This window comes from Xanthomonas sp. NCPPB 2933, from assembly GCF_056725225.1.
In genome coordinates, this window is record NZ_CM161518.1 from 4483335 (window position 1) to 4541005 (window position 57671).

Annotated in this window: 39 protein-coding genes and 2 other RNA genes (2 of these 41 cut by a window edge); 12 read left to right on the plus strand and 29 right to left on the minus strand. The window is 65.1% G+C overall.

The genetic code is table 11. From position 1 onward, the window contains the following. From AC1PLU_RS18900 to AC1PLU_RS18915, 4 genes are all read left to right on the plus strand, one after another. Positions 1-1013 carry the 3' portion of a phosphotransferase enzyme family protein gene (locus tag AC1PLU_RS18900; protein WP_481106971.1) on the plus strand. 145 nt of this gene lie to the left of the window's left edge, so 1013 of the gene's 1158 nt are visible here — the last part of the coding sequence; its start codon lies beyond the left edge, outside the window; its stop codon occupies positions 1011-1013. A gap of 32 nt (positions 1014-1045) precedes the next feature. Further along, the gene (locus AC1PLU_RS18905) at positions 1046-3214 is read left to right on the plus strand and encodes a TonB-dependent receptor (protein ID WP_481106972.1); all 2169 of its coding nucleotides are present in this window, start codon (positions 1046-1048) and stop codon (positions 3212-3214) included. Positions 3215-3451: 237 nt separating this feature from the next. Beyond that, entirely contained in the window at positions 3452-4027 is a 576-nt protein-coding gene (gene pnuC / locus AC1PLU_RS18910; RefSeq protein ID WP_481106973.1) for a nicotinamide riboside transporter PnuC, read from the plus strand. Between the two features lie 105 nt (positions 4028-4132). After that, entirely contained in the window at positions 4133-4861 is a 729-nt protein-coding gene (locus AC1PLU_RS18915) for a UTRA domain-containing protein (RefSeq protein ID WP_481106974.1), read from the plus strand. A gap of 387 nt (positions 4862-5248) precedes the next feature. Here the strand turns inward: AC1PLU_RS18915 and AC1PLU_RS18920 are convergent. The 20 genes from AC1PLU_RS18920 to xerD form a co-directional block, all read right to left on the minus strand. Next, positions 5249-5339: non-coding RNA, sX9 sRNA (locus tag AC1PLU_RS18920), on the minus strand. A 59-nt stretch (positions 5340-5398) separates the two neighbouring features. Further along, the gene (locus AC1PLU_RS18925; protein WP_481106975.1) at positions 5399-6238 is read right to left on the minus strand and encodes a glycosyltransferase family 2 protein; all 840 of its coding nucleotides are present in this window, start codon (positions 6236-6238) and stop codon (positions 5399-5401) included. After that, positions 6235-8529 carry a type II secretion system secretin GspD gene (gene gspD / locus AC1PLU_RS18930; protein ID WP_481093546.1) on the minus strand — a complete coding sequence of 765 codons (2295 nt, stop codon included), beginning with the start codon at positions 8527-8529 and terminating at the stop codon, positions 6235-6237. The genes AC1PLU_RS18925 and gspD overlap by 4 nt, the downstream gene beginning before the upstream one ends. Next, positions 8526-9308, minus strand: coding sequence for a type II secretion system protein XpsN (xpsN, locus tag AC1PLU_RS18935; RefSeq protein ID WP_168957120.1), 783 nt, complete (start codon positions 9306-9308; stop codon positions 8526-8528). Before xpsN ends, gspD begins: the two co-directional genes overlap by 4 nt. Then, positions 9298-9951 carry a type II secretion system protein GspM gene (gspM, locus tag AC1PLU_RS18940; RefSeq protein ID WP_016901906.1) on the minus strand — a complete coding sequence of 218 codons (654 nt, stop codon included), beginning with the start codon at positions 9949-9951 and terminating at the stop codon, positions 9298-9300. Before gspM ends, xpsN begins: the two co-directional genes overlap by 11 nt. Continuing rightward, positions 9935-11056 carry a PilN domain-containing protein gene (locus AC1PLU_RS18945; RefSeq protein WP_481093547.1) on the minus strand — a complete coding sequence of 374 codons (1122 nt, stop codon included), beginning with the start codon at positions 11054-11056 and terminating at the stop codon, positions 9935-9937. The genes gspM and AC1PLU_RS18945 overlap by 17 nt, the downstream gene beginning before the upstream one ends. Beyond that, positions 11053-11904, minus strand: coding sequence for a type II secretion system minor pseudopilin (locus AC1PLU_RS18950; RefSeq protein WP_104549260.1), 852 nt, complete (start codon positions 11902-11904; stop codon positions 11053-11055). Before AC1PLU_RS18950 ends, AC1PLU_RS18945 begins: the two co-directional genes overlap by 4 nt. Further along, entirely contained in the window at positions 11901-12536 is a 636-nt protein-coding gene (locus AC1PLU_RS18955) for a type II secretion system protein J (RefSeq protein ID WP_481106976.1), read from the minus strand. The genes AC1PLU_RS18950 and AC1PLU_RS18955 overlap by 4 nt, the downstream gene beginning before the upstream one ends. After that, positions 12533-12949, minus strand: coding sequence for a type II secretion system protein XpsI (xpsI, locus tag AC1PLU_RS18960; RefSeq protein ID WP_029218999.1), 417 nt, complete (start codon positions 12947-12949; stop codon positions 12533-12535). Before xpsI ends, AC1PLU_RS18955 begins: the two co-directional genes overlap by 4 nt. Next, positions 12946-13455 carry a type II secretion system protein XpsH gene (gene xpsH, locus AC1PLU_RS18965; RefSeq protein ID WP_481106977.1) on the minus strand — a complete coding sequence of 170 codons (510 nt, stop codon included), beginning with the start codon at positions 13453-13455 and terminating at the stop codon, positions 12946-12948. Before xpsH ends, xpsI begins: the two co-directional genes overlap by 4 nt. Positions 13456-13465: 10 nt before the next feature. Then, entirely contained in the window at positions 13466-13897 is a 432-nt protein-coding gene (gene gspG / locus AC1PLU_RS18970; RefSeq protein ID WP_043888939.1) for a type II secretion system major pseudopilin GspG, read from the minus strand. Positions 13898-14020: 123 nt separating this feature from the next. Beyond that, the gene (gene xpsF, locus AC1PLU_RS18975; RefSeq protein WP_023902633.1) at positions 14021-15238 is read right to left on the minus strand and encodes a type II secretion system protein XpsF; all 1218 of its coding nucleotides are present in this window, start codon (positions 15236-15238) and stop codon (positions 14021-14023) included. A 172-nt stretch (positions 15239-15410) separates the two neighbouring features. Further along, complete coding sequence (gene gspE, locus AC1PLU_RS18980; protein ID WP_168957125.1) at positions 15411-17138, minus strand: type II secretion system ATPase GspE; 1728 nt, start codon at positions 17136-17138, stop codon at positions 15411-15413. Between the two features lie 129 nt (positions 17139-17267). Continuing rightward, positions 17268-19151 carry a S8 family peptidase gene (locus AC1PLU_RS18985; protein ID WP_481108556.1) on the minus strand — a complete coding sequence of 628 codons (1884 nt, stop codon included), beginning with the start codon at positions 19149-19151 and terminating at the stop codon, positions 17268-17270. Positions 19152-19379: 228 nt separating this feature from the next. Continuing rightward, positions 19380-25940, minus strand: a complete 6561-nt coding sequence (locus AC1PLU_RS18990) for an ESPR-type extended signal peptide-containing protein (RefSeq protein ID WP_481106978.1) — start codon at positions 25938-25940, stop codon at positions 19380-19382. Between the two features lie 541 nt (positions 25941-26481). Beyond that, the gene (locus AC1PLU_RS18995; RefSeq protein WP_481093626.1) at positions 26482-28239 is read right to left on the minus strand and encodes a S8 family peptidase; all 1758 of its coding nucleotides are present in this window, start codon (positions 28237-28239) and stop codon (positions 26482-26484) included. Positions 28240-28458: 219 nt separating this feature from the next. Beyond that, a complete protein-coding gene (locus AC1PLU_RS19000) occupies positions 28459-32322 on the minus strand; it encodes a YadA family autotransporter adhesin (protein ID WP_481093550.1) in 3864 nt (1287 codons plus the stop codon). An 860-nt stretch (positions 32323-33182) separates the two neighbouring features. Then, a complete protein-coding gene (purL, locus tag AC1PLU_RS19005) occupies positions 33183-37235 on the minus strand; it encodes a phosphoribosylformylglycinamidine synthase (protein ID WP_481093551.1) in 4053 nt (1350 codons plus the stop codon). A gap of 218 nt (positions 37236-37453) precedes the next feature. Further along, on the minus strand, positions 37454-38251 hold the full coding sequence (locus AC1PLU_RS19010) for a DsbC family protein (protein ID WP_006448516.1): 798 nt from the start codon (positions 38249-38251) through the stop codon (positions 37454-37456). Between the two features lie 204 nt (positions 38252-38455). Then, a complete protein-coding gene (gene xerD / locus AC1PLU_RS19015; RefSeq protein WP_481093552.1) occupies positions 38456-39427 on the minus strand; it encodes a site-specific tyrosine recombinase XerD in 972 nt (323 codons plus the stop codon). A gap of 258 nt (positions 39428-39685) precedes the next feature. Between xerD and AC1PLU_RS19020 the strand changes: the two genes are divergently transcribed. Continuing rightward, positions 39686-40153 carry an RDD family protein gene (locus AC1PLU_RS19020; protein ID WP_481093553.1) on the plus strand — a complete coding sequence of 156 codons (468 nt, stop codon included), beginning with the start codon at positions 39686-39688 and terminating at the stop codon, positions 40151-40153. Between the two features lie 65 nt (positions 40154-40218). On the opposite strand, the gene AC1PLU_RS19025 is transcribed toward AC1PLU_RS19020, so the two are convergent. The 3 genes from AC1PLU_RS19025 to lptF form a co-directional block, all read right to left on the minus strand. Then, a non-coding RNA gene (locus AC1PLU_RS19025) (sX9 sRNA) lies at positions 40219-40294 on the minus strand. Positions 40295-40354: 60 nt separating this feature from the next. After that, the gene (gene lptG / locus AC1PLU_RS19030) at positions 40355-41461 is read right to left on the minus strand and encodes an LPS export ABC transporter permease LptG (RefSeq protein WP_006448520.1); all 1107 of its coding nucleotides are present in this window, start codon (positions 41459-41461) and stop codon (positions 40355-40357) included. Next, positions 41458-42540, minus strand: a complete 1083-nt coding sequence (lptF, locus tag AC1PLU_RS19035; protein WP_006448521.1) for an LPS export ABC transporter permease LptF — start codon at positions 42538-42540, stop codon at positions 41458-41460. Before lptF ends, lptG begins: the two co-directional genes overlap by 4 nt. Before the next feature lie 107 nt (positions 42541-42647). Here lptF and AC1PLU_RS19040 point away from each other — a divergent pair, with 107 nt between their 5' ends. From AC1PLU_RS19040 to AC1PLU_RS19055, 4 genes are all read left to right on the plus strand, one after another. Further along, the gene (locus AC1PLU_RS19040; protein WP_481093554.1) at positions 42648-44120 is read left to right on the plus strand and encodes a leucyl aminopeptidase; all 1473 of its coding nucleotides are present in this window, start codon (positions 42648-42650) and stop codon (positions 44118-44120) included. After that, positions 44120-44485 (plus strand): hypothetical protein, encoded by a 366-nt coding sequence (locus tag AC1PLU_RS19045; RefSeq protein WP_481106979.1) that lies wholly within the window; start codon positions 44120-44122, stop codon positions 44483-44485. Before AC1PLU_RS19040 ends, AC1PLU_RS19045 begins: the two co-directional genes overlap by 1 nt. Before the next feature lie 7 nt (positions 44486-44492). Beyond that, a complete protein-coding gene (locus AC1PLU_RS19050; protein ID WP_023902615.1) occupies positions 44493-44918 on the plus strand; it encodes a DNA polymerase III subunit chi in 426 nt (141 codons plus the stop codon). Positions 44919-45126: 208 nt separating this feature from the next. Then, positions 45127-48129: a valine--tRNA ligase gene (locus tag AC1PLU_RS19055; protein WP_481106980.1), complete on the plus strand. Its 3003-nt coding sequence runs from the start codon at positions 45127-45129 to the stop codon at positions 48127-48129. A gap of 1063 nt (positions 48130-49192) precedes the next feature. On the opposite strand, the gene AC1PLU_RS19060 is transcribed toward AC1PLU_RS19055, so the two are convergent. The 5 genes from AC1PLU_RS19060 to pssA all read right to left on the minus strand — a co-directional run bounded on the left by AC1PLU_RS19060 (position 49193) and on the right by pssA (position 54272). After that, a complete protein-coding gene (locus AC1PLU_RS19060; protein ID WP_481093558.1) occupies positions 49193-50335 on the minus strand; it encodes a pectate lyase family protein in 1143 nt (380 codons plus the stop codon). Positions 50336-50586: 251 nt separating this feature from the next. Then, positions 50587-51720, minus strand: a complete 1134-nt coding sequence (locus AC1PLU_RS19065) for a pectate lyase family protein (protein ID WP_481106981.1) — start codon at positions 51718-51720, stop codon at positions 50587-50589. A 783-nt stretch (positions 51721-52503) separates the two neighbouring features. Continuing rightward, positions 52504-52986, minus strand: coding sequence for a ribosomal protein S18-alanine N-acetyltransferase (gene rimI, locus AC1PLU_RS19070; protein WP_023902533.1), 483 nt, complete (start codon positions 52984-52986; stop codon positions 52504-52506). After that, the gene (locus AC1PLU_RS19075; protein ID WP_115039737.1) at positions 52983-53459 is read right to left on the minus strand and encodes an alanine acetyltransferase; all 477 of its coding nucleotides are present in this window, start codon (positions 53457-53459) and stop codon (positions 52983-52985) included. The genes rimI and AC1PLU_RS19075 overlap by 4 nt, the downstream gene beginning before the upstream one ends. Positions 53460-53498: 39 nt before the next feature. Beyond that, on the minus strand, positions 53499-54272 hold the full coding sequence (gene pssA, locus AC1PLU_RS19080) for a CDP-diacylglycerol--serine O-phosphatidyltransferase (protein WP_023902531.1): 774 nt from the start codon (positions 54270-54272) through the stop codon (positions 53499-53501). A 133-nt stretch (positions 54273-54405) separates the two neighbouring features. Between pssA and AC1PLU_RS19085 the strand changes: the two genes are divergently transcribed. The 3 genes from AC1PLU_RS19085 (at position 54406) to AC1PLU_RS19095 (ending at position 57364) form a co-directional block, all read left to right on the plus strand. Further along, positions 54406-54810 (plus strand): DUF4124 domain-containing protein, encoded by a 405-nt coding sequence (locus AC1PLU_RS19085; RefSeq protein ID WP_023902530.1) that lies wholly within the window; start codon positions 54406-54408, stop codon positions 54808-54810. Positions 54811-55060: 250 nt separating this feature from the next. Then, the gene (locus tag AC1PLU_RS19090) at positions 55061-56755 is read left to right on the plus strand and encodes a proline--tRNA ligase (RefSeq protein WP_168957139.1); all 1695 of its coding nucleotides are present in this window, start codon (positions 55061-55063) and stop codon (positions 56753-56755) included. Between the two features lie 144 nt (positions 56756-56899). After that, positions 56900-57364 carry an H-NS histone family protein gene (locus AC1PLU_RS19095; RefSeq protein WP_023902528.1) on the plus strand — a complete coding sequence of 155 codons (465 nt, stop codon included), beginning with the start codon at positions 56900-56902 and terminating at the stop codon, positions 57362-57364. 59 nt (positions 57365-57423) lie between these two features. Here AC1PLU_RS19095 and AC1PLU_RS19100 read toward each other — a convergent pair whose 3' ends face one another. Further along, positions 57424-57671, minus strand: partial view of a threonine/serine exporter family protein gene (locus AC1PLU_RS19100; RefSeq protein WP_043888908.1) — the 3' end only. It continues 1012 nt past the right edge of the window; only the last 248 of its 1260 coding nucleotides appear in the window; its start codon lies off the right edge, out of view — the gene reads right to left on this strand; it ends in the stop codon at positions 57424-57426.

Sequence of the window (57671 nt, forward strand, 5' to 3'; positions counted from 1 at the left end):
GCCCCTTTTCCGCCGCTGCATGCGTGGACACCGCAACCGGCACGCTGATCGTCAAACGTCACCACTGCCGCGTGCGCACGGTCGCTGCGCTGCGCGAGGAACACGTCTTCATGGCGCATCTGCGCTGGGCCGGCGCGCCGGTGGTCGAGGTGCTGCACGATGCCCAGGGCCGCACCGCATTGACGCAAGGCGATTGGGTCTACGAAGTGCAACGCGTCGGCGCCGGGGACGATCTGTACCGCGATGCGTTGTCGTGGACCGCGTTTCACAGCGACCAGCATGCGTTCGCAGCCGGTGCCGCCTTGGCACGCCTGCATCTGGCAGCACAGGGATTCGACGCGCCGCCGCGCGACACCAGCGTACTGGTCGCCAACTTCAGCGTGTTTGCGCAGGCAGACCCGATCCAGGCGCTGGAACAGGCACTGTTGTCGCGTCCTGGCCTGGCCGCCGATTTTCAACAGCGTCCGTGGCGCAGCGATCTGGCCGCACATCTGCTGCCCTGGCACGCACAGGCATGGCCGTTGTTGTCGGCACCGGGGGCGATGCCGCCGCTGTGGACGCATGGCGACTGGCATGCCTCCAACCTGTTGTGGCGCACGCAGGACGGGGACACCGAGGTCAGCGCGGTATTCGACTTCGGCCTGTGCGATCGCAGTTTTGCGTTATTTGATCTGGCCACCGCGATCGAACGCAATCTGATTCCGTGGCTGAATCTGGACAACGGGCAGCGCGCGCAACCGCAGCTGGACCAACTCGACGCACTGCTGGACGGGTACGCACAGCACTGTCCACTGGACGCTGCGCAACTGCGCCTGCTCGCCGCCTTGCTGCCGATCGTGCATGCCGATTTCGCCTTGAGCGAGATCGAATACTTCGCCGGCATCACCCGCTCGGCCGGCAACGCCGACATCGCCTATCACCGTTATCTGCTTGGCCACGCGGACTGGTTTGCCAGTGCCGATGGCCAGCGTCTGATCGAACACCTGCACGCACGTGCGCGCCGTTTGCCATGAGCGTTTTTCTTTCTTCTTTTCGAGTCTTGCGCATGCCTGTGTCCCCCACCACCCTGCTCTCTCGCTGCCCGCTCGCGCTTGCACTGGCGCTGTGTATCGCAACACCGGCGTTGGCGCAGCAGCAACCCGACGACGCAGCGGTCGAACTGGACGCAATCAACGTGCGTGGCGAGCGTGCTGATGCAAACACTGCATTGACCGGATTCGGTGCCACGCGCCTGCTGGATGCACCGGCCTCGATCGCGGTGTTCGATCGCCAGCAATTGCTCGATCGTCAGGCACGCGTGCTCAGCGAGGTCTTGCGCGCCGATGCCTCCGCAGGCGATGCGTATGCGCCGATCGGCTACTACGAAAACTTCGTGGTGCGTGGCTATTCGCTCAACGCCGCCAACAGTTACCGCATCAATGGCCTGAGCGCGGTGGGCGAGCAATCCATTGCGCTGGAAAACAAGCAGCAGGTGCAACTGCTCAAAGGCCTGGCCGGCCTCCAATCTGGAGTCAACGAACCGGCCGGGTTGATCGACTACCGCACCAAGCGGCCCGAGCATGTGCGCAGCGTGACCCTGGGCACCGACGAGCAGGGCTCGCGCTATGTCGCGGCCGATCTGGGCGACTGGTTCGACGCCGAGCGCACGCTGGGTGTGCGCGTCAATGCCGCGCGCGAAGACATCAACAGTTATGTCGACCATGCCGATGGCTACCGCAATTTCCTCTCGCTGGCCGGCGACTGGAAGATCAGCCCGCAATCGCTGCTGCAACTGGACGTGGAGTACCAGCATCGGCAGCAGCGCTCGGTGCCGGGCTATCAGCTACTCGGTGGCACGCAGGTGCCGCGCGACATCGATGTGCGTCGCCTGCTCGGCTACCAGCCGTGGGCGCGGCCGGTGGAGATGGACTCGCTCAATGCGCAGCTGCGTTACGCCTACCAACTCAACGACAACTGGCGCGCGACTGCCGAGGCGTCGCGCAGCCGCTCGGTGATCAACGATTTCTCGGCCTTTGCCTGGGGCTGTTATGGCGCGGCCAGCTGCGCCGACATCGTCACGCCCAACTTCTTCAGCGCGCAGGGCGAGTACGACGTTTACGACTACCGCAGCCCCGACGACACCCGCGTGCACGATCAGGTGCGCGCCACATTGGAAGGCCATTTGGTCACCGGCATGCTGGATCACCGTCTGAGCATCGGTGGCGATTGGTTACGCCGCACCATCGAGCGTTTCGGCTCGGTCAACGAATTTGTCGGCAGCGGCAGTATCGAGCGCGACCCGGAGGTGTTTGCACAAACCGACGTGGCACTGGACCCGAAGCAACGCCGCCTGGATAGCCGTCAACGTGCCCTGGTGTTGGCCGACCGGATTGGCTTCGGTTCGCAATGGGAGCTGTCGCTGGGCGCGCGTTATGTGCGGCTGGACGAGCGCGCGTTCGATCGCGACGGGCTACTGGAACGACGCACGCGCAAGGACGCAGTGCTGCCGCAGGCGGCGCTGCTGTTCAAGCCGCAGCAGCAGGTGGCGTTGTATGCCAGCTACGCCAAGAGCCTGGCAGCCGGCGGCGCCGCACCATGGTTTGCCGACAATGCCGATGAAATCCTGCCGCCCACCAACGCGTATCAGCTGGAAACCGGCGCGAAGATCGAGCTCGATGGCCTGCGTCTTGGCGCGGCACTGTTCGACATCCGCCAGGCCTACCAGTTCACCCAACCGCAGGCCGACGGTGGCCTGCTCTACGTGCAACAAGGCCGCCTGCACAATCGCGGCCTGGAGCTGTCGGCCGATGGCGCGGCCACCGAACAACTCCGCATCTTCGCCAGCGTTGCGGCGATCCGCTCACGTGCAGAAGACACCGACATTGCCGAGTACGAAGGCCATCAGGCGATCAATGTGCCCAAGCTGCGCGCCAGCGTGCAGGCCGACTACAGCGTGCCCGGTGTCGATGGTTTGGCGCTGCTGGCAGGCGTGCAATACAGCGGGCGCAAGTTCGCCGATCGCCTCGGTAATGCCAGCGTGCCGGCCTACACGGTGGCCAATCTGGGCGCACGCTACGCCACTGCACTGGGCGGCTTGGCAACGACCTGGCGCTTGAACGTGGACAACGTGTTCGACAAGCGCTACTGGCGCGATAGCGGTGAATACCAGGGCGATGCGTATCTGTTTCCCGGCGCGCCGCGCACTGCGCGATTGACGGTGCAGGTGGATTTTTAAAAAAGCGTGCTCCCCCATCCGCCCTGCGGGCAGCTTGCTCCGTGGGCGCGGGAAGAGAACAGCATCGGCGTTGTTGGTTTGGGTCTTTCTCTGGCGACATGCGGGCAGCTGCGATCTGACCCTGGTGTGCACTGCAGCTGCAATTCGCGCAGTGAACGACCTCCACCGTCTGCACGCACTGTCGCATTCGCATCTTCCTCCCTTGCCGCCACTGATCCACTTTCCATCAGGCTTTGCATGTCACTGCTCGAATCCATCGCCGTCGTGATCAACCTGCTGGGCGTCTGGCTGACCGCGCGGCGCATCCGCTGGTGCTGGCCGGTCGGCATCGTGGCGGTGGCGCTGTACGCCTGGCTGTTCTATCAGTGGAAGCTGTACTCGGACATGCTGCTGCAAGGCGTCTACGTGCTGACCCAGCTGTACGGCTGGTGGCACTGGCAGCGCGGAACCGCCGCAGACACACGCATCCGTCCGTTACCGATGCCGCACGCGGAACTGTGGGTGTCGCTAGGCATCGGCGCACTGTTTGCCGCAGCGCTCGGCGCCTACATGCATCACCGCACCGATGCTGTGCTGCCGTGGCTGGATGCGGCGCTTGCCAGCTTCAGCCTGGTGGCCAGCGTGTGGGCCGCGCGCAAACGCATCGCCAACTGGGTGCTGTGGATCGTGCTCGATTGCATTTACATAGGCGTGTTCGTCAGCAAAGCGCTATACCCCACTGCCCTGCTCTACGCCGGTTTCGTGCTGCTGGCGGTGTATGGATGGCGTAGCTGGAACACCCAACAGAGACAGAACCCGGCAGGCATCGACTGAGCCATGTGCGGTTTGTGGGCGCGTTCTTCTTTACCATCGCAACATGCATCTCTTTCATTACACTGCCTTGCACATGCGCTGCACCCGTCATCGGTGGATCGCCGCATGAGCGTGTCGCGCCAACACGCCATCACGGAAATCATTTCCGCGCAGATCGCTGCCGGCGAATGGGGCCCGGACCAGCGCCTGCCGGTGGAGCGCGAGCTTGCAGAGCGCTTCGCCTGTACCCGTATCACCTTGCGCGAGGCCTTGCAGCAGCTGGAAGCCGAAGGCCGCATTTACCGCGAGAACCGTCGTGGGTGGTTCGTCAGTGCACCGCGCGTGCGCTACGACCCCACCAGCATCGCCGGTTTCATGCAGTACGTGGCCGCGCAAGGGCGCAAGCCGCGCACCGAGCTGCTGAGTGCCACTCGGCAGGCAGCCGGTGCCGCGTTCGCTGCGGCATTGCGTTTGGAAACAGCGTACGAAGAGGTCTTCGTGCTGCAACGCCGGCGCTGGATCGACCGCCGCGCGGTATTGCTGGAAACCAACGTGGTGCTGGCCGCCTGGGCGCCTGGTTTGCTGGAACATGATCTGGCCGGTTCGCTGTCCAGCGTGTTCAACCAGAAACTCGGGTTGTTTCTGAGCCGCGCACATGTCTCGATGCACCCAGCCGGGCTGGATGCCACGCAAGCCATATTGCTGCAATCCACCACCGGCACGCCGTGCTTCCGGCTGCAGCGGGTCAGCTTTGCCGAAGATGGCCGCGCGGTGGAGCTGGATATCGAATCCTGGCGCCACGACGCATTGGACGTGGTGGTGCGCACCGAGGCGCCGACGCGGTCGGCTTATTAAGGGCGACTAACAAAACTACGTCATGCCAGTCTACTGCAGAGCGGCTGATCTGCGGCTTGGCTGCAGGGCCCTTGCCCGCCCACCCTCGCAGGACACGCCGCAAGTACGTCCGTGTAGGCTCTTACGCGGCATCCATGCCGCGTAAGGTCCCGCGACGGTGGGCGGGCAAGGACCAGTGGAGATGGTCGGTGTGCATGTTTTCAACAAAGCAGCCGGCAAACTTTCTGGTGCGGTGTCCTCGCCGATTGCGGGACCGTGTGGCGGCATGGATGCCGCAACCGAGCCTCCACGGACGGATTTACGGCGTGTCCTGCAAGCGGCGAGGGCACCGCGCCCTCGACCCACTCAGCGTTTGATCTGGACTTCCGACCGAATCCACCAGGATGCGGCCGATAACACCACTGCACTCACCGCACGGCGAGCAGTCGTCAGCTTGCAGGGACAGCGCTCAAGGAACCGCACTGTACGCGTGGTACATGCCGCACCGAATACCGGCTGCGCCCGCCTAGCGGTGAGCATGCTGCTTTGGCAGCTGCTCTACGCGTCAAATAGCCTGCGTTGTGGATCCGGCGGCGGTAGATCGGCCAGCAATTGTGCGAGTTGATCGCGCTGTGCACGCAACGGATCGTGCATCAGGAAGTTGGCCAGGCGTGCGTGCCAGGCCGGCCAGCGGGTGGCCAGTGCATCCATGTCGCCATCGGCCGGGCGGCCTTCGTGCGGCGAGGCGACGAAGGCGGTTTCGCACAGGACATTGCGCCATCCCAGCCCGCCCACGCGCAGGCTCAGATCCACCAGTGCGGCGTACCACGAGCCGTAACTGCTGGCATCCAGACCGCCGGCCTTGCGCCGCGCACTGCCGCGCAGCAGTACCGCGTGGCCGGTGGCCGAGGGCAGTTCCGGGTGCAGCGGTGGCATTGCGGCGCAGGCGGCGGCAAGCCGGTCCGGCGCGGCGGGCATGGGGTTGAGTTCGCCCAGTCGCGGCCAGCCGCAGGCTTCGCCCACATTGCTCCAGGGCGTGGCGGTGGCAATCGCCGCATCGCGCGCAAAGCAGGCGTTGAGCTGATTCAGCCACCCCGGCAACGGGCAGGCATCCACACCCAGCACCACCACATCGGCATCGCCGCAGCCGCTGAGCATTTCGTCCAGATGGGCCACCTCGCCGAGCATGCGCTGACGACGGGTGTGATGCGCCTGCAGGTGTGTGCGCGCCAACCAGTGTGCGATCACCGCGCGGCCGCGCGGGCCGGCCTGCGCGTCGTCAGCCAGCCACACCCGCGTGCCGGCGGGCGTGGCGGCATCCAGTGCACCCAGACAGGCATCCAGGGCCTCGTCGTCGGTGCCGACCGGCACCAGCACGACGGGCAGAACCGCACTCACTGCGGCTTCTGGCTAGGTTTCAGCGGCTCCATGGCCTTGAACTTCTGACCGTATTCGTCGGTGAGATTGCGCGCTTCCTGCGGGTTGCGCACGATCGACGGGGTGATCAGCACGATGACTTCGCGGCGTGTGTTGTTCTTGCCCTTGGTCCCGAACAACCCACCGACGACCGGAAGCCTGCTCAGGAACGGTACGCCGTCGCTTGTATCGGTCGTGCTGTCGTCGATCAAACCGGCAAGCATCATGGTGTCGCCACTTTGTACCGCAGCTTCGGTTTTGACCCGACGCGTATTGATATCGACGTTGCAAGCCGCGCTATTGACTGTCGTGGTGGTAGCAGCAGTACACGCTGCCGGACGCGAGCCGGGGGTGCTAATTTCCTGCACGATGTCCAGGAACACCATGCCGTCTTTGGTGACACGCGGACGCACCTTCAGGATCACACCGGTATCGATGTACTGCACCGATGAGAAGCTGCTGTCGCTGCCCAGCCCCGTGTTGATCGATGTGGAATTGATCGGGATACGGGAGCCGACGTTGAGCGTGGCTTCGGCATTGTTGCGGACGAAAACCGATGGAGTCTGTAGCAGGCGCACGTTGGTGACACGATCAAGCGCACTGATGACCGCAGCGGCATTCTTTCCAAGAAATGTCCAGCCAAGACCATTGTTAGTGACCGTCCCTGCTATGTCGCCCCAGATGTTACGGCCCGCTGCCGGTGGCAGACCTGCACCTCCGGTCGCTGTGGCAGCACTCACCGCGTTTTCGAAATACCAATTGACGCCGTAGCTGAGGTCGCCGGTCAAATTCACCTCAGCCACCTGCGCTTCGATATGTACCTGCATCGGCATCACGTCGAGCTTTTCGATGACGTCGCGGATCGAGGTCCATGCCTGCGGTGTGGAGCGCACCAGCAAGGTATTGGTTTCGGCTACCGCCGAGACACCGACCTTGTCGCCGGACACCTCCAGCGTCACCGCACCATTGCCGTTGCTGCGCGGCGACAACTGCAAGCTGCCATTGCCCAGGCCACCACTGCTGCTGCCACTGCCACTGCTGCCGCCGAAGCTGCTGCCGGAGGAGCTGCCATCGTTGCTTTCGCCGATGCTGCCGCCGGTGGTGCCGGAGCTGCCACCCATGCTGCTGTCGCGATTGCCGGCCACGCCGCCGAGTACGCTGGTTTCCGAACCCGGGGCCAGCGATGCATTCGAGTCACTGCCATTGCCACGCCCGCCGCCAAACACTTCCGACAGGCGGTCGGCCAGGTCCTTGGCCTTGATGTATTTCAACTCGTACGAAAACAATCGCACGCCGCCGCCGGCGCTGTCGATGCGGTCCAGCCACTGCTGGATCTGGTCCAGATAGCGCGGCTGCGGGGTGATCACCAGCACCGCGTTGGCGTTTTCCAGCGGCATGAAGCGGAACATGCCGGCGCTGGGCGTCTTGCTCTGTTCGCCGAAGACTTTTTCCAGATCGGCGGAGACTTTTTCGGCCTTGCCGGACTGGATCGGGAACACGCCCACCGACATGCCCGACAGCCAATCCACGTCGAAGATCTGCACGGTGCGCAGATAGTTTTCCAACTCGGCGCGAGTACCGCCCAGGGTGATCACATTGCGCGAATTATCGGTGCCGACGATGGCGTTGGGCCGTGCGTACGGCTCCAACACCTTTTTCATTTCGCTGGCGGAGATGAACTTCAACGGCACCACGCGCACCTCGAAACCGCGCGCGGACGACGGCGATGCGGTGCTGGGTGCGACGGTGCCGGCGAGTGCCTGGTCGGCCGGCACGATGTTGTAGCGGCCACCGTTGAACACCATGCGCGCGTTGTTCCAGCCCAGCACCATTTCCAGCAGGTTCAAGGCTTGCGCCGGCGAGACCGGGTTGGGCGTGGCCAGGGTCACGGTGCCTTGCACGCCCGGGGCAATGACGTAGTTCTGGCCGAGCATGTCGCCCAGGATCGCCTTGACCACCGCCTGCACCGATTCGCCTTCGAAATTGAAGGTGGCGCTGCCGCTGCTGGCCATGCCCAGCGTGGGCGACGGCGCGGCGGCCGCGCTCTGGTTGATCATGCTGCCGCTGCCGCGACGGATCACCGGCACCGGCTTGGCGCTGGTGTTGCCGTCGGCGGCTTGCTCGGCGCTAGTCTGGGTGGCGCCGGCAGCGCCGACTTGCGGATCCAGGCGCGCGTCGCGGCGTACGTCCGGCGGCGGAGTGGTGGCACAACCGGCCAACAGGCCAATCAGCAGGGACACGGGGAACAGGCGCGGCGTCATGCGTTCACTCATTGGGTCTGACCGGGGGTTGAGCCGCTCTGGCGCTGCTGTTGCAGCTGGCGGCGTCGGGCTTCGATGCGTTCGCGGATGGCACGCATCTGATCGTCGGAGGGACGTGGGGCTTCCTGGGCACCGTCGCTGCGTTGCGGCGGCACCGTCGGCGGTGCCTGCCCGCCGGGCTGCTGGGCAGGCGTGGCAGGCTGGGGCTGCGGCGGCTGCACCGCGGCGGCGTCGGGCGATGGTAACGGTGGCGTGGCGCCGGGTGCAGCCGGCGCGCCGGCATTGGCGGTGGGCGGCTGCCCGCCCTGGCCGTTGAACACCTGCAGTTCCAGGGTCTGGGTGCCGCCCGGGCCTTCTATGGTGGCGCTGCGCGGCTGCAGTGCGAGCAGGCGCCAGCCCTTGACCGCATCGCCGCCGAGTTTGACCCGCACCGAATCATGCGGGTCCAGGGTCAGCGTGGCCATCTTGAAGTTGTCCGTCAGCAGCACGCCGGTCAGCCGCACCGTTGATGCGGCGCCGCTGCCGTCGTTGCCGGACAGGAAGAAAGGATGCGGCAGGCGATCTTCGGCGAAGGCCGGATGCGCGGCGATTTCCGAATATTTCTCGAACGCGCCCAGCCGCTCCGGCGCCGGTGCCGGCAGGGTGGGCAGGCGCTGCACCAGCGCCGGGTCGTCGGGCAGCAGCTCCACCCGCTTGCCCAGGCCGGCCACCGCCAGCACGCACACCAGCAGCGCCCAGCCGACCACGGTGGCCAGCAGCCAGGTGCGCAGCCCGATCAGGTCAAGGCGCATTGCTGGCCTCCGCGGCGTCTGGGGCGGCGGGTGCAGCGTCGGTATTCAACGGCGCTGCACTGGCGCCCGGGCGCAGATAACCGGCCAGTTCGAAGGCGATATCCAGGCCGTTGCCGCTTTCGTTGGGCGAGAGTTGGTAGCGCTGCGCCATCACGTTGAGGTTGTCCACGAACAGGCGCGGCGTGCCGTTTTCCAGGCTGTACAGCACCGAGGCCAGTTCCGGGGTGCCGCAACGCAGGCGCACCTGCACCGCGACGCGGGTGAAGCGGTCCTTGCTCTCCGGCTGCAACGGCGAGCGGTTGCTGATGGCGCAGCTGCGGTTGCCGGGGCTGGCTTCCACCACCGCGCGTTCCAGCCGCTGCACCAACCCGGCCGAGGCCAGTTCGGCAGACGTTTCCGGCAAGAAGCCGGGGCGGCTTTCCAAGGTCTGGCGCGCCTGACGCAACCGTTTGCTCACTTCCGGCGCCTGCTGCAATTGCACGCGCACGCGCAGCTCGCGCTCGCGCAGCGCTTGCAGGTCGTCCTGCACCGCGATCATCGGCTGGGTGAACCACGGGTGCACCAGCACCAGATAGGCCACGCCGATCACCAGCAGCAACAGGCCCAAAGCGATCCAGCGATCGCGCTTAACGCTGCGTGGCATCGGCCGCCTCCTTGGCATCGGGGCCGGCCAGCTCGGCGGTGATGGTGAAGCGGTCCACATTACGACCGGCATCGCTCTGCAGCACGCCAGTCAGCGAGGGCGTGCGCCACAGCGGCGAGCCTTCCAGACGACGCACCAGCGAGGACGCTTCGTTGCTCAATCCGATCAACTGCAATTGCCCGCCTTCGACCGAGAATTTTTCCAGATAGGTGCCGCCGGGAAGACGCCGGCTCAGCTCGTCCCAGATTTCCACCGAGGTGGGGCGGGTGGCGCGTTGCTGCTGGAAGAAGGTGGCACCTTCGACCAGATCCAGCAATTGCTGGCGTTCGGCAGCGACCTGGCGCGCACGTGCGGCGTTGGCCTGCACCTTGGCACGCAAGTCGTCGGCGGCCTGGCGGCGGTTGTCGAGCAGCAGCCAACCGGCCACTGCCAATAGCACCAGTGCGGCGGCGGTGAGCAACAGATTCCAGCGCTGCATCGGGTCGCTGCGGCGCAGGCGACGCGCCGGCGGCAGCAGGTTCACGCCTAACGGCAGGCCATGCGCATCGGTCACATCGATGCCGGACAACGCGCTACTCCATGCGTCGGGCACACCGTCCGGGCCATCAATCATGCGGCGCGGCACCACCACCAGTTCAGCATCGAGCTGGCCGTCTTCGCGCACATCGAGCACGCGCGCGTCGAAATACACCTGGTCGGCGGTGAACGGGGTTTGCCGATCGATTTCAAAACGCGCCACATCCTGCAAACGCGCGGCGGCGGCGGCAGGCAGGCGCAACGGACGACGCAAGGCGTGCGCGGCCGGCAGCAACCAATGCCGCGGCAAGCCCTCCAGTGCGGTGGGCAGCAGAGCATTGACTTCCTGCGGCTGCACCGGCCACGGCAGGCTGGCGATGGTCTCGCTGCTGTGGTCGCGCTGGCGCAGCAGTTGCAGCGCGTCGCCGTCCGGTTGCAACAACAGGCGTGCCTGCGACAGACCCAACTGCCATTGCCAGCGCTGCGGCAACCAGGCCAGCAACGATTGCTGCCACCAACGCCAGAAGCCTCCGGCTCCCGGCATGGCGCGTACGCCGATACGACCCAAGGTATCCCGCCATGCGGTCATTGCACTGCTGCTCCCTCTTCCCAACGCAACACGGTATAGGCCGACCCAGGTAATGCGGACGCACTGATGGACACGACCGCCCGCAATACGGCCTCGCGTCCCTGACTCAGTCGCGCCCGGCTCTCGATACTATAAGTGTCAGAGCCACCGAGCGTCGCCTCGCTGCCCGGCAAACCCGGCGGCGCATCACGCTGGGCCAGCAATTGCCGCGCATCCAGCCCCATCGCGGTCAACACCGGGCCGGGCGCAAAACGCGCTTCAGGCCGCGAACGGCCGCTGTACAGCGTGAGGTTGGGCAACAGCTTGCGATACAGCTCGCCATCCATGCCCAGCACCAGGCGCAACTCGCCCAGCGTTTCGAACGGGCCGTCTTTTGCGCCGTACGGCAACCCGGCATCGGCGTAATCGCGATCTTCTGCGCCGCCGCCCGGCTGGCTCAACGAGTCGCCATCACGCCAATCGACGATGGCGCCGGCAATGCGCGCATCGCGGCCCTGCTCGCCACCGACTGCGCGCACCAATCCCGCCAGCAATGCAGGCTCGGCCATATTCAAATCCACCTTGCCGCTTTCGTCGGTAATGCGGATCTCCACCGTGGCATCGTCCATCTGCCAACGGTAGCGCCGGCCGTCTGCGCGCCAGCGCGCCTGCGTGTCGGTACTTTGCAAGCGAAACAATGCGTATTCCAGGCCGGAGCGTGCATATTCCTGCGCCTGCGCGCCGTTGCGCAGCATGCTGCCCTGCAGTGCTTCCACCCGCGCGGTCAGCGCGAATGCGCCGATCATCGCGGTGAGCAAGGCGATCAACCACAACACCAGCACCAGCGCGGCACCGCGCATGCGGCTCATTGCCCCGCTCCCGGGTTGCTGGACTGCGGCAATGCCACCACCAACGGCGGCCACGCGGCATTGCCGCTACGAATCTCGATGCGCACCAGCAGCGGCAGACGGTCGTGCCATTCCCACTGCGGCAACCACGCGCTCAGGCGGCCGCTTTGCGGATCCATGCCGCGATAACGAAAGCTCACGTGCTGCACGCCTTCGGCGAGTGTTTCCGGCGGCAGCGTGGTGCCCTCTTCGATCGACTTGCCCGACTGCAGCATGGTCAATGCGATCAACAGATTGCGCTGCTCGCCATCGCCGGCCACCGACAGGTCATGCAGATACGGTCCGCCACGGCCCAGATAATCCGGTACATCGGCGGCAAAACGCATGCGCTGCGGCTCGCCGATGAACAACATCGGTTGCTGGCTTTGCGGGTCGATGCCCATCGCAATCGGCAACGCGGCCGCCAGCCGGCGGCGCAGGAATTCTTCCACCGCGCGCACGCGCTCGCTGCGCTGGGCGATCGCTTCGCCGCGCTGACTCACCGCACTGGCCGAGCGCAAGGTGGCGAACGCCAATGCCAGCCCGCCGACCAGCAACATCGTGGCCAGCAACACTTCGATCAATGTGAAGCCTGCGCTGCGCGAACGGCTCATGGGGCGCTACCCGGCTGCGCCGCAGCGACCAACCGCAAGGTGCGCCATTGCAGCACCTGATTGGGCTGCTCGCCCCAACGCACCACCAGGGTCAGTTGCAGCAACGTATGCGCACCGGGGGACACCGGCGCCTGCGGATTACGCCGCGGTTCGTCGTACGGGCGCACATCCATCGACCAGCGAAAATGCCCGTCTTCGAAAGTGCCTTGTTGCTGCTCGGGCACCAGCGGTTTGTCCATGCCCTGCGCGGCCAGCAACGATTGCGCATGCAGCGTGGCGCGCGTGCTTTCATCGGCCGCGCGCACCTGACGTGCAGCGCCGGATAGCGATCCCAGCAACAGGCTCAACGCCAATGCCAGCAGCGCAAAGGCGACGATCACCTCGATCAACGTGTAACCGCGCTGGCGCTTCATGGCGCCGGCGTCCGCAATTGCCCGGAGCGCACTTCGCCGGTGATCCAGCCCACGTCCACACGCCAGGCGGCGTCCTTGACGCGCAAATCGATGCGCCCACCGGTGGAGGCGCCATCCGGGAAGAACTGGATGGCGCCCTGATCCTGCCGCGACTGCACCTGCCGCGCGCCGGTGAAACGCACCTCCAGCGACGCCGGCAGATCGCCGTGATGGCCGCCAGGTGCCTCCCAACGGCGCTGCTGCGGGTCGATCAAAAAGCGCTGCGGCGTGCCGGTGGCGATTGCCTGGGTGCGCGTGTAGCGCAGCTGCGAGGCGATCGCCTTGCCGGCGGTGCGCAGGCGCATGCCGTCGATCCCGCCATTGAGCGCGGCAGCGGCCAGTACGCCGGCCATCGCGATCAAGGCGATGACCAGCAGCATTTCCAGCAACGAACTGCCACGCGTGCGTCTGCCACCAGGACCGACCACTCCATGCGGATGACGCAACGGCTGACACGCTACGCGCATGGCGAAAGGCTTATTGGTACTTGATGTCCGCGTCGTAGCTGCTGCCGCCGGGGCGGCCGTCCTTGCCCAGGCTGATCAGATCGAACGGCTGGCCATCGCCGGGCACGCGGTATTCGATGGTGTGGCCCCACGGGTCGTTGAGTTCGACCGGCTTGGCGTACGGACCGAGCCAGCCGCTGCTGCCGCCCGGCTGGGTGACCAGCTCATCGAGCTTGCCCGGCAACTTGCCGGTGTCGAGCTGGAAATTCTCGATCTTGCCGGCCAGGGTCTGGATCTGCGATTTGGCTAGATTGGCCTTGCCGCGATCGGCACCACCGAGCACACGGCTACCGACCAGAGTGAGCACCGCACCGATCAGCACGATGACGATGATAATTTCCAGCAAGCTCATGCCGGCCTGGGCTGCACGCGATGGACTACGGGTAATGGAGCGCTTGATCATGAACGATTTCCTTGCACGTCGATGAAAGATGCTGCCGCCAGAAGATGACACGGCGGGCATTGCAATGGTTCCCGCATGGGTGTCGTGCGGTCACCTGAAAGTTGTTGTGAATCCACCGCCACGTTATCCGATGGCATTGGTCAGGTCATACAGCGGTACCAGCACCGAGATGATGACAAGCCCCACCACCGAGGCCAACACCAGCGTGATCAGCGGCACCAGGGCGGCCAGTGCGCGGTCGATGGCTTGCGCGGTTTCCAGCTCGAAGGTGTCGGCGGTCTTGAGCAGCATCGTGTCCAGCGCGCCGGACTCTTCGCCCACCTGAATCATCTGCAGGGCCAGCCGCGGGAAGCGCTTGCCGCGTGCCAGCGACATCGCCAGGCCATGGCCGTTCTTGACGTCGTCGGCAGCGGCGTCGACATCTTCGACCAGCGCCAGATTCGACATCACATTGCGCGCAATGCCGATCGCGGCCAACAGCGGCACGCCATTACGCAACAAGGTGCCCAGCGTGCGCGTCAGCCGCGCGGTTTCCAGGCGTGCGATCAGGCTGCCGACGACTTTCTGCCGCAGCAACCATTCGTCCAGCGCGGCACGAAACGCCGCATTGCGCCGCTTGCGATCCAGCCACAGCCCGAGCACGCCCGGCACCACGATCAACACCACCCACCAGTCGCGCACCAGCAGGCCCACGCTCAAAACGGCTTGCGTGAACCACGGCAAGGCAACATCCAGGCTTTCGTACATCTGCGCAAACTGCGGCACCACATAACCGAGCAGGAACAGCAACGCACAGCCGACCACCGCCAGCAGAATCGCCGGATAGATCAGCGCATTGATCACCTTGCCCCGGAGTGCGCGGCTGCGCTCCAGATAATCGGCTAGGCGTTGCAGGGTGTCCTGCATGCTGCCGCCGGCTTCGCCCGCGCGCACCATGTTGATATACAGCTTGGAAAACAGCCCGTGCTGGCGCTCCAGTGCCGAAGACAGCGGCGCGCCGCCACGCACGGTGTCGCGCACATCGCCGATCACGCGCCGGCTTTTTTCGTCTTCGGGCAGATCCATCAGGATCGACAGCGCGCGATCCAGCGGCTGGCCGGCACCGATCAGCGTGGACAGCTGTTGGGTGAACTGCACCAGCGCGGCGTTGTCGAACGGCTTCTTGCGCAACAGCATGCGCAGCGACGGCGAGTCGCTTTCGCCGGTGGCCAGGCGCGTCTCCACCGGCAGATGGCCTTGCTCCTGCAGACGCAGCACCACTTCTGCATCGCTGGCCGCCTCCATCTGGCCATCGAGCATTTCGCCGTGCGCGTCGAGCGCCTTGTAGCGGTACAGGGGCATCAGGCGTTGGAGCTGGGATTGGGGAGTCGGGATTGGGGAGTGGTAAACGGCGCGGCGTTGCGTTTTTTTGATGCGACCGGGGTCGCGCGCGCGCGCAACTTGGCCAGTGAGTCGCTGCGCTGGTTATTCTCCGATTCCGAGCATCCGCTGCTCACTGCTGCTCCATTGACTCTCACGCATCCTCCGTCACGCGCAGCACTTCTTCGATGGTGGTTTCGCCGCGCAAGGCCTTGGACAGGCCGTCTTCGTACATGGTGCGCATGCCAGCCTTGCGGGCCAGTTGTTCGATCTCGCCCATGCCGGCACGGCGCATCACCGCGCGCCGCAGCTCGTCGTTCATCACCAGGAATTCGACGATGGTGGTGCGGCCGAGATAGCCGGTCGGCGCCGCTGCCGAGGCACGCGGGCGATACAGGTAAATCTCGCCCTCCGGCTGCAGGCGGCGCAGGTTGAAACGCTCAACCTCCTCCGGCGATGCCAGGTAGCGTTCGGCATTGGGCAGGTCGAGCTTGCGCACCAGGCGCTGCGCCAGGATGCCGTTGATGGTGGAGGTGAGCAGGTAGTCTTCCACGCCCATGTCGAGCAAGCGGGTGATGCCGCCGGCCGCGTTGTTGGTGTGCAGCGTGGACAACACCAGATGGCCGGTGAGCGCGGACTGGATCGCGATGCGCGCGGTTTCCAGATCGCGCATTTCGCCGATCATGATGATGTCCGGATCCTGACGCACGATGCTGCGCAGCGCATTGGCGAAATCCAGCCCGATCTGCGGCTTGGCCTGGATCTGGTTGATGCCTTCGATCTGGTATTCCACCGGGTCTTCGACGGTGATGATCTTCACGTCCGAGGTGTTGAGTTGGCTCAATGCGGTGTACAGCGTGGTGGTCTTGCCCGAACCGGTGGGGCCGGTCACCAGCATGATGCCGTGCGGCTGCTCGAGCACCTTGCGGAACTGCGGCAGAAAGTCTTCGGTAAATCCAAGCTTGTAGAAGTCGAACACCACCGTTTCGCGGTCGAGCAAACGCATCACCACGCTCTCGCCATGCGCGGTGGGCACGGTGCTGACGCGCAGATCCAGCTCCTTGCCCTGCACGCGCAGCATGATGCGGCCGTCCTGCGGCAACCGGCGTTCGGCGATGTTGAGCTTGGCCATGATCTTGACGCGGCTGATCACCGCGGCGGTGAGTTTGGCCGGCGGGCTTTCGCCTTCCACCAGCACGCCGTCCACGCGATAACGCACCTTGAGCCGGCTTTCGAACGGTTCGATATGGATGTCGGAGGCGCGCAATTCCACCGCGTGCTGGATCACCAGATTCACCAGCCGGATCACCGGCGCTTCGGAGGCCAGATCGCGCAATGCTTCGATGTCGTCGCTGCTGTTGGCATCGCCATCGGCGGTTTCCACGATGGTGCCCATCGCGCTGCGGCCCTGGCCATACCAGCGCTCGATCAGATCGTCGATTTCAGAGCGCAACCCGACCTGCAGAAACAGCGGGAATCCGGTCGCAAGACGCACCGCATCGATCGCGTAATCGTCGTACGGATCGGCGATCCACAGATCCAGCCGGCCATCGCGTTCGCCGACCGGGCACAGATGAAATTGTTTGAGAAAACGCAGCGACAGGCCCTGCACTTCGGGCAGCATTTCAGGCGGGGTATCGCCGAGTTGGCGTGCGTCCACCAGCGGCAGGCCGAGCACGTCGGCGCAGGTCTCTGCGTGATCGCGTTCGGACACCAGGCCCAGACGGCCCAGCAAGGCCAGCAGGCCCATGCCGGATTCGGTCTGCAACTGGCGCGCGCGCAGCAGATCGGTGTCTTTCAGACGACGGCGTTCAAGCAATGCTTCGACGATGCGCGTCTCCGCACTTCGATGCTCAATTGGATCGACGGCAACCGCGTTCACACTCGTCTCCACTGGTTCGGCGCCGACTGTAGCAGTTTGCCGCGACGATCAACCGCACCCATCTGAATCGCCCTGAAAAACAATGCCCCCGGTGATTGGCCGGGGGCATCGGTCACACTATTTCACCGCTTACTGTCGTGCAACGAGCGTCAGCTTCGCGTAGTCCTTCGCACCGACCAGCTTGATGTAGTAGGTGCCTGCCTTGGGTGCAGTGAAACGCACGGTTTCGCTGTTGCCCGGGCGGGTCGACTTGGCATCGTAGGAGGTAGCAGTGGGCTCGGCTTCGAAGCTCACGTACACCGACACATCGCCGGTGCCGCCGTAGGTCATGAAGCTGAGCACCGCGCCGGCCTTGGCGTCGAAGCTGTACAGCGTGGAGCTGCCGGCAGCGCCGCTCAGCCCAGCCAACGGTGCCTTGTTGGTCAGCGCGATGGCGGTCGGTGCGCAGCTCTCGGTGGCCGGGTCGCAGGGTTCCACCAGCACCGCTTCCAGCGCGGCCTTGGCATCGACGATGCCGCTGCCGATCGGGGTGCTGGCCGGCGGGGTCACCGGGAAGCGACGGCTGGTCTGCTTGAGCAGGGTTTCCACTGCGGCCGGGGTCAGCGGGCCATCGCCCAGCCCGATCGACGCGCTCTGCACCAGCGCCACGACGCCGGCGACATGCGGGGACGCCATCGAGGTGCCACCTAGGCCCATATAGGTATAGGTACCCGAGGTCGGCGTCGTCGCACCGGTGTAGCCGGCCTGCCAGATGTAGCCGCCCGGATTGCCGTCCACGCTACCGCCGCCGCCCGGACCCGACAGGTCGACCTTGCTGCCGTAGTTGGAGTAGTAGGTGATGCCGCCGGTGATGCGCGTGGCGCCCACGGTGATCGTATTGTTGCAGCTGGCCGGCGAATGGTTGGCCGCATCTTCGCCGCTGTTGCCGGCCGCCACCACCACGGTGGTGCCGCGCGACACCGCGCCGTTGATCGCCACCTGGGTGGCCGGATCGCAGGGCTCGCCGCCGCCCAGGCTCATGTTGATGACTTCGGCCGGGTTGGTGTTGGCCGGCACGCCATCCACCGCACCGCCCGAGGCCCACACGATGGCATCGGCGATGTCGGAGGTGTAGCCGCCGCAACGGCCGAGCACGCGCACCGGCAGGATGGTCGCCTTCGGCGCCACGCCCGCCATGCCTACTCCGTTATTGGTCGCCTCGGCCACGGTGCCCGAGACATGGGTGCCGTGCCAGGAGCTTTCCTGCGCCACCGAGCCGTCGTAGCAGACGTTATCGGCTTCTTCCCAGTCGCCGTAATCCAGCGCGCCGGGCACGCGGGCATCGGTCGGGCGACGCGAGACTTCAGCGTCGGTGATGAAGTCGTAACCCTGCAGCAGGTTACCGGCAAAATCCGGATGGCCGGGCAGGATGCCGGTATCCAGCACCGCCACCACCACGCCGGCACCCTGCGAGAGGTCCCATGCGGCCGGCGCGTTGATGCCGCCGTTGGGGTTGCTCAGGTGCCACTGGTACTGCGCATACAGCGGGTCGTTGGGCACCAGCTGCGGGCTCACGTCGGTCGCGGCAACACTCGTCTTGATCTCGACCGGGCGCAGCATGCGATCGATCTGCACGTCGGCCACGGACGGATCGTTCTTGAGCTCGACCACCACCTTGTCCACCTGTGCGGCAGTCAGCGTGCTGGACAGCTTGATCAGGTCCGAGCCGATGCCGAGCTTGCGCACATACGTCGCCTTGACGGCGGCTGCGCTGGCGCGCGCACCACTGCTGGCGCCAACGCGGCCGACAGCGGCCTGCACGGCGCCGAGCTTGCTGGCGCGATCGGTCGCAGCGGCCGTGTTGTCCTTGTAGCGCACGATCAGGCGGCTACTGAATGCGTCGCCGGCCGCTGCTGCCTGGGTCGGTTCCTTGACCAGCAGTTGCGGGGCGGCAGCGAGGGTGCCCGATGCACCGAGCGCCATCATCAGGATGGCGCCGGTCAGCGGGTTGAAACGGAAATTCTTGTCGATCACGGTGAAGTCCTCTTCGTGTGTTTCGTCAGTCAAGTCAGGCTTGGAACGACCCTCGAAACTGCTGCGCAACCGCGGACGGCACGCTGCGTTTCGTCAGCCACTCCTGGTACGGCCATCACTCCATGCGAATCCGTTGGCCGGCCCAGCCACGGTCCTTACCCGCCCCCTCAGGCCTTGCTCTACCGCAGCGGCGCAACTCGGCGCCGCTGCGTTTCATGCAGCAGCGCGTTACCAGCCGAAACCAGCACCCACGCCGATCGAGCTGTCGTCGCCACTGAGTGCGCCGCCGACCGTCACCGTGGCGCGCGGGCTGATCGCTCGCTGGTACCCCACCGACAACGCCGATTCGCCGTTCTGGAAACCGACGCCGGCACCGACGCGGTTTTGCGAGGCGATACCGGCCACGCTGGCGGACATGTTCAACATCGCCGAGCTCATCGCGCCCTGACGATCCAGGCGGCGGTTCTGCCGACGCAGGCGGTCTTCGATATCGCCCTGGTAGCTTTCGAAGCTGTCGGCCATCGCGCTGTAGCGGCTGTCGGTGTAGCTGTTGGCAGCGGCAACGCCGTTGTCCAGCTGGCCCTTGTTGACCGCATCGGTGGCACGCGTACCGGCGGCCACATTGGCCACCTGGCGCTCGCCGCCGACGCTGCCCACCGACACCGTATTGGCACGATCGGCGACCGAGCCCTGGCCGAGTGCAACTGCACCCTGCGCACTGGCACGTGCGCCCTGGCCGATCGCCGTGCCGGAAGCCGCACTGACCTGCGCGCCTTCGCCCATCGCCACTGCATTGGTCGCCACTGCCGCAATCTGCGTGTTGGCGCCGACCGCCGTGCTGCCATCGGCATTGACGCGTGCATTGCTGCCGATCGCAGTGTCATTGGGGCCATGCGCATACGCGCTGCCGCCGATTGCAGTACCGGTCACGTGGTTGGCCACTGCCGCCGTGCCGACGGCGGTGGACGTGGCGGCCGGCGTGATGCTGCCGACCACTGCTGCGGTCGGCGTGCCCTGCACGCTTGCGCTTGCAGCTGCGACATCAGTGACCGCGTCGATCTGCGCAGCCGCCGCAACCGCAGGCACCGATGCAGTGCGCAGCGACGCCGTGCGTGCAGCCGTGCTGCCCGTTGCGGTACCACCACGTGCATCGAGCTCGTTGACCTTGCTGTCCAACGCGGTCAGTGCAGCACCGACGTTGTTGTAGCTGGCACCTTGAATCACGTAAGTCGGCGCAACGAACACGCCTTGCGCACCGATCGCCGCACCACCACCGAGGAAGCTGGCCGCATTGCTGAGCGACTGGAACAACTGCCCGCCGTTGATCGCATCGGTGCTGGCAGTGGCAATCGCGCCGCTGCCCACATTGACGATGCGACGCGTGGCCGGACCACCGCGGCCATCGCCGCTGCCGACCGACACCACGTTGGCGTCATAGGTGCGCGAACCGGAGCCCAAGGCCACCGAATCGGCACCGCTGGCACCGGCATTGGCACCGAGTGCGACCGCATTGCTACCGCTCTGGCGCACGAAGGAGTTGTAGCCCAGCGCCACGCCGTTTTCGCCGATGGAATTGGTCTGACGGCCCATTGCGGTGCTGTTGACGCCGCTGGCGCTGCTGTCCACACCCAGCGCACTGGCACCGGTCGCCGACGCCCGGCTGCCGGAGGCAATGGCAACGCTGCGCGCGCCGCTGGCGCTGGCACCTGCACCGACCGCGCTGCTGCGATCGCCGGTTGCCGAGGCCACGCCTTCACCGGTGGTTTGCACCATGCCGTTGGTGGTCTGCACATCGGCCGCCAGGGAATCCAGCTGGCCCTTGTTGACCGCATCGGTGGCGGCCTGGCCGTCGCTGACATTGACGATGCGACGCGTGGCCGGACCGCCGCGGCCATTGCCGCTGCCGATCGACACCGTGTCGGCCTCATAGGTGCGCGAACCCGAGCCCAACGCCACCGAATCGGCGCCGGTTGCGCCGGCATTGGCACCGAGCGCCACACCGTTGACCGCGCTTTGGCGCACGAACGCGTTGTAGCCCACTGCCACCGCGTTTTCGCCGATCACGTTGACCTGACGACCGACACCGGTGCTGTTGATGCCGGTCGCCGAAGCGTCCACACCGACGACGCTGGCACCGATCGCGTCGGCGCGGCTGCCGCCACCCAATGCCAGCGTGTTGTCGGCCAATGCTGCGGCGCTTTGACCCAATGCGGTGGCGTTGACGCCATCGGCATACGAATTCCAGCCGATCGCGGTGGTGTAGTCGGCCGTGGCCCACGCACCCGCACCGAATGCAGCAGCGCCGGTGCCGGAAGCACGCGCCGGGATGAACCCGAAGAACGTGCTGCCACCAACGGCCACGCTTTCTTCGCCGGTGGCTTCGCTGAATTCACCCACCGCCACGGCGCTGGCACCAGAGGCCAGCGCTGCGGCACCGACCGCAGTGCTGTAGTCGCTGGACGCAACCGCGCCATAGCCCAGTGCCGACGACAGCCTGCCGCTGGACTCGCTGTACCCGCCCAACGCGGTGCTACCGACATTGGAAGAAGCACTGCGGAAACCGACCGCGGTTGCCTGGTTGTCGGAGGCCACCGCTTCGCTGCCGAGCGCGGTGGTGTAGGTCGAAATCGCCTGCGCGCCGGCACCGTTTGCGGTGGCGCCAATGTCGCTGGCCAAGGCATTGCTGCCGATGGCGCTGCTGTTTTCGCCGGTCGCCTGGGCATTGTTGCCCAGCGCCGCTGCGCCGATTCCGCTGGCCAAGGCGCTTACGCCGAGCGCCGTTGCGTTGTCGGCAACCGCTTGCGCGCCTGCACCCAACGCCGTGGTGCCGGTGCCGGTGGCATTGGCGCCCTCACCTGCAGCCAATGCATTGTCGCCTTCCACATAGGCACCGGCGTCGCTGTCATCGCTGCCGCTGGCCTTGAAGTACTTGCTGGTGGATTCAGCGGTTTCGGCTACTGCGGTGAGCTGGTCCAGATTCACCGCATCGGTGCCTTGCGTACCGGCCGCCACGTTGGTGATCTGACGTTCGTTGCCGGTGCTGCCCACCGACACTGCGAAATCGCGATCGGCCACCGAATCGGCGCCCAGCGCCACGCTGCTTTCGCCAGTGGATTCGGCAAAATTGCCCAGCGCGGTGCTATTGAGGCCAGGTGCCCATGCGGCGCCGCCGAGTGCGGTGGAGAAGTCGCCGGACGCTTCGGTCGGCAACAGGCCGAGCAAGGCGCCACCGACCGACACGCTGTTGTAGCCGCTGGCCACACTGCCCTGGCCGGCCGCCAGACTGTAGGTGCCCGATGCGGTTGCATCGCCACCCACCGCCACGCTGCTGGAGCCGCTGGCAGTGCTGAAATTACCCAGCGCGGTGCTGTTGAAACCGGTCGCGCTGGAATAGCCGCCCAGTGCGGTGGAGTAATTGGCGCTGGCCTCGGCGCCGAAGCCGAAGGCGGCTGCGCTGGTGCCATCGGCAATGCTTTCTGCACCCACTGCCGTGGCCGAGTCGCCACTGGCGCTGGCGAAGTAACCCAGTGCCGTGGTTTCGCTGCCATTGGCAACGCTCAACGCACCGGCCGCCAGCGATCCATCGCCAGACGCATCTGCCGCTGCACCCAACGCGGTGCTCTGCGCACCTGCTGCTGCACTCTCGCCGCCCACCGCCACCGCATAGTCGCCGCTGGCCTGGCTGTAGGCACCGCTGGACACGCTGCCAAACCCGCTGGCCGCCGCGTTGTAGCCCGATGCACTGGCAAACTGCGCAGTGGCGCTGGCGCCGCTGCCCACTGCCAATGCACCGGTACCGATCGCCTGGCTGCTGGAACCGAACGCGCTGCTGTAATCGCCCTCGGCAGTGGCGTTGGAACCGGCAGCGGTGGCGTCTTCGCCCTGCGCATCGGCCGTGCCGGCGCCGGTGCCGGTGTACAGACGCGCGGTGGCTTCTGCGGTTTCACCGACCGCGTTGAGCTGGTCCAGGTTCACCGCATCGGTGCCCTCGGTACCGGCGGCGACGTTGGTGATCTGACGCTCGCCACCGGCGTTGCCTACCGACACCGTGTTGGCGCGATCGGCGACCGCGCCAACACCCAGCGCAACGCTGTTGTCGACTGCGGTCCGCGCACCGTCGCCGATCGCAATGCTGCGATTGCCTTCGACGAAGGCCTCCGCGCCAATCGCCAGAGTGCTATCGCCATAGCCAACCGCGTTCGAGCCGAGAGCGATCGAACGCGCACCGGCCGTATAAGCGTTGTCGCCGATGGCGATGGAGAGGTCACCACCGGCAGAGGCGGTAATACCGAGCGCAACGCTGCGGTTGCCGTACGCGGTGCTTTCTGCACCCACCGAGGTGCTGGTGTCGCCCCACGCGACGCTGGCAAACCCCAGCGCGGTGGATTCGAGACCATTGGCGATGCTTTCAAACCCGATCGCAGTGCCGCCACGCCCGTTGGCCACGCTGGTCCCGCCGATGGCAGTGCCGTAGAAGCCGGTCGCCGTGCTGTCGGCGCCCAACGCGGTGGAGTACCGATCGCTGGCAACGCTGTTGAAGCCGATCGCAGTGGCGTTGTTGAAGTTCGCATTTGCGCCGCTACCAATCGCAGTGGTGCCCAACGCAGACGCCTGACTGCTCGAACCAAGCGCAACGCTGTCATCGCCCGACGCATTGCTGGATCCGCCCAGCGCGACAGTGCGCTCACCGAAAGCACTGCTGCCAGCACCAATGGCGGTGGATGCGGTACCGCCGGCAGCGGCATTGGAACCGAAGGCAGCGCTGTCCTCACCGAACGCCACGCTCGCTCCGCCGACCGCGGTGCTGGTGTCGCCAAACGCCACGCTCCCCGCACCCAGCGCGGTGGAATCGGCACCGTTGGCGATGCTCTCGTAACCGAGCGCGGTGGCGCCGCTGCCGGTTGCCAGACTGGCGCCGCCAATCGCCGTGCCAAACTCGCCCGATGCACTGCTGTCAGCACCGAGCGCAGTGGCGTAATCGGCCACTGCAGTGCTGTTGAAACCGAGCGCGGTTGCATTGTCCACAGCAGCGATCGCGCCGCTACCGATCGCAGTGGTGCCCTGCGCCGTTGCGGAGCTGGTCGAACCGAATGCGGCGCTGTAGTCGCCGGTTGCCGATGCATTGGAACCGGCAGCAACGCTGTCGATGCCTTCGGCAATCGCGGTGCCGTCACCCGTGGCGACGAACGTGCGCGCAGTGGTATCGGCAACCTCGGACACGGCAGTGAGCTGATCGAGATTCACCGCATCGGTGCCTTCGGTGCCGGCGGCGACGCTGGTGATCTGACGCTCATCGCCGGCCGCGCCGACCGACACGGTATTGGCGCGCGTGGCCACCGAGTTGGCGCCCAACGCAACCGAGTTGGCGCCGCGTGCGGTGCTGTAATAGCCCAGCGCCGTGCTCAATTCACCGCTGGCCCAGGATTCCGGGCCGACCGCAGTGGCGCCTTCGCCAGGTGCGTAGGCGAAGTAACCCACCGCCGTGGCTTCGGTGCCGGAGGCTTCGCTGAGCGTGCCCACCGCCGTGGTGTAGGTACCCGACGCGATCGCACCGGCGCCGAGCGCGGTGGATGCTTCGCCGCTGGCCTGGGTCTGCACGAAGAAACCCAGACCTGGAATGAAATCGACCGGGCCACCGACCGCAGTGCTGCTGGTGCCGCTGGCGCTGGTCTGCGTGCCCACCGCGGTGGCGTAATCGCCGGCCGCATTGGCAACCGCACCGAACGCAGAGGACTGCGCACCGGCGGCATACGCGCCGACGCCGAACGACGATGCAGCAAATCCATCGGCATTGGCGCTGGCGCCGACCGCGGTTCCGCCGACGCCGGCACTGGTGGCGCCGGTCTCCACCGGCACCCCGCCGTTGGTGATCAACGGCTGGCCATCTTCGTCCACCGCAGCGCCGCCAACGGCCACGCTGCCCGGGCCGTTGGCCTGTGCGTTATGGCCGAATGCTGCGCTGTTCTGCCCGGAGGCGAGCGCATTGGCGCCCACGGCGGTGGCGTTGTCGGCCACGGCATTGGCACCGGTTCCCAACGCGGTTGTCGCCGTGCCCACCGCGTTGGCCGCATCGCCGGCAGCCAGTGCGCTGTCACCTTCGACATACGCGCCGACGCTGTCTTCGCCCGGGGTTGCCTTGAAGAACGTTGCGGTGTCGTCGGCCACATCGGCCACGTCCTGCAACTGCGCCAGGTTGACCGCGTCGGTGGCGTTGACGCCGGCGCTGACATTGGTGATGCGGCGCGTGGCCGGGCCGCCGCGGCCATTGCCGCTGCCCACTGACACCACGTCGTCTTCGTGGGTGCGCGAGCCTGCGCCCAACGCCACCGAGTTGGTACCGGTCACGCCGGCATTGGCGCCGAGCGCCACGCCGTTTTCGCCGCTCTGGCGCACAAAACTATTGTAGCCGATGGCCACCGCGTTCTCGCCGATGGCATTGGTCTGGCGCCCGATCGCGCTGCTGTTCACACCGCTGGCGCTGCTATCGGCGCCGGCTGCCACTGCGCCGGTGGCGCTTGCATGGCTGTTGCTGCCGATGGCGGTGGTCCTGGTGGCAGATGCCGCTGCACCGTCGCCGACTTCGACCGACTGCGCCATCGCGGAAAGAGGAATGGCGATCCCGGCGCTACCCAGCGCCAGAGCGATCGCGGCGACCAGGCAACGGCTCTGGCGGCGGTCGATGAATGCGGCAGGGGTCACTGCTCCCGGGCTATCACCACTGGCCAGTTCCGATGCCACGGCCCACACGCCCAACGCTTTGTTCCAAACCTTGCGATAAATCCGATTCATCGACGCACGACTCCTGAAGTTGGGACTGGTTTGTTGGCGAACACCCACCATCGAACGGCCTTCCAGCCATGCGATTCCCCTGGTGATTGGCGCCATGTGCCTAACGGCGGTGGGCGGCTTACGCCTGCACCCTGGATAGTCAAAAAGTGAACGCTACCCAACCATAGAACTGAGCGAAGTGTTAACAGCGCTCAAATCGGGCGTCAAGTTTTTGACGAAAAGCGAAGTTAAGTGTGTTTTTCATCACACTTCTGTTTGCTTTTATTATTTTTTTGATAAATCTTTGGAAAACAGCGACCTAGATCATGTCTCGCAAGACATTTCTAAGCTGAATACGCATGTCCAAAGCAGACAAAAAAGCCCGCTGGCGGGTCGCCAGCAGGCTTGATTGCGCAAAATCGGATGCGAAATGCGTCAGCGGGCACACCAGCGCTCCCCACGCTGGCAAACCGGTGCCACGCAGGCGCGGTACCGGCCGCTTTTCAGCCTAATTGCGCCAGGGAAATGACGGAATGCCGCCGGTATGCCCTGATGCGTCAGATCACTGACGCGCCAGCAGGCTCACCCCATCGAACTCGGTGCCGTCGAGCTTGAGGATGTAGGTGCCGGCGCGCGGCGCGGTAAAGCGCACGGTCTGGCTGGTGCCACTGCGCGTTGAGGCACCGTCGTTGTCGGTGGCGCTGGGCTCACGCCCGAACGCCACGTACAACCCTGCCTGCCCGCTGCCACCGAAGCTGATGAAACTCAGCACCGCACCCGCGCTCGCTTCGAAGGTGAATACCCCGCTGTCGCCGGCCAGGTTGGACAGCCCGCGCTCGGGCACGCTGTTGCGCAGGGGTTGCGCATCCACCTGGCACCCCACGTCTCCTGCGTCGCAACGGCGCAGCGCGCGATCGATGGCAGCCCCCGCATCCACGATGCCGGTACCGGCCGGCGTAGCAAGCGGCAACTGCACCGGGAACGCACGCGCACTGCGCTTGAGCAGGCGCTCCAGTGCGGCCGGTGTCAGCGGCGCCTTGCCATCGGCGATCAACGCGCTTTGCACCAACGCCGCAGTGCCGGCCACATGTGGCGACGCCATCGAGGTTCCGGCAAATCCTGGGCCGATATAGGCGAATTGACCGGAGGTGGGCGTGGTTTTCCCGGTGTAACCAGTCTGCCAGATCCAGCTGCCGATCGGGCCATCGTACAAGGTGTCGGTTGCCAGATCTCGCGCGCCGCCGCCGGGTGCGGCCAGATCGATCAAGCTGCCGAAGTTGCTGTAGTACGCCAGGCCACCGGTCAGGCGGGTGGCCGCCACCGACACCACGTTGGCGCAGTTGGCAGGTACTGCGCTGGACACATCCGAGCCATCGTTGCCGGCCGCCACCACCACCGTGGTGCCGCGCGACACCGCAGCATTGATCGCCGCCTGGGTGACCGAATCGCAAGGCCCGAAACCACCCAGGCTCATGTTGATGATTTCGGCCGGGTCGCGATTGTCCGGCACGCCCTCCACATGGCCGCCGGAGGCCCACACGATGGCGTCGGTGATGTCCGAAGACGAACCGCCGCAATGGCCGAGCACGCGCACCGGCAGCACCTTGGCTTTGTAGGCCACACCGGCACCGCCAATGGCGTTGCCGGTGGCTTCGGCAATCGTGCCGGCCACATGCGTGCCGTGCCAGGAACTGTCGCGAGCAGCTGAAAAAATTCCGCATTCGCCGTCGGTTGCTTCCCAATCGCCGTAATCCAGCGCACCCGGCACACGTGCATTGGTGGGGCGGCGCGAGACGCCGCTGTCGCTGATGAAGTCGTAGCCCTGCAGCAAATTGCCGGCCAGATCCGGGTGCCCCGGCAAGATGCCGGTGTCGATCACCGCCACCACCACGCCTTCGCCTTGGGCAGTGGCCCAGGCTGCCGGCGCGTCGATGCCGCCCACCGGATCGGTGAGATGCCATTGATTGGTTGCCAGCAGCGGGTCGTTGGGCAAGCTGCCGCCGCTGCTCTGCAACGGATACATGCGTACGTCGATTTGCGCGTATTCCACCGCAGGATCGGCCTGCAGTTCGCGCACCAGGTGATCGGCGTCGCTGCGGCTGAGTTGTGCGGGCAGCTTGATCAACTCACTGCCCACCGCCAAAGTGCGCACATACGTGGGCACGGCCGCCTTGCCGCTGCGTGCCGCCGGTGCCAACTGCACTGCTGCGCGCGATGCCGCTGCAGTGATCGTGGCCACCGATGCATTGCCAACGCTGCGTGCAGTCACTTTGCCGCTGCGGTATTTGACGATGATGCCGTCGACCGGCGCATCGCGCATGGCTTGCTGGCGTTGCGCAGTGCTCACACTGGAATCCAACGTGGCGGCAGTGGCAATGCCGCTACCGAGCGAGAAGACCGCGCTGCAAGCGATGGCAAGAGTCCGGGAACGATGGTTATGAATCACGATGAAGTCCTCTTCAAGATGAAATGCGACAACGAATGAGTGAGCACGCAGTTGCCGCACACGCAGCAGCTGCGAGATGCAATGCAATGCGCGTTACCAGCCGAAACCGGCACCCACGCCGATCGAGCTGTCGTCGCCACTGAGTGCGCCGCCAACCGTCACCGTGGCGCGCGGGCTGATCGCACGCTGATACCCCACCGACAGCGCCGATTCGCCGTTCTGAAAACCGACGCCGGCACCGACACGGTTCTGCGAGGCGATACCGGCCACGCTGGCGGACATGTTCAACATCGCCGAGCTCATCGCGCCCTGACGATCCAGGCGACGGTTCTGCCGACGCAGGCGGTCTTCGATATCGCCCTGATAGGTCTCGAAGCTGTCGGCCATCGCGCTATAGCGGCTGTCGGTGTAGCTGTTGGCAGCGGCAACGCCGTTGTCCAGCTGCCCCTTGTTGACCGCATCGGTGGCACGCGTGCCGGCCGCCACGTTGGCCACCTGACGCTCACCGCTAACGCTGCCCACCGACACCGTGTTGGCACGATCGGCGACCGAGCCCTGGCCGAGTGCAACCGCACCCTGCGCACTGGCACGTGCGCCCTGGCCAATCGCCGTGCCCGATGCCGCACTGACCTGCGCGCCTTCGCCCATTGCCACCGCATTGGTCGCCACCGCCGCAATCTGCGTGTTGGCGCCCACCGCCGTGCTGCCATCGGCATTGACGCGTGCATTGCTGCCGATGGCGGTGTCGTTGGGGCCATGCGCATACGCGCTACCACCGATTGCAGTACCGGTCACGTGGTTGGCCACTGCCGCCGTGCCAACAGCGGTGGACGTTGCGGCCGGCGTGATGCTGCCGACCACTGCTGCGGTCGGCGTGCCTTGTACGCCATCGCTTGCGGCAGGCCCGCTTGCCGTTGCAGTCGCTGAAGACAGCGCGCTGTCGGTTGTCACGTCGGCAGCCATCAGCGTCGACTGCACGCCATCGTCTGTCGCCGCATCTGCAAGACTGCTGGCGGCTGCCGGGGTTTGCGCAACTGGTGCAACCGTCGTCGCCGTTGCTGTCGCCCGTGCGACGCGCGCAGCGGAGGAACGTGCCGCAACGCCCGTTGACGCCGTCGCGTTACGCGCATCCAGCTCGCTGACCTTGCTGTCCAACGCCGTCAATGCCGCACCGACGTTGCTGTAACTGCTGCCCTGGATCACATAGGTCGGCGCAACGAACACGCCTTGCGCACCGATCGCCGCACCGCCACCAAGGAAGCTGGCGGCGTTACTTAAGGCACCGAACAACTGCCCACCGTTGATCGCATCGCTGCTGCCGGTGGCGATTGCACCAGCACCCACATTGACGATGCGACGCGTGGCCGGACCACCGCGGCCATTGCCGTTACCCACCGACACCACGTTGGCCTCGTAGGTGCGCGAGCCGGCGCCCAAGGCCACCGAATCGGCACCGCTGGCACCGGCATTGGCACCGAGTGCGACCGCGTTGCTGCCGCTTTGCCGGGTAAAGGCGTTGTAGCCCATCGCCACACTGTTGTTGCCCAGCGCCGTCGATTGCACGCCCAAGGCCATTGCGGCACTGCCCGTATCGCCGATGAACACGCCCACGCTGGCATCGCGCCCGATCGCAATCGCATCGGGCGCCTCGGCCCTGGCATTGGTTCCCAACGCGATATTGTCGCCAGAGAAGATCGACGTGGTGGCACCGCTGCCGATCGCGATACTTCTGCTGGAGACGGCACGCGCGTCGTAGCCGACTGCAATCGCCTCGGCGCCCTCGGAAGACGACAGCGTTCCCAACGACACGGTGCGCGGCGCAAACGAGGCAGCGCTATGGCCGATCGCCACCGCGTCGGTATTGGTGTCGTTGGAGAAGACGTTGGCGTTGTAGCCCAGCGCGATGGCGTAATCGCCGTCGCTGCGCGCACCTGCGCCGATGGCAACGCCACCGACGCCGAGGGCGCCTGCAGGCCGCAAGTTGGAGCTGATCAGCGACATGCCGCCGACAGTCACACTGCGCTCGCCGGCGGCAACCGCCAGGCTGCCCACGGCCACGCTGCTCTCGCCGATGCTGGAGGCATTGAAGCCTACCGCGGTGGTCAGACTCGCATTGGCCAGCGCACCGAAACCGAAGGCCGACGCCGCCGAACCGCGCGCTGTCGAGAACGCGCCCACAGCGGTGGCAACATCGTCCTGCGCTCGTGCGCTGAACCCCGCCGCCATCGACTGCTCGCCACTGGCCGCGGCCCCCGTGCCGACCGCAGTAGCGAAGGTACGCGCGGCAACCGCCCCGCTCCCCAGCGCCACGGCACCGCGCGCCTGTGCCAGGGTGGCCTGTTCCTGCGCGCCCACGATTGAGCCAGAGGCGTCGAACACCGGCACAGAGGCAACACCGCCCACCGCCACCGCCGATGCATCGGCCGCGCTGGCGTTGTGCCCGACAGCGACCGTATCGCGCCCCAGCGCCAGACTGCCCGAGCCCAGCGCATTGGCGCCATCGCCGATCGCGTTGCTTGCGCTCCCCAACGCGATCGCATTCAGGCCGTCCACGTAGGCAGCGGTTTCATCCCCGTCGGTTTTGCCAATCGCCAGCGTGCTGTCGAGACGATCGGCGACAGCACGCACGCTGTCGAGCTGGGCGAGATTGACCGCATCGTTGGCTTCGGTGCCTGCAGCAACGCTGGTGATCTGACGCGTCAGCCCCGCCTGCACATCGCCAACCGAGACCGTGTTGCTGCGGTATGCGTAGGAACGCGCACCCAACGCCACGGCGCTGGATGCCGAGCGATTCCAGGCATCGTCGACAAAATCGCCTACGCGCGCGCCATAGCCGATTGCCACCGCATCGATGCCATTGGTTTCGGAATCTGCACCAATCGCCGTATTGTTGCCGTTGAACCACGAGGTACCGGCACGCGCGCCTAACGCGATACTGTTTTCAGTGTAGGCGGTGCTGTCGTGACCGATCGAGATGCCACCATCGCCCATCGCCAATGAGAAGCCACCCAGCGACACCGTGCGTGGCGCAAACGAACCGGCGCTGTGCCCGATCGCCACCGAATCGGTGTTGCCTGGCTGATTGGGGAAGATGTTGGAATCGTAGCCAATGGCAATCGCATAATCGGACTGGCTCTGCGCCCCTGCGCCCAGCGCGATGCCGCCTGTTCCGGTGGCGGCGGTGATCGAACCGAAGTTACTGATGCCACCGACCACCACGCTCTGCACGCCACTAGCCAATGCGGTGTCGCCGACCGCGATACTGCTGCTACCTTCGCTGCGCGCTCTATAACCGAAAGCGGTGGACGCATCTCCACTGGCACGCGACAAATAGCCGCCTGCACTGGAGAGGAATCCACTGGCCGTGGACAAACCGCCGATCGCAGTGGCCCCATCGTCGAACGTCTGCGCGCGGTACCCCAGTGCCGTGCTCTGCACACCGTCAGCACCAGCACCACTGCCCAACGCCGTGGAAAACGGATCGCTGGCCAGTGCACCACCACCGATGGCGGTAGAGCCCACACCGGATGCCTGCGCGGCTTGTTCGCGTTGCCCGATGACAAAACCGGACGCGTCGTAATCGTAGACCGTTGCAACGCCGCCAATGGCGGTAGCCGATTCTCCTGCAGCCGAGGCGTTATGCCCGATCGCCGTCGCATCGCGCTCCAGTGCCAGGCTTCCGCCGCCGAGTGCGCTGGTTCCATCGCCCAGGGCATTGCTTGCGTTGCCCAGCGCCAGGGCGTCCTGACCCTCTGCGAACGCCGGCACATCCGTCTCGGCGTTCGGTATGGCCGAGGTCTGCGTGGTCGCGGCTGCGGGATCTGCGTTACCGGCCGCTGTTGCAGTCCCGGTGTCGCAATGCTGCTGACCGTTGGCCACCGTGCAGCGCGTGATCGCGGTCGCTTGCGGGGATGCGGCCTCGGCAACTCCGGCCATGCCGACGAGTACCAGCATCATCGCCGCCGCCAGCCCACCGCTCGCGTGCAGATGCACTCGACTGAAGGGTGGGTTTATCAAATCGCAGACACGTCGCGCCGTTCGGCGATGAGCACACTGCTCACCACCGGCATTCAATTGAATTCGCTTCATTAACGCCTTACTCCCCATTGGCCTGGTATGTAGAAACCGACCACCGCACGACTGCGTCGCACGGTCCCCCTGAGGTTTATCGAAAACGCACTCGCTTACCTTCTACATCGGGAAAATCCCGCGCAAAAGAATCAGCGATAAAGACGTGAATTTGCAGCGGAAACCGTGCGAATCAGAGATTCATAACGTTGGATGAATTTATTGAAAAACCAAAAGTTCAGATGAGATTAACGTCACACAAGCGACATCATCGAACGCACCAACTAAATACCTAGTATTTTTTATAGTTACTTAAAGTAAACCACGTATCGACATTCAAAAAATGTAGCAGCGACGCACCCGACTGCGATGCGATCACGCGCGGCTGCAGCTGCACTGATCGGGAGTTATCAATCGAAGGTCATGCCTCAGCTGCAACGCCCGCCGGACATGCGCAGTCCCGATGCACGGGCGCTCGATGGAATTAGGAAACCTTGCATGCGCCTGCCGCAGACAAGCCGGCTTGCATCGCTTGAAAGCGGGTCTGACCATGCGCGGCTGGACCGGCGTTCGATGCGCTCTTCTGGACGACGCGCATCGCGGGCAGGATCAAGCGACCCGCGAAAACCGCGTGCAGATGCATGCACGCAGCAGCCGAAACGACGACGGCCGTGTGCATCGCTGCACACGGCCGTCGAATGAAGCGGTTGCTTCGGGCGCTCTAACTCACACCGCAGAGCTGCACAGCATCAACCACACCACACGCGCGCATTGCGGAACATCCGCAGCCACGGCGAGTCCTCGCCCCAGTCGGCCGGGTGCCAACTCAGGTTTGCCGTGCGCGGGCTGCGCTCGGGGTGCGGCATCAGGATGGTGGCGCGGCCGTCGGTGCTGGTCAGGCCAGTGATGCCGTCCGGCGAACCGTTCGGATTGAGCGGGTACTGCGACGCCACTGCGCCGTCGCCATCGATGAAACGCAGGGCCACACGCACGGCCGCCTGATCCACCACGGTGTCGAACTCGGCGCGGCCTTCGCCATGCGCCACCGCCACCGGAATCCGCGAGCCAGCCATGCCGCGCAGGAACAGCGACGGCGATTCCACCACTTCCAACAACGCGGTGCGCGCTTCGAACTGCTCACTACGATTGCGCAGAAAGCGCGGCCAATGCTCGGCACCGGGAATGATGTCCTTGAGCTGGCTGAGCATCTGGCAGCCGTTGCACACGCCCAGCGCGAAGGTATCGCTGCGCGCGAAGAAGTCGGCAAACGCATCGCGCAAGGCCGAACGCTCCAGGATCGAGGTGGCCCAGCCACGGCCGGCACCCAGCACGTCGCCGTAGCTGAAACCGCCGCAGGCCGCGAAACCGGAGAACTGCGCCAGATCCACACGGCCTTCGATCAGGTCGCTCATATGCACGTCGAACGCACGGAAACCGGCGCGCTCGAAGTTGTAGGCCATCTCGATCTGCCCGTTGACGCCCTGCTCGCGCAGGATCGCCACCTTGGGCCGCGCACCGGTCGCCACGAATGGCGCGGCCACGTCTTCAGACGGATCGAACACCAGCTTCGGACGCAATCCCGGTGCCTTGAAGTCGCGTGCCAGCGCGCGCTCTTCGTCGGCGCTGTCCGGGTTGTCGCGCAGTTTCTGCATGGCGTGCGTCACCGACCACCAGGCATCGAACAATTCTTCCCAACGCCACTCAGCCAGCACCCGGCCCTGTCCGCTCACGCGGATGCGCGGCGCACCGGTGGGGCGTGCAATGCGCTGCGCGCATTCGGTCAAGGCATGCCGCTCCACCAGATCGGCGAACGCGGCGCGATCCTCGCTGGCGATCTGCACCACCGCGCCCAGTTCTTCGTTGAACAGACTGCGGAACGCATCGTCGCCCCACGCATCGAGCGTGATATCCAGACCCTGCCGCGAGGCGAACGCCATTTCGCACAGCGCCGCAAACGCACCGCCATCGCTGCGGTCGTGATACGCCAGCAACAAGCCGCTCTCGCGCGCCGCACGGATCAGTTCGAAGAAACTCCGCAGCCGCTGCGGATCGTCCAGATCCGGCACTTCGCCACCGAAGGCCGGCAACGCCGCATCATCGGCATATACCTGCGCCAACACCGACCCGCCCAGGCGCTGCTTGCCGCCACCCAACCCGATCAACCACAGCTCGCTCTCTTCGTCGCTGCGCAACAACGGCGTCAGTTGCGTGCGCACATCGCCCACCGGTGCGAACGCACTGATGATCAGCGAGACAGGTGAAACGCTCTTGTGCGTGACGGGATTGGAGATTGGGGATTGGGGATTGGCAACAGCGGAAGGCTCTGACGTTTGGCCAATCCCGAATGCCGAATCACCAATCCCGGCTCCTTGCCACTGCGCCTGCATCGACAGCGAGTCCTTGCCCACCGGCACGCTCAATTCGAGTGCCGGGCACAGTTCCATGCCGATCGCACGCACCGCGTCGTACAACAAGGCGTCTTCGCCGGCGTGACCGGCGGCGGCCATCCAGTTGGCCGAGAGCTTGATGCTGTCCAGCGTCTGCACCGGTGCGGCGCACAGGTTGGTGATCGCCTCGCCCACCGCCATGCGCGCCGACGCCGCAGCGTTCAACAACGCCAGCGGGGTGCGCTCGCCGATCGACATCGCTTCGCCGGCAAACGTCTCGAATCCAGCCATCGTGATCGCGCAATCGGCCAGCGGCAGCTGCCACGGCCCGATCATCTGCTCGCGCGCGGTCAAGCCGCCCACGCTGCGATCGCCGATGGTGACCAGAAAGCTCTTGGACGCGACCGTGGGATGGGCCAGCACGCGCAAACCGGCCTGCTGCAGGTCCAACGTGGCGGTCTGCAGCACCGGCCACTGCGGCGCGGCCGGATGCACCGCATCGCGATGCATCTTCGGCGCCTTGCCGAACAGCACGTCCATCGGCAAATCGATCGGGAGCCGGGATTGGGAATTCGGGATTGGGGATTGGTTGAAAGCAACGGCGGACCCGGCAACTGACGAATCGCTTTTGCGAATCGCCAATCCCGAATCACCAATCCCGTCCCCAAACACGCCATACCCAACCACCAGCCGCTCCTCGGACGTGGCCACGCCCACTGCCGCAAACGGGCAGCGTTCGCGGGCGCAGATCGCGGCGAACTCGTCCAGGCGCGCCTGCGGCACACCCAGCACATAGCGTTCCTGCGATTCGTTGCACCACAGTTCCAGCGGCGACAACGAGGGGTCGTCGCTGAGCACGCGGCCCAGGTCGATGACGCCGCCCACGCCGGAGTCGTGCAGCAACTCGGGGATGGCGTTGGACAGGCCGCCCGCGCCCACGTCGTGGAACCAGCGGATCGGGTTGTCCGTGCCCAGCGCCACGCAGCGGTCGATGACCTCCTGGCAGCGGCGCTCCATCTCCGGGTTTTCGCGCTGCACACTGGCGAAATCCAGAGCCTCGGCACTGTCGCCGGCCGCCACCGAACTGGCAGCGCCGCCGCCCAGGCCGATCAGCATCGCCGGCCCGCCGAGCACGATCACCGCATCGCCTGGCTGCAGGCGCAGCTTCTCGACCTGATTGCGGTCGATCGCGCCCAGGCCGCCGGCCAGCATGATCGGCTTGTCGTAGGCGCGGGTCAGACCCTCGCCTTCGGCGAGCTCGAAACTGCGGAAATAGCCGAGCAGATTCGGCCGGCCGAATTCGTTGTTGAACGCAGCGCCGCCGAGCGGGCCCTCGAGCATGATGTCCAGCGCCGGGGCCATGCGCGGGTTCAGCGCGCGCGGCGCCTCCCACGGCTGCGGCAGGGTCGGGATGCGCAGATGCGACACCGTAAAGCCGGTCAGACCGGCCTTGGGCTTGCCGCCGCGGCCGGTGGCGCCTTCGTCGCGGATCTCGCCGCCCGCACCGGTCGCCGCGCCAGGAAACGGCGCGATTGCGGTTGGGTGGTTATGCGTTTCCACCTTGATCGCAAATGCCGACGGCACTACCGCTTCGCTGCGGTATTCGCCGCTGGCCGGATCCGGGCGGTAACGCGCGGCCGGCACGCCTTCCACCACCGCGGCGTTGTCGCTATAGGCCGACAAGGTGTGCTGCGGGGTCTGCTGGTGGGTGTGCTTGATCATGCGGAACAGCGAGCGTTCCTGCGGCTTGCCGTCGATGCTCCAGCTGGCGTTGAAGATCTTGTGCCGGCAATGCTCGGAGTTGGCCTGGGCGAACATCATCAGCTCGACGTCGGTCGGGTCGCGGCCCAGCGCAGCGAAGCGTTCGCGCAGGTAGTCGATCTCGTCCTGCGCCAGGGCCAGGCCCAGCGCGCGGTTGGCCTGCTCCAGCGCATCCAGCGCCACGTGCTGCAACTGGCCACGATCCGGCTCGTTGAACAGCGCCTCGGCAGCGGCCGCCGAACCGAGCAGCGATTGGGTCATCGGGTCGTGCAGCAGCTTGGCCACGGCGGCCTGGTCGGCGTCGTTGTCCGGCCAGCCGGCCAGATCGATGCGGGTACCGCGCTCCACACGCTGGATCGGCTGCCCGGCCCCGCGCACCAGTTCGGTGGCCTTGCTCGACCACGGCGATAGCGTGCCCAGACGCGGCACCACATAGCGCGAGGAGGCGTCTTCGGCGCGCGGCGCGGGCGCCGCTTCGGCCTGCAGGATCCGCTGCAAGGTGGCCTGGTCGGGCGCTTGCCCGGCCTCGACGCGGATGAAGTACACGTGCCAGGCGCCAGTGATGCGCAGCGCGGGGACGAGGGTTTGCAGGCGGGTTTCGAGCCGAGCGCGGCGGAACGGCGAAAGGGCGGAAGCGCCCTCGAGGACCATCATGTCCGGGGAACCGTGTCAGAAACGGGGCTGCAGATTGTAACGGAGGTTGAGGGGCTCAGCGCCCGGCCGAGCGTGGGCCGGCTGGCGATCGGCTGGGTAACACCCGCCCTGCAACGCAAAAGGCAGGAATGCGTGCGCATCCCGGCCTTTCTGGCAATCACGCTGGCGGTCGAAGCCACCAGCGCCGAAGCGGCATCACAACGCCGCTTGCAGAGACATCAGCGGCTTCCGCCCGCCGTGGTGACGGCGCGCTTTTCCAGCGCCTCACGCAGCTGCGCCGGCGGCAGGTAGCCACCGAGCTGGGTGCCGTCCGGCGCAAAGATCGCCGGGGTGCCGTTGACGCCCAGGCGCTGGCCCAGCGTGTACTCCATCGACACCGGGTTCTTGCAGTCCTTGGAACTCACCGACTGACCGGACTTGGCGTTGGTCAGCGCCTGCTTGCGGTCGGCCGAGCACCACACCGCCACCATGTCCTTGTAGTCCTGGCTGCCCAGGCCCATGCGCGGGAAAGCGACGTATTCCACCGCGATGCCCTGCTTGTTCAGCTCGGCGATCTCGCTGTGCAGCTTGCGGCAGTAGCCGCACTCCACGTCGGTGAACACAGTGACCGCGTACTTCGGATTCGCCGGCGCAAACACAATGCGGTCGGCCTTGGGGATGGTTTCCAGCTGCTTACGGCGATAGGCCAGCAGACCGGCGCTGGCGGCAAACTGCTTGTTCTGGATATCGAACGGCTGCGCCTGCATCAGGTAACGGCCGTCGTCGCTGACGTACAGCACCTGCCCGCCCACCACCACTTCGCGGAAACCGGGGAACGGCGCGGCACCGATGTAATCGGGCTTGAAGTCCGGGTCCAGCGCCTTGAGCGCCGTGCTCACACGCTGATCCACATTGCCGGTGGCGGCAGGCGCGGCGGCTGGCTTGGCGCCGGCATTGCTTGCCGCAGGCTGCGACGATTGTGCGCAGGCGGTAAGACTGATCGCGCCCAGCAGCGCGGCGATGGCAAGACGATACATTCACGCATCCAGTGGAATGGGGTACCCGGATTCTCGCACAGCGCAGATGAAGCAAGGCAACGCCCGGCTCAGTTTATTGGCCACCCGAACGGCCGGTTCGTTGCGGGGATCGGCGCGCGGGTCGTGGCGATTGCGCATTGACCGGCTCGCTGGCAGCCCCTTACCTGGCGAGATGCATCACCACCGGCCTGCTGCAGTACCCGTTCACCCGCGAGGATGATGCTTGGCGTGCAACTTTTGCAGATGCTGGCGCGCCACCAGCGTGTAGATCTGGGTGGTCGACAACGAGCTATGGCCGAGCAGCATCTGCAGCGCGCGCAGGTCTGCGCCGTGGTTGAGCAGATGAGTGGCGAAGCTGTGGCGCAACCCGTGCGGGCTAACCGTGTCCGGGTCGATCCCGGCCACCGCCGCATAACGTTTGACCAGCGCCCAGAACTGCTGGCGGCTGGGCGGCTGACGTGCGGCGTCGATGAACAGCGGCACCTGCCCATCCACCGGCGGCACCGGCTTGTGGCTGGCCAGCACTGGGCGCGCTTCATGCAGATAGCGCTCCAGCCAATGCTGGGATTCCTCGCCCAGCGGCACCAGCCGATCCTTGCTGCCCTTGCCGGTCACCCGCAGTACGCCTTGTCGCAGATTGACCCCCACCGCCGGCAGGTTGACCAGCTCGCTGACGCGCAGGCCGGCGGCATACATCAGCTCCAGCATGGCACGATCGCGCAGGCCCAGCGGGCTGTCGATGTCGGGAGCGGCCAGCAGTGCTTCGATCTGACTTTCGGTCAGCGCCTTGGGCAAGCTGCGCGGCAAGTGGGGCGGATCGATCAGCGCGGTCGGGTCGTCGCTGCGCAGGCCCTCGCGCAGACACAGCCCGTAAAACGCCCGCAGCGTCGACAACAACCGCGCCGTGCTGCGTGGCGAATAGCGCGCCTCGGAGCGCCAGCGTAGATAGTCGAACACCGCAGCCCGATCGACGCCCAGCAGCCCACCGCCGGCCCCGTCGCGCCAACGCGCCAGCCCTTCCAGATCGCGCCGATAGCTGTCCAGGGTCTGCCGCGCCACGCCGTTCTCGGCCCAGAAACGATCCAGGAAGCGCTCGATGGCAGCAGCATCGGCTGCCTGCAGGGGCGGCAGCTGTTGGGCGAGTTGGCGACGTTCGGCAGGACTGCTGGCAGACATCGCAACAGCATAGAGCCTGTCGCGTGGGTTGCGATGTGCTGCGTTGGCGGTGATGAAGTGTTGGCAGCGCGCTCCTCGGCGCAACGAGCCGCCGTTGCTGCACGCCCACACTTTGCGCAGTCGCTTTGCCGGCCGCCAGCAACACCTTCGGACGACCGCTTGATGAAGTTCACCGGCCACTTGGTCGCTCCTATTCCTCAGCATGGCGCTGCCGCAACGCGGCGTTGCTCGATCGCCCGTGCCGGCTATGCTCGCGGCATGACCTCGATTCCCTCGCCTCGCACTGCACGCGTCCCTGCCTTGATCGGCTGGCGGCTGCTGGCCATGTGTTACGACGCCTGGCCGGTGCTGGCGCTATGGATGCTGATTTCCGCCGTTTTCACCCTGGGCTTCACGCTTGCCGGGCATCCCGCACGCGAAAACATCGCCCCTTTCAGCGGTTGGCAATGGTTGTTGTGGCTGTGCTGCTGGATCGCCGCCGGCATCTACGCCACGGTGAGCTGGCGGCGCGGCGGCCAGACCCTGGGCATGCGCCCATGGCGGCTGTCGCTGATCGGCCCGCAGGCCTCCTGGCGCGCGCTATGGATCCGCTATGCGGTGGGCACGTTGTCGCTAGCCCTGGGCGGACTCGGATTCTGGTGGGCGTGGGTGGATCGTGATGGACTGGCGTGGCACGACCGTGCAAGTGGCACGCGGTTGCAGAGGATTCCCAAACCCAAGAAATAAGCTCGATCACGCGAGCGCATGGCCGCCGCCACAAGCCACTGATGCAAGGCGGCGCGACCGAGAATCGCTGACACAACGTAGCGAGCGGTCGTCAGGTGGATGTTCAAGGCGCGGAGCAGGCGACGTGCATGCGTATTACATGCCGATCCCGAGCAACGGCCGCGCCACCTGGCATTGAGCGCTATCGTTTTGTTAGTCGCTCTAGCTACTGCGCCGCCGGAACAACCATGCCGACACCCCCAGCATCACCATCGGCGGCAGTGCATAGGCGATGCGGTAATCCAGCTTGAGCGCACCGGCCATGCGGCCGAAGAACAGTTGCAGCAGCCAGAAGCCCAGCGCGAACAGGATGCCCAGGAACAGCCGCTTGCCCAGACCGCCGCTACGCAGCGAACCGAACGAGAACGGAATCGCCGCCAGGCACAGCGCCAATACATTGAGCGGATAGAACCAGCGGCTCCAGTACTGATCTTCGTAGTCGCGCGCGTCCAGGCCATTGCGGCGGCGGTACTCGATGCTCTGTTCCAGATCGCGCGCGGACAGGTTGCGCGGCTTGGCCAGCCCGGCTGCCAGCGCCGCAGGGCTGAGCTGCGATTGCCACGGCAGCTCGGGGAAGGTTTCGCGCTGCACCGAGCGCTCCTGGAAGGTATCGCGGCGCACCTGGCGCAGCGTCCAGGCGCCATTGCGATTTTCTGCCAACGCCGCGTAGGTCAGCTGCTGCAGGCGGCCGCTGGCATCGAGGTGATACAGCCGCACATCGTGCAGATCCAGCGCGGTACCGCCGCCGTCGAGCAACTTCTCCTCGCCGCTCAGCGCATTGAGGAAGGTATCGCCTTCGCGCGCCCACAGGCCCGAATAGCGCGCCATTGCCATATCGCTGTTGTAGCGGGCGCTGGTCTTGAGCGTATCGGCCTGGTTCTGTGCCCACGGCCCCACCGTCTCGCCGCTGATCACCATGCCGGCGGTCAGCAACGCCATCGCAGCGACCACCGAGGCCGACATCCGCTTGCGCGACACGCCCAGCGCACGCAAGGCGGTCAGCTCGGAGGTGGCCGCCAACTGGCCCAGCCCCATCAAGGCACCGATCACCGCCGCGGTGGGGAACAGGGTGTAGGCCCGCCGCGGCACCGTGTACGCCACATAAGCGAACGCATGACCAAAGGTATAGCTCCCCTGGCCAATATTCTTGGCCTCGCTGGCAAACGCGTTGACCAGATCCAACCCCAGCAGCACGGCCCAGGTCAGCAGCACGGTGAACAGCACCGCGCGCCCGACGTACCAATCGTGTACCCGTGGCATCAGCCTCATGCGCGCACCCTCGGCCGACGCACGCGGCCATCGCGTGCATACGCCCAGATCGCCACTGCCAGCAGCGGCAGCGTCAGCCACCACAGACCGAGCGCGGCCGGTGTCTTGCCGTTGGCGATCCACTGGGTGCCGACGATCATCAGGTTGGTACCCACCATGTACGCCAGGAACGCCAGCATGATCCGGCCGTAGCGCTGCTGCCGCGGCGCACTGCGCGACAGCGGCAGGGTCAGCAGCGCGAACGCCAGTGCCAGCAGCGGCGGCGCCAGACGCTCATGCAGCTGCGCGCGCGCGGCCGGGCGCTCGTCCGACAGCAGCTGCGTGGTCCACATCACTTCCGGATCGTTGGCGTCGTGCACCTGGCTGCGGTCGGGCAAGGCCACGTCGTTGCTGGCGAACTTCATCAAGCGGTAGTCCAGGGTGTTGCCGGCGGCCGGGCCTTCGATGCGGTAACCGTCCTCCAGGCGCAGGTAGCGGTTGGCCTTGCCTTCGAAGAACATCGCGCCACGCTCGGCGGTGACCACATCGATGCGGTCGTCCTTCTGGCGCTGCATGAACACCTTGCCCAGGCCCTTGCCGTCGGCCGAGATCGTGGTCAGGTAGACCACCCCACCGCCGGACAGCGGAGTGAACTTGCCCGACTCCAGGCCGGCCATCAGCACGCTGCGGTTGGCGTCTTCCAGCATGGTCTCGGCGGTACGGCTGGCCCACGGGCCCAACCACAGCGAGCACAACCCAATCAGCACCACCACCGGCACCACCAGCATCAGGATCGGGCGCAACATGCGCCGCGGGCCGACGCCAATGGCGGTGATCACGGCCATTTCTGAATCGCGGTACAGCCTCGCCAGTGCCAACAGCAGGCCGAGCATGAGCGCCAGCGGCAGGATGATCGGCAGGTAGGCCACAAATTGCAGGCCCACCTGAGACAGCAACAAGCGAGCGGGGATGCGGCCGTCGGCGATATTGCCGAGGATATCCACCAGCACGCCGCCCACGCTGACGACCAACAGCACGATCAAAGTGGCCAGGAAGCTCTGGGTGAAATCGCTAAGCAGATATCGATCGAGCTTCGGCATAGGGTGGGCTTGTTTTAAACTCTCGGATTCGTTCGCGGCGGCGTCAGCCTAATCAGGCTGGCGTAAACAGTCCGCGATTGTACGGATTTGCCTACGGAATCTGATCAATGGCCCTGCAATTCACCCTGAACCAAGACGCGCCGGCAAGCGCCGCCGTCGACTGCATCGTGGTTGGCGTGTTCGCCGACAAGACCCTGTCGCCCGCTGCGCAGGCGCTGGACAGCGCCAGCCAGGGCCGTTTGACGGCGCTGGTGGCACGTGGCGATGTGGCTGCCAAGACCGGCAGCACCACCCTGCTGCACGACCTACCTGGCGTGGCCGCCCCGCGCGTACTGGTGGTCGGCCTCGGAGAGACCGGCAAGTTCGGCGTGGCGCCCTACCTCAAGGCGATCGGCGATGCGGCCCGTGCGCTGAAGACCGGCGCGGTCGGCACCGCCCTGCTGACCCTGACCGAATTGCCGGTCAAGGCGCGCGATGGCGCGTGGAATATCCGTCAGGCGATCATCGTCAGCGACCACGCCGCCTACCGCTACACCGCCACGCTGGGCAAGAAGAAGGTCGACGAGACCGGCCTGACCACGCTTGCGATCGCCGGCGACGACGCCCGCGCACTGGCGGTTGGCGTGGCCACCGCCGAGGGCGTGGAGTTCGCCCGCGAGCTGGGCAACCTGCCGCCGAACTACTGCACCCCGGCCTACCTGGCCGAGACCGCCGCCGCGTTCGCCGGCAAGTTTCCCGGCGCCGAAGCCGAGATTTTGGACGAAACACAGATGGAAGCGCTCGGCATGGGCTCGCTGCTGTCGGTGGCGCGCGGCTCGGCCAACCGCCCGCACCTGATCGTGCTGAAGTGGAACGGCGGCGGCGACGCGCGCCCGTATGTGCTGGTGGGCAAGGGCATCACTTTCGATACCGGCGGCGTCAACCTCAAGACGCAGGGCGGCATAGAGGAAATGAAGTACGACATGTGCGGCGGCGCCAACGTCATCGGCACGTTCGTGGCCACGGTCAAGGCCGAGCTGCCGATCAACCTGGTGGTGGTGGTGCCGGCGGTGGAAAACGCCATCGACGGCAACGCGTATCGCCCCTCCGATGTGATCACCAGCATGTCCGGCAAGACCATCGAGGTCGGCAACACCGACGCCGAAGGCCGCCTGATCCTGTGCGATGCGCTGACCTACGCCGAACGCTTCAACCCCGAGGCGCTGGTGGACGTGGCTACGCTGACCGGTGCTTGCATGGTGGCGCTGGGCCACCAGACCGCCGGCCTGATGAGCAAGCACGACGACCTGGCCAACGAACTGCTGGCCGCCGGCGAGCACGTGTTCGACCGCGCCTGGCGCCTGCCGCTGTGGGACGAATACCAGGGCCTGCTGGATTCCACCTTCGCCGACGTCTACAACATCGGCGGCCGCTGGGGCGGCGCGATCACTGCTGGCTGCTTCCTGTCGCGCTTCACCGAAAACCAGCGCTGGGCGCATCTGGACATCGCAGGCGTGGCCAGCGACGAAGGCAAGCGCGGCATGGCCACCGGCCGCCCGGTGGGGCTGCTGACGCAGTGGTTGCTCGACCGCGCAGCCTGATGTCGCCACGCGCTGCACTGGCCCTGATCGCCGGCTTCGTGCTGGTGGACGGGGCCGCCAGCGCGGTACCCGGCTGGTGGAACGGCGATGCCGCCGACCTGGTGCGGTTTGCGCTGTTGCTGGTGCTGATCTTCGTCTGGCTGGCGGCCGACAGCCGCCAGCACGGCTATCGCCGCCCCATGTGGCTCAACATCGGGATGGTGCTGGCCTGGCTGGTGTTCATCCTCATCTATCTGTATCGCTCGCGGCCTGCCGGCCGACGCCTGCGCGCCACAGGCGGGTTTCTGCTGGCGATACTGGCGTCCGGCCTGCTGTTCACGCTCGGCTGCGTCGTTGCCGAATCTGTTTTCCCTTTCGTTTCGTGATCTGACCATGCCCCGTGCCGACTTTTATCTGATCGCCAAACCGCGCTTCCTCAATGAACCGCTGCGGCTGGTCTGCGAGCTGGCGCGCAAGGCCTACGACGCCAATCTCTCCACGCTGATCCTGGCGCGCGATGCCGAACAGGCCGAAGCGCTGGACGACCTGCTGTGGGCGTTCGACGACGAGGCCTATATTCCGCACCAGATCGCCGGCACCGATGAGGAAGACGAACTCGCCCCGGTGCTGATTGCCGCCCCCGAGTTCACCGCGCCCTCGCGCCCGCTGGTGATCAACCTGCGCGACGACCCGTACCTGGGCGCCTGCGACCGCGTGCTGGAAGTGGTGCCCGCCGATCCCGCCGCCCGCGAACCGCTGCGCGAACGCTGGAAGCAGTACAAGGCCCTGGGCCTGGAACTGACCAAGTACGACATGTGAGAGGGGCGGGGATTGGGGAGTTGGGATTGGGGATTCGCAGGAGCGCTTTTGCGCGCATCCACAAGTCCTTTCCAACGACGAATCCCAACAGCCAATCTCCGTTCCACAGCGCCACCGCTGAGGTTGATGCAATGGCTTGCCAGCGATCTCTGCCGGCCCCATGACTCAACAAATCCCGAATCCCGAATCAACGAATCCCAGCCCCTCTATGACCACCCTAGCCTCCAGCTACGACCCCTCTTCCTTCGAATCGCGGCTGTACGCGCAGTGGGAGGCAGCCGGTTACTTCGTGCCGTCCGGCAAGGGAGAGCCGTACACGGTGCTGCTGCCGCCGCCGAATGTGACCGGCACGCTGCACATGGGCCATGCGTTTCAGCAGACGCTGATGGATGCGCTTGTGCGCTATCACCGCATGCGCGGCTTCGATACGTTGTGGCAGGTGGGCACCGACCACGCCGGCATCGCGACCGAGATGGTGGTGTCGCGCAATCTGGCGCTGGAAGGCAATGGCGAAACGCGCGACTCGCTCGGGCGCGAGGGCTTCATCGCCAAGGTGTGGGAATGGAAAGCCGAATCCGGCGACACCATCGAGCGCCAGATGCGTCGCCTGGGCACCTCCAGCGACTGGTCCCGCAGCACCTTCACGATGGACCCGCAACCCTCGGCCGCGGTCAATGAGGCGTTCGTGCGCTGGTACGAACAGGGCCTGATCTACCGCGGCCAGCGCCTGGTCAACTGGGACCCGGTACTGAAAACCGCCATCTCCGATCTGGAAGTGGAAAACGTCGAAGAAGACGGCTTCCTGTGGTCGATCCGCTATCCGCTGGCGGATGGCGTGACCTACGAGCACGTCGAGCACGATGCCGACGGCAACGAGACGCTGCGCGAAACCCGCGATTATCTGGTGGTGGCCACCACGCGCCCGGAAACCATGCTGGGCGACACCGCCGTGATGGTGCACCCGGACGATGCGCGCTACGCCACGCTGCACAACGCCCGCATCGTGCTGCCGCTGACCGGCCGGCAAGTGCCGGTGATCACCGACGATTACGTCGACCGTGCCTTCGGTACCGGCGTAGTCAAGGTCACGCCTGCGCATGATTTCAACGATTACGCGGTAGGCGTGCGGCATGACTTGCCGATGATCAATTTGTTTACCAAAGATGCCCGCATCAAGTGGAGTCGTTGGCAAGATGGTGCACAGCCGCAAGGCGATACCGTGCAACAAGATGGCAGCTTGTTAATAGCAAATAAAATTTCGCTCGGACCCGAGTTTTTACTCGATGGGACCGTCGATGAAATACCTGAAAAATTTCAAGGACTGGATCGTTTCGAGGCACGTAAGCTCGTGTTGTCAGAACTAGAGGAGCAAGGACTTCTAGTTGAAACCAGACCGCACAAGTTGCAGGTACCACGTGGCGACCGCACCGGCCAAGTGATCGAGCCCTATCTCACGAGCCAGTGGTTCGTGAAGATGGACGCGCTGGCCAAGCGTGGGCTGGAGCTGGTCGAAAGCGGCCAGATCAAGTTCGTGCCGCCGAACTGGATCAACACCTATCGTCACTGGATGGAGAACATCCAGGATTGGTGCATCAGCCGTCAGCTATGGTGGGGCCACCGAATTCCGGCTTGGTTTGACGCTGATGGCAACATCTATGTTGGCCGTAATGAGGAAGAAGTCCGTCAAAAATACGGACTCGCCCCAGACGACGAGATTCTTCAGGATGACGACGTGCTGGAAACCTGGTTCTCCTCGCAACTGTGGCCGTTCTCCACGCTGGGCTGGCCGGATGCGAACGCGATGGCCGAGCGCGGTTTCGAGCGCTATCTGCCGTCGTCGGTGCTGGTCACCGGTTTCGACATCATCTTCTTCTGGGTGGCGCGCATGATCATGGCCACCGACAGCTTCACCGGCCAGGTACCATTCCGCGATGTCTACATCACCGGCCTGATTCGCGATGCGCAAGGCCAGAAGATGTCCAAGTCCAAGGGCAACGTGCTCGATCCGCTCGACATCATCGACGGCATCAGCATCGAGGCCTTGGTCGCCAAGCGCACCACCGGCCTGATGAAGCCCAAGGATGCGCCCAAGATCGAAAAAGCCACGCGCAAGGAATTCCCGGACGGCATCATCGCGCACGGCGCCGACGCGCTGCGCTTCACCATCGCCGCACTCGCCACGCATGGCCGCGATATCAAGTTCGATCTGGGCCGCGCCGAAGGTTACAAAAACTTCTGCAACAAGCTGTGGAATGCCACGCGCTTCGTGCTGATGAACACCGAGGGCGCGCGTTTCAACGGCGTGCCGCAGCCGCGCACCGAAGCGGAGCAGTGGATCCTGGCGCGTCTGGACAAGGTCACCGCAGAAACCCACGCGCACTACGCCAACTACCGTTTCGATCTGCTCACGCAATCGCTGTACGAATTCGCCTGGAATGCGTTCTGCGATTGGTTCGTGGAACTGGCCAAGCCCGCACTCAACGGCGCGGTGCAGGACAGCACGCTGGCCGCTGCAGGCAGCACGCCGGAAGTGATTGAGCACGCAGAAGATGCCGCCAGCACGCGTCACACCCTGCTCTATGTGCTCGAAGCCTTGCTGCGTCTGTTGCACCCGCTCACACCGTTCGTCACCGAAGAACTGTGGCAGCAAGTCGCACCACGCCTGGGCATCACCGCCGCGACGATCTCGTTGCAGGCGTTCCCGCAGGCCGGCGATATCGACACCCACGGCTATGCCAGCGCGGAGGCCGATGTCGAATGGCTGAAGTCGATGGTGTCGGCGCTGCGCCGCGTGCGCAGCGAGTTGAACGTGCCGCCCTCCAAGCAGGTGCGCCTGCTGTTGCAGGCCGGCACGCAGGACGATCGCACCCGCGCTGCCCGCTTCGCCTCGCAGCTGTCGTTCTTGCTCAAGCTAGAAACGATCGACTGGCTGGACGCCGGCCAGGAGGCACCGCCATCAGCCGCCGCCATCGTCGGCGAGCTCACGCTGCTGGTGCCGCTGGAAGGCCTGGTCGACATGGATGCCGAACGCACGCGTCTGGACAAGGAAATCAGGCGTGTGGAAGGCGAAATCGGCAAGTGCAACGGCAAGCTCGGCAACGCCACGTTCGTGGAAAACGCACCGGCCGTGGTGGTCGAACAGGAACGCGCGCGCTTGAACGACTGGACCACGCAGTTGACCGGTCTGCGCGAGCAACGCGCCAAGATCTAGCGAAGTCGCTCAGCCGACTGCATCGCCACCAGGCGACCGCAGTCGGTATTCGAAGGGACAACCGATCAGTTGATCGATGGTCGAGCGCGCGGTGCCCTCGCCGCTCGCGGGACACGCCGCAAGTACGTCCATGTAGGCTCGGTGGCGGCATCCATGCCGCCACACGGTCCCGCAATCGGTGAGGACACCGCACCAGGAAGTTCGTAGATCGCTTCGTTGAAAGCCTGCCTGTTGTTCGTTCGCGTTGCGACGCTGGTCGGACTAACCGTCATTCGCGCCGTCATCCAAAAACGCGCGTCATGCACTGCTTGCAACCATGCACGCCGACCATCTCCACTGGTCCTTGTCCGCCCACCATCGCGGGACCTTACGCGGCATGGATGCCGCGTAAGAGCCTACACGGACGTACTTGCGGCGTGTCCCGCGACGGTGGGCGGGCAAGGGCCCTGCAGCCAAGCCGCAGATCAGCCGCTTTACAAGTGATCTATCCACACTGCTCAATCAGTCCAACAAAACCGAGATTCCGGTCGCGACGGCGTTATAAATGCAGTTGGAGCTCAGGTCGAAAGCTTGGTTAGTCGAGGGTACGGTGACCTCACCGCTCGCGGGACACGCCGTGAATCCATCCCTGGAGGCTCGGTGGCGGCATCCATGCCGCCACACGGTCCCGCAACCGGTAAGGCCACCGCACCAGAGAGTGAGTCGGTTGCTTTCTTAAAAGCTTGTTGATTGCTCGGCTTTTCGTTGAAAAGCAAACCGAAACCACGGTGATCGAACAACATGCATCGTGCATTGCTTGCACCATGCACACCAACCATCTCGATTGGTCCTTGCCCGCCCACCGGCGCGGGACCTTATGCGGCATGGATGCCGCATAAGAGCTTACAAGGACGTACTTGCAGCGTGTCCCGCGATGGTGGGCGGGCAAGGGCCCAGCGATGTCGCAGGACATCGACACATCAATGAGGACATCGCGCAAACGCACAACGCCCGCATCGCTGCGGGCGTTGTGGGAGCTCATGCAATGCTGAAGGTCATCGCAGCATTGCCTAGCGCAGACGCGTTACAGCTTGCCTGCGCCGGCCTTTGCCTTCACGTCTGCAGCCACCTTGTTCGCAGCCAGCAGGTTGTAGGTATACGGCGGCTTCCAGCCGATGTTGCTGTTCCACGAACAGGTCAACGCCTTGCCATTGATCAACGACCCCTGGTCGCGATACACGCTGCCCTTGTAATCGCCGGCAATCTTGTCGCAACTGCTCACACCGCTGATATCGAACGCATTGTTCTCCGAGAAGATCTTCGACTCCTTGCCCACGCCATGCGCATGCGAGAACGGATACACCTTATTGCCGGTGCTACCGACGTGGTAGTTGTTGTACAGATGCACCTGGCCGAAACGCACCCGCGGCGCGCGTGCCGAGATGTTCTCGAACAAGGTGTTGTGGATGGTCACCTTGAGTTTGCCGCTGTCGGTGCCGGAGGCGCTGTCGCTGGAGCCGATCAGGCTGTTCTTCTCGTGCGACTTGAACGCCGAGTACGAGATGGTGACGAAGTTGGCGCCCTTCTTGACGTCCATCGCACCATCGTGATGCTGCTTCGGGCGCCCGTTGGCGGTGCCGTTCTGATCGTCGGTGCGGCGACCATCGGTAAAGGTGACATGGTCCACCCACACGTTGGTGGCCGCTTCCACGGTCAGGCCATCGTATTCGGAATTCCAGTTGCCGTTGTCGCCGTCGTCGGCATCCCACTTCGGCTCCGGATCCCACGGATTTTCGATGGTGAGATTGCGCACAATGACGTCGTTGGCCTTGACGTAGAAATAGCCCTCGCGGATTTCCGCATTGGTGCCAACGCCAATCAGCGTGGTCTTGGTCGGGATGTCCAGGCGCGCACGGGTCTTCATGTCCGCAGTCTTGGTGTAGGCCTTGCCTTCGCTGATGTCGATGACACCCTTGACCTTGATGATGCGGCCATTGCTGCCGGCCTTGGCTTTCAACGCAGCCTTCAACTGCGCTGCCGTGCTGACGGTGTAGATGTCTGCAGCTGCGGCTTTGGAGCCGCCTTTGGTGCCGCCGTTCTGGGTCGCCCAGCCGGTGGTGGCCACTTCCAAGGAGGGATCTGCAGCGTGCGCTGCGGGGGACAACAACGCAGCGCCCAGAACGACGCCCACAACGGTACGACCAACGACTGTCGATGCTTTCGACATGGTGATGAATTCTCTTGAATGAGTAACGCGATGGCGCGCCGCATGAGACGACGCGCTCCCCGGTGCAATCGCCCAGGCCATCAAGGCCAGTCCCCTAGCGACCGCAACTCGATCCTAATGCTTATGAAAACTATTGAATAGTCTATTTTTGAAAATTATTTTTATGCTTGCGTGTACTTCGCATACATCGCACACACGCAAATGCAGCACCCGTTTTGCAGGCGCTGCATTCGATGTTGCGTTGGTACCGCTTACAGCTTTCCGGCGCCGGCCTTTGCCTTGACGTCTGCAGCGACCTTGTCAGCCGACAGCAGGTTGTAGGTGTACGGCGGCGTCCAACCGATGTTGGTATTCCACGAGCACGACAGCGCCTTGCCGTTGAGCAGCGAGCCCTGATCGCGGTACACGCTGCCGCCGTAATCGGCCGCGATCTTGTCGCAGCCGCTCACACCACTGATATCGAACGCATTGCGCTCGGAGAAGATCTTCGATTCCTTGCCCACACCATGCGCGTGCGAGAACTTGTAGACCGGATGAGTGGTGCTGCCAACGTGGTAGTTGTTGTACAGATGCACCTGGCCGAAGCGCACCCGCGGTGCACGTGCGGAGATGTTTTCGAACAAGGTGTTGTGGATGGTCACCTTGAGCTTGCCGCTGTCGGTGCTGGAGGCGCTGTCGCTGGAACCGATCAGATCGTTCTTCTCGTGCGATTTGAAGGCCGAGTAGGAAATCGTCACGAAGTTGGCGCCTTTCTTGACGTCCATCGCGCCATCGTGATGCTGCTTGGGGCGGCCATTGGCGGTGCCGTTCTGATCGTCGGTGCGGCGACCATCGGTGAAGGTGACATGGTCCACCCACACGTTGGTGGCACCTTCCACCGTCAAGCCGTCGTACTCGGCATTCCAGTTACCGGCGCTGCCATCGTCCGGATCCCAGACCGGTTCCGGATCCCACGGATTTTCGATGGTGAGATTGCGAATGATGACGTCGTTGGCCTTGACGTAGAAATAGCCTTCGCGAATTTCCGCGTTGCTGGTGACGCCGATCAGCGTGGTCTTGGTCGGCACGTCCAGACGCGCGCGTGCCTTCATATCCGAGGTCTTGGTGTAGGGCTTGCCTTCACTGACATCGATGATGCCGCTGATCTTGATGATGCGTCCGTTACTGCCCACGCTGGCCTTCAGCGCGTTCTTCAGCTCGGCGGCATTCTTGACCGTGTAGATGTTGGCAGCGGCCGCTTTGGAGCCGCCTTTGGTCCCACCGTTCTGTGTTGCCCAACCAGTGGTTGCAACTTCGAGTGCAGGATCGGCGCAGGCAACGCCAACGACCAGCAACGACCCGACAAACAGCGACGCGGCGGCCGCCGTTGAAAATTTCGGCTTCATCTTGATGTCTCCCTCGGATAGGTTCGATGCGCCGCGCGGCGGCACACCCCTCGTCTAACAGGCGCGGAACATACTTTTCATCTATGTAATGTTCAGTTCCGCGAAACCGATACTAGGAGCATCGCAATCGCTTGTATCTAGCCGATGTATCGATGTGGATGCGCAGTCACGCAAACGGTTGCGAGACACCCAAGAGAAGACAAAACGTTGCGCTCAAGACACGCAGAGACAGCGACAAGGACACTGCAGCGCAGCATGATTCGAGTCGCTATGCAGACGGACGCAGGTTCAGTACGGTGTGCCGCTGCGATCACGTGCTGCGTGTTTTCTTCGACGTCCATGCGTGTTGCGATGCGACGTATCGACACCGCAACGCACGCACTGTGATCGGGCTTATGCGATCAGCGCAACCAAAAAAAGAATTGGAATATGGCGAAAATATCGCCATCGATCAGCGCGGCGCGCCACGCTGCATAGGGGATGATGCGCACGACGGGCAATCAATCAAGTGCAGCAGTTGCGCGCATCGCAATGCCATCGATTGCAACCACGCGACAGCCTGAGTCAGAGTGACGGCAAGCGATTGATTGCGGGCGGCGACATCGTCGGTGGCGGCATGCGGTAACGGCACCCGATCGCAAGCGCAGCCTGTTGCTGCGATGGACATTGCGCACGCGAGCTGCAGCGCAACCGCAATGGATGCACGCAGGCATCAGCATGAATCACATCAACCGTCACTAACGCAGCCCATCGACGAACGCGGTCAGCAACTGCCAATGGCGCTCAGGAGAACCCTTCGAAGAACAACTCGATCGCCATCACCAACGCATCCTCGCGCCCGGTGTTGGAGGGGTAGTAGCGTGGGCGCCGCCCGATTTCGTTGAAGCCTTCGGAGTGATACAGCGCGATCGCCGAGGGGTTGGACGGGCGTACTTCCAGAAACGCACGCCGCGCGCCGCGATCGCAGGCACCCTTGATCAGCGCGCGCAGCAACACGCGGCCATGGCCTTGCGATTGGGCTTCTGGTGCGATGCAGACGTTGAGCACGTGCGCCTCGTCGGCGGCAATGCTGATTACCCCATAGCCGATGACCTGGCCACCCTGCTCCATCACCCAGCCGGGGTAGCCGGCCTGCAGGCAGTCGCGAAAGATGTTGCGCGTCCACGGAAACGGATAGGCGCGATGCTCGATCTCCATCACCACGTCCAGATCGCTCTCACGCATCGCGCGCAGCGCTGTGGGCAGGGGTGCGTTCAATGCGCTCACGCCGGGTCCTGACGCCGCCGTAGCGCACGCAACTGCGGCCACAGCGCGCGCTTGGCTGCCGGGTTGCCACGCAACTCGGCCAGCGGCCAGGTGGCCATCAAGGCCTGGGTATTCGGGTCGCCGGGGTTGCAGCCGGAAGCGCGCAGCAACGCGATCTGCAAACGATCCGGCAGGCCGACACGACTACGCCGCGGCGGCGCGGCCGACGGCGCGGTATTGGGCGCACGTGGGGCCTCGGCGGGTGCAGCCGGTGCGGTGCGGCGTGCGACAGGCGCCGCAGCGTGCGCCACCGACGGCGCCTGCACCGCACGCTCGACGCGCATCGGCGCGGCTGCCGGCGCGCTCTCTACCACGTCGGCAGGCGCAGGCAATGCATCCACCGTGTCGCGGTCCAGATACACGGTGTGCCCCAACGCCTGCAGATACGAGACCTGCAGATCGGACCACATCGGCTCGGACGCCATCTCACTCATGACAGCACGCTCATGACAGGTTGCTCATCACAGCCGGGCTCATGGCAGCTCGGGGACGCGCCGCCAGCGCCGCCACAGCCACATCACCGGACCGGACAGCGCATACAGCACACCGATCACCAGCAGCGAACGGGCCAGGTCGATCACCAGCAGCGCGATCACCACCGTGGCGATCGCCAGCGCCAGGAACGGCACGCGGTCGGCACGCGGCCCACGCGCACCGCCCTTGAAGCTCCAGAAGCGGATCCGGCTGACCATCAACAAGGCAGAGACCACCGTGATCGCCAATGCCAGATAGCGCAGCTGCTCGCCATCGAAGCCCAGGCTGTCGTCGGCAAACGCCCACACGAACGCCATCATCAAGCCGGCCGCCGCCGGACTGGCCAGGCCGATGAACCAGCGTTTGTCGACCACGCCTACTTGCGTGTTGAAGCGGGCCAGCCGCAAAGCCGCGCAGGCCGCATATAGAAAGGCGGCCGACCAGCCGACCCGGCCCATCACGTTGCTGTCGTACTTCAGCGCCGACAGCGACCAGTGGTACATCACCAGCGCCGGGGCCATGCCGAAGCTGACCAGATCGGCCAGCGAGTCGTACTGCACGCCGAATTCGCTGCTGGTATTGGTCAGGCGCGCGACCCGGCCGTCCAGCCCATCCATCACCGCAGCCACGAACACCGCCATGGCCGCCTGGACGAATTGCCCATTGGCGGCGGCGATGATGGCGTAAAAACCGGAAAACAGCCCGGCGGTGGTGAACAGGTTCGGCAGCAGGTAAATCGTGCGCGAGCGCGGGGGCGGTCTCATTTCATCCATCCGACAAGTGTAGGGCCTGAGGTCCGTTCGGCGGTAGCGCGCCCTGCCCTTGACGCATACGCCGGGCGGCATCACTTGCCAGCGCAGGCCGCGGATGCTGCAATCGCCGCGGGAATCATCCAGGGGAAGCCACATGCAGCTGTCGTCCGGGCTTTGCGCCCTGTTGATGCTGGTCAGCGCCGGCGCCGGCGCGACCGATCTCTATAAGTGGAAGGACGCCAAGGGCGTGACCCACTACACCGAAACCCCGCCGCCGTCCGGCCAGCGTTACGAATCGCGCCGGATCGACGCCCGCAGCGGCACCGCCGCCATCGCCGCGCCGGAAACCGCCGCACCCGAATCGGCCGATTGCCTCACCGCACGTCGCAACCTGGAGCTGCTCAGCGGCAAGGGCGAGGTGACCATGGGCGCTGGCGCCGACGGCAAGCCCGGCACCCCGCTGGACCCGGACGCTCGCACCGCACAGCGCAACCTCGCCGAAGCGGCCGCCAAGGCTTATTGCAAGCCGGCACCGACCAGCGGCGGCCCGGCCACCTGAAGTCCAAAACACATGGCGGCCCCTCTGCTGGGTGGACACTGCGCACCAACCGCCGTCTACGCAGGGCACACGCCGATTTCAGTACTGGCCGTGTCAGAACGCCGGCCACCCGTGTTTGGGTGAATGGCGCTTGGCCAGACCGATCACGTACCGGTCTTTCCAGCCCTGCCGAGACGGGGCAGCGCCCTCGCCGATGACCGCCAGGGCGCGACACTGGCAAACTATGGGCTTTCCGCCCAAGCGAAGCCCGATGCGTCTTTCCCAGTTTCACCTGCACACCACCAAGGAAACCCCGGCCGACGCCGAGCTGGTCAGCCACCGTCTGATGCTGCGCGCGGGCATGATCCGCAAGCTGGCCTCCGGGCTGTACACCTGGTCGCCGCTGGGCCTGCGCGTGTTGCGCAAGGTCGAGGCCATCGTGCGCGAAGAGATGAACCGCGCCGGAGCGGTGGAAGTGCTGTTCCCCACCATCCAGCCGCGCGAGTTGTGGGACGCCACCGGCCGTTGGGAAAAGTTCGGCGGGCAGTTGCTCAAGATCAAGGACCGCAAGGAACAGGAGTTCTGCTACAGCCCCACCGCGGAGGAAGCCGCGGCCGAGTTCGCGCGCCAGGAGATCAACAGCTACAAGCAGCTGCCGCTGAACTTCTATCAGATCCAGACCAAGTTCCGCGATGAAATCCGCCCGCGCTTCGGGGTGATGCGTGCGCGCGAATTCCTGATGAAGGACGCTTACTCGTTCCATCTCACCGACGAGGACATGGCGCGCGAGTACGACAACATGCGCGCGGCCTACACCCGCATCTTCACCCGCCTGGGGCTGGAATTCCGCGCCGTGCAGGCCGATTCCGGCGCCATCGGCGGTGACGCCTCGCAGGAATTCCACGTCATCGCCGCCTCCGGCGAAGACTCGCTGGCGTTCTCCACGGCTTCCGATTACGCCGCCAACGTGGAAACTGCCAGCGCCGCCCTGCCCGCCCCGCGCGCCGAGGCTGGCGAGGCGATGCGCCAGGTCGCAACGCCCACCCAGAAAACCTGCGAAGACGTCGCCCAGCTGCTGGGCATCGCGCTACAGCGCACGGTCAAGTCGGTGGCGGTGATGACCGAGGCCGGCTTTGTGCTGGTGCTGGTGCGTGGTGACCACGCGGTCAACGAGATCAAGCTGGGCAAGGTCGCCGGGCTGGCCGGTTACCGGATGGCCAATGAGGCCGAAATCCGCGACCACCTCGGCTGCGAGCCGGGTTTTCTGGGCCCGGTGAATACCGCGCGCCCGGTGCGCGTGGTGGCCGATCGCGATGTCGCAGCCCTGGCCGATTTCGTGGTCGGCGCCAATGTGTCCGGCGCGCATCTGGCAGGCGTCAACTGGGGCCGCGACCTGCCCGAGCCGGACACCGTGGCCGATGTGCGCAACGTCATCGAAGGCGAACGTGCGGCCGATGGCGGCGAGCTGCGGCTGGCCCGTGGCATCGAAGTGGGCCATGTGTTCCAGCTCGGCAGCCAGTACGCGCAGGCGTTGCAGGCCACCGTGATCGACGAGAACGGCAAGGTCGCGGTGATGAAGATGGGCTGCTACGGCATCGGGATTTCGCGCATCGTGGCTGCGGCGATCGAACAGAACCACGACGAGGCCGGCATCATCTGGCCCGCACCGATGGCGCCATGGCAGGTGGTGGTGTGCGTGATCAACCCGAAACAGGACCCACAGGTGATTGCCGCAGCCGGCGCGCTGTTGGACGAATTGATCGCCGCCGGGATCGAAGCCGCACTGGACGATCGCGGTTTGCGTCCGGGCGCCATGTTTGCCGATATGGAACTATTGGGCATTCCGCATCGGGTGGTGGTCTCAGAACGCGGATTGGCGGCCGGCACATTTGAATATCGCGCGCGCACCGCCGAGGCAGCAGAAAACCTGGATAAGGCCGGGTTATTCTCCCGCCTGGAACGTTGATCAAACACCCCGAACCCGCTTCAAACAGATGAACACAAGGCGCCGAATTATTTCGGCGCATTTGTCACGCGGGTTTTCTGACATTATGATGGCCAGCGCTGCCACGGACCGGCATTCTTTTCTCTCTCATTTTCCGGAGTAGTGATGTCGATCGATCTTAGCGGCCTGTCGGCCAAGCAGTTGGGTGCACTGATCAAGAATGCGAAGAAGCAGCAGACGGTGGTTGCCAAGCGCACCCCGATCGCAAAGGTCCGCACCCAGCTGACCCGCGCCGCGAAAGCGCATGGTTATTCCATTGAAGAATTGTTTGGCGCTTCCGCCACTGCCAGCGCTGGTCCGGGTCGTCCGGCTGCCGCTGCCAAGCCGGGCCCGCGCGCCGGCCGCAAGCTGGGCAAGGTGCCGCCGAAGTATCGCAACCCGGCCAATCCCCAGGAAGCCTGGACCGGCCGTGGCAAGCAGCCGCGCTGGCTGGCCGAATTGACCGCCGCCGGCAAGAAAGTCGAAGACTTTCTGATCAGCAAGGTCGGCGCCAAGAAGACCCCGGCCAAGAAGACCTCGGCACGTAAAGTTGTCACCAAGCGCGCCACCAAGAAGTCCAAGGCCGCTTGATTCAAACCAATAAAAACGCCGGCATTGCCGGCGTTTTTATTGCGCGCGTTTCCTGCGCCTCATAAATTCTTGCGGGCCGGAATCAACAGATTGCCGAATAGCAATCCGGCCATCAATGCCATCACGATATTGGTCACTGCCAATAGTGCCGCTTGCCCGACACTGACATCCTGTTGCTGCACCAGGGTGAGAAATCCGCGCAGGCTGGTACTACCTGGAACCAGCATGATGATGCCCGGCAAACGAATCAATGCACCGGGTCTTTGCACCACCCGCCCGAATAGATTACCGGCGGCAGTCAATGCCA

Bases quoted from the DNA above. Each gene is read 5' to 3' on its own strand.
- pnuC (WP_481106973.1), top strand. From the start codon at position 3,452: ATGTCACTGCTCGAATCCATCGCCGTCGTGATCAACCTGCTGGGCGTC.
- xpsI (WP_029218999.1), bottom strand. From the start codon at position 12,949: ATGAAGCGCCAGCGCGGTTACACGTTGATCGAGGTGATCGTCGCCTTT.
- AC1PLU_RS19000 (WP_481093550.1), bottom strand. From the start codon at position 32,322: ATGATGCTGGTACTCGTCGGCATGGCCGGAGTTGCCGAGGCCGCATCC.
- lptF (WP_006448521.1), bottom strand. From the start codon at position 42,540: ATGCCGAAGCTCGATCGATATCTGCTTAGCGATTTCACCCAGAGCTTC.
- AC1PLU_RS19045 (WP_481106979.1), top strand. From the start codon at position 44,120: ATGTCGCCACGCGCTGCACTGGCCCTGATCGCCGGCTTCGTGCTGGTG.
- AC1PLU_RS19020 (WP_481093553.1), top strand. From the start codon at position 39,686: ATGACCTCGATTCCCTCGCCTCGCACTGCACGCGTCCCTGCCTTGATC.
- AC1PLU_RS18955 (WP_481106976.1), bottom strand. From the start codon at position 12,536: ATGAGCCGTTCGCGCAGCGCAGGCTTCACATTGATCGAAGTGTTGCTG.
- pssA (WP_023902531.1), bottom strand. From the start codon at position 54,272: ATGGATGAAATGAGACCGCCCCCGCGCTCGCGCACGATTTACCTGCTG.
- gspM (WP_016901906.1), bottom strand. From the start codon at position 9,951: ATGCCACGCAGCGTTAAGCGCGATCGCTGGATCGCTTTGGGCCTGTTG.
- AC1PLU_RS19085 (WP_023902530.1), top strand. From the start codon at position 54,406: ATGCAGCTGTCGTCCGGGCTTTGCGCCCTGTTGATGCTGGTCAGCGCC.
- AC1PLU_RS19095 (WP_023902528.1), top strand. From the start codon at position 56,900: ATGTCGATCGATCTTAGCGGCCTGTCGGCCAAGCAGTTGGGTGCACTG.
- AC1PLU_RS19075 (WP_115039737.1), bottom strand. From the start codon at position 53,459: ATGAGTGAGATGGCGTCCGAGCCGATGTGGTCCGATCTGCAGGTCTCG.
- lptG (WP_006448520.1), bottom strand. From the start codon at position 41,461: ATGAGGCTGATGCCACGGGTACACGATTGGTACGTCGGGCGCGCGGTG.
- gspD (WP_481093546.1), bottom strand. From the start codon at position 8,529: ATGAGTGAACGCATGACGCCGCGCCTGTTCCCCGTGTCCCTGCTGATT.
- AC1PLU_RS18945 (WP_481093547.1), bottom strand. From the start codon at position 11,056: ATGACCGCATGGCGGGATACCTTGGGTCGTATCGGCGTACGCGCCATG.
- AC1PLU_RS19055 (WP_481106980.1), top strand. From the start codon at position 45,127: ATGACCACCCTAGCCTCCAGCTACGACCCCTCTTCCTTCGAATCGCGG.
- AC1PLU_RS18950 (WP_104549260.1), bottom strand. From the start codon at position 11,904: ATGAGCCGCATGCGCGGTGCCGCGCTGGTGCTGGTGTTGTGGTTGATC.
- AC1PLU_RS19050 (WP_023902615.1), top strand. From the start codon at position 44,493: ATGCCCCGTGCCGACTTTTATCTGATCGCCAAACCGCGCTTCCTCAAT.
- xpsF (WP_023902633.1), bottom strand. From the start codon at position 15,238: ATGCCCCTGTACCGCTACAAGGCGCTCGACGCGCACGGCGAAATGCTC.
- gspG (WP_043888939.1), bottom strand. From the start codon at position 13,897: ATGATCAAGCGCTCCATTACCCGTAGTCCATCGCGTGCAGCCCAGGCC.
- AC1PLU_RS19065 (WP_481106981.1), bottom strand. From the start codon at position 51,720: ATGAAGCCGAAATTTTCAACGGCGGCCGCCGCGTCGCTGTTTGTCGGG.
- xpsN (WP_168957120.1), bottom strand. From the start codon at position 9,308: ATGCGCCTTGACCTGATCGGGCTGCGCACCTGGCTGCTGGCCACCGTG.
- AC1PLU_RS19090 (WP_168957139.1), top strand. From the start codon at position 55,061: ATGCGTCTTTCCCAGTTTCACCTGCACACCACCAAGGAAACCCCGGCC.
- AC1PLU_RS18990 (WP_481106978.1), bottom strand. From the start codon at position 25,940: ATGAATCGGATTTATCGCAAGGTTTGGAACAAAGCGTTGGGCGTGTGG.
- xpsH (WP_481106977.1), bottom strand. From the start codon at position 13,455: ATGCGCGTAGCGTGTCAGCCGTTGCGTCATCCGCATGGAGTGGTCGGT.
- AC1PLU_RS18905 (WP_481106972.1), top strand. From the start codon at position 1,046: ATGCCTGTGTCCCCCACCACCCTGCTCTCTCGCTGCCCGCTCGCGCTT.
- AC1PLU_RS18995 (WP_481093626.1), bottom strand. From the start codon at position 28,239: ATGCGCGATGCGCCGGTCGACGGCATCATCGTCAAATACCGCAGCGGC.
- AC1PLU_RS19040 (WP_481093554.1), top strand. From the start codon at position 42,648: ATGGCCCTGCAATTCACCCTGAACCAAGACGCGCCGGCAAGCGCCGCC.
- xerD (WP_481093552.1), bottom strand. From the start codon at position 39,427: ATGTCTGCCAGCAGTCCTGCCGAACGTCGCCAACTCGCCCAACAGCTG.
- AC1PLU_RS19060 (WP_481093558.1), bottom strand. From the start codon at position 50,335: ATGTCGAAAGCATCGACAGTCGTTGGTCGTACCGTTGTGGGCGTCGTT.
- AC1PLU_RS18915 (WP_481106974.1), top strand. From the start codon at position 4,133: ATGAGCGTGTCGCGCCAACACGCCATCACGGAAATCATTTCCGCGCAG.
- purL (WP_481093551.1), bottom strand. From the start codon at position 37,235: ATGATGGTCCTCGAGGGCGCTTCCGCCCTTTCGCCGTTCCGCCGCGCT.
- AC1PLU_RS19010 (WP_006448516.1), bottom strand. From the start codon at position 38,251: ATGTATCGTCTTGCCATCGCCGCGCTGCTGGGCGCGATCAGTCTTACC.